Annotated in this window: 50 protein-coding genes (1 of these 50 only partly in view); 28 read left to right on the forward strand and 22 right to left on the reverse strand. The window is 74.4% G+C overall.

Annotated elements, in window-relative coordinates; translation table 11 throughout:
* From AB0E83_RS18445 to AB0E83_RS18455, 3 genes are all read left to right on the forward strand, one after another.
* Window positions 1–348, forward strand: a 348-nt coding sequence (locus AB0E83_RS18445; RefSeq protein WP_362112309.1) for an acyl-CoA dehydrogenase family protein, incomplete at its 5' end; no start/stop codon positions are given.
* Window positions 349–376: 28 nt separating this feature from the next.
* Window positions 377–1,165, forward strand: a complete 789-nt coding sequence (locus AB0E83_RS18450) for an electron transfer flavoprotein subunit beta/FixA family protein (RefSeq protein ID WP_362112312.1) — start codon at window positions 377–379, stop codon at window positions 1,163–1,165.
* 33 nt (window positions 1,166–1,198) lie between these two features.
* Window positions 1,199–2,155, forward strand: coding sequence for an electron transfer flavoprotein subunit alpha/FixB family protein (locus AB0E83_RS18455; protein WP_362112315.1), 957 nt, complete (start codon window positions 1,199–1,201; stop codon window positions 2,153–2,155).
* Window positions 2,156–2,217: 62 nt separating this feature from the next.
* Here AB0E83_RS18455 and AB0E83_RS18460 read toward each other — a convergent pair whose 3' ends face one another.
* The 3 genes from AB0E83_RS18460 to AB0E83_RS18470 all read right to left on the reverse strand — a co-directional run bounded on the left by AB0E83_RS18460 (window position 2,218) and on the right by AB0E83_RS18470 (window position 4,288).
* On the reverse strand, window positions 2,218–2,601 hold the full coding sequence (locus AB0E83_RS18460) for a hypothetical protein (RefSeq protein WP_282695617.1): 384 nt from the start codon (window positions 2,599–2,601) through the stop codon (window positions 2,218–2,220).
* Window positions 2,602–2,712: 111 nt separating this feature from the next.
* On the reverse strand, window positions 2,713–3,441 hold the full coding sequence (locus AB0E83_RS18465) for a TetR family transcriptional regulator (RefSeq protein ID WP_362112319.1): 729 nt from the start codon (window positions 3,439–3,441) through the stop codon (window positions 2,713–2,715).
* A gap of 85 nt (window positions 3,442–3,526) precedes the next feature.
* The gene (locus AB0E83_RS18470; protein ID WP_362112322.1) at window positions 3,527–4,288 is read right to left on the reverse strand and encodes an SDR family NAD(P)-dependent oxidoreductase; all 762 of its coding nucleotides are present in this window, start codon (window positions 4,286–4,288) and stop codon (window positions 3,527–3,529) included.
* A 282-nt stretch (window positions 4,289–4,570) separates the two neighbouring features.
* Here AB0E83_RS18470 and AB0E83_RS18475 point away from each other — a divergent pair, with 282 nt between their 5' ends.
* Window positions 4,571–5,128 (forward strand): heme-binding protein, encoded by a 558-nt coding sequence (locus tag AB0E83_RS18475; protein ID WP_362112325.1) that lies wholly within the window; start codon window positions 4,571–4,573, stop codon window positions 5,126–5,128.
* Between the two features lie 221 nt (window positions 5,129–5,349).
* Entirely contained in the window at window positions 5,350–6,828 is a 1,479-nt protein-coding gene (locus AB0E83_RS18480) for a serine/threonine-protein kinase (RefSeq protein ID WP_362112328.1), read from the forward strand.
* On the opposite strand, the gene AB0E83_RS18485 is transcribed toward AB0E83_RS18480, so the two are convergent.
* Window positions 6,797–7,951, reverse strand: coding sequence for an acyl-CoA dehydrogenase family protein (locus tag AB0E83_RS18485; protein ID WP_362112331.1), 1,155 nt, complete (start codon window positions 7,949–7,951; stop codon window positions 6,797–6,799). The genes AB0E83_RS18480 and AB0E83_RS18485 overlap by 32 nt on opposite strands.
* A gap of 116 nt (window positions 7,952–8,067) precedes the next feature.
* On the opposite strand from AB0E83_RS18485, the gene AB0E83_RS18490 reads away from it, so the two are divergent.
* Both AB0E83_RS18490 and AB0E83_RS18495 read left to right on the forward strand, forming a co-directional pair.
* Window positions 8,068–8,673, forward strand: coding sequence for a TetR/AcrR family transcriptional regulator (locus tag AB0E83_RS18490; RefSeq protein ID WP_362112334.1), 606 nt, complete (start codon window positions 8,068–8,070; stop codon window positions 8,671–8,673).
* A 74-nt stretch (window positions 8,674–8,747) separates the two neighbouring features.
* On the forward strand, window positions 8,748–10,052 hold the full coding sequence (locus AB0E83_RS18495) for an ROK family transcriptional regulator (RefSeq protein WP_362112337.1): 1,305 nt from the start codon (window positions 8,748–8,750) through the stop codon (window positions 10,050–10,052).
* A gap of 43 nt (window positions 10,053–10,095) precedes the next feature.
* Here the strand turns inward: AB0E83_RS18495 and AB0E83_RS18500 are convergent, their stop codons facing one another.
* From AB0E83_RS18500 to AB0E83_RS18525, 6 genes are all read right to left on the reverse strand, one after another.
* Window positions 10,096–10,401 (reverse strand): hypothetical protein, encoded by a 306-nt coding sequence (locus AB0E83_RS18500; protein WP_362112340.1) that lies wholly within the window; start codon window positions 10,399–10,401, stop codon window positions 10,096–10,098.
* Between the two features lie 143 nt (window positions 10,402–10,544).
* Window positions 10,545–11,684, reverse strand: coding sequence for an XdhC/CoxI family protein (locus AB0E83_RS18505; RefSeq protein WP_362112343.1), 1,140 nt, complete (start codon window positions 11,682–11,684; stop codon window positions 10,545–10,547).
* Window positions 11,685–11,725: 41 nt separating this feature from the next.
* Complete coding sequence (locus tag AB0E83_RS18510) at window positions 11,726–13,198, reverse strand: NCS2 family permease (protein ID WP_362112346.1); 1,473 nt, start codon at window positions 13,196–13,198, stop codon at window positions 11,726–11,728.
* Between the two features lie 232 nt (window positions 13,199–13,430).
* Complete coding sequence (locus AB0E83_RS18515) at window positions 13,431–15,830, reverse strand: molybdopterin cofactor-binding domain-containing protein (protein WP_362112349.1); 2,400 nt, start codon at window positions 15,828–15,830, stop codon at window positions 13,431–13,433.
* 2 nt (window positions 15,831–15,832) lie between these two features.
* Window positions 15,833–16,447: a (2Fe-2S)-binding protein gene (locus AB0E83_RS18520; RefSeq protein WP_362112352.1), complete on the reverse strand. Its 615-nt coding sequence runs from the start codon at window positions 16,445–16,447 to the stop codon at window positions 15,833–15,835.
* A gap of 2 nt (window positions 16,448–16,449) precedes the next feature.
* Window positions 16,450–17,343 carry a xanthine dehydrogenase family protein subunit M gene (locus tag AB0E83_RS18525; protein ID WP_362112354.1) on the reverse strand — a complete coding sequence of 298 codons (894 nt, stop codon included), beginning with the start codon at window positions 17,341–17,343 and terminating at the stop codon, window positions 16,450–16,452.
* A 305-nt stretch (window positions 17,344–17,648) separates the two neighbouring features.
* Here AB0E83_RS18525 and AB0E83_RS18530 point away from each other — a divergent pair, with 305 nt between their 5' ends.
* A complete protein-coding gene (locus tag AB0E83_RS18530; protein ID WP_362112357.1) occupies window positions 17,649–19,343 on the forward strand; it encodes a PucR family transcriptional regulator ligand-binding domain-containing protein in 1,695 nt (564 codons plus the stop codon).
* Window positions 19,344–19,674: 331 nt separating this feature from the next.
* Window positions 19,675–20,463, forward strand: coding sequence for a hypothetical protein (locus AB0E83_RS18535; protein WP_362112359.1), 789 nt, complete (start codon window positions 19,675–19,677; stop codon window positions 20,461–20,463).
* Between the two features lie 21 nt (window positions 20,464–20,484).
* On the opposite strand, the gene AB0E83_RS18540 is transcribed toward AB0E83_RS18535, so the two are convergent.
* Together AB0E83_RS18540 and AB0E83_RS18545 are read right to left on the reverse strand one after the other, a co-directional pair.
* Complete coding sequence (locus tag AB0E83_RS18540; protein ID WP_362112362.1) at window positions 20,485–22,068, reverse strand: hypothetical protein; 1,584 nt, start codon at window positions 22,066–22,068, stop codon at window positions 20,485–20,487.
* A 207-nt stretch (window positions 22,069–22,275) separates the two neighbouring features.
* Window positions 22,276–23,055, reverse strand: a complete 780-nt coding sequence (locus AB0E83_RS18545; protein ID WP_362112365.1) for a GntR family transcriptional regulator — start codon at window positions 23,053–23,055, stop codon at window positions 22,276–22,278.
* Between the two features lie 239 nt (window positions 23,056–23,294).
* Between AB0E83_RS18545 and AB0E83_RS18550 the strand changes: the two genes are divergently transcribed.
* On the forward strand, window positions 23,295–24,167 hold the full coding sequence (locus AB0E83_RS18550) for a (2Fe-2S)-binding protein (protein ID WP_362112368.1): 873 nt from the start codon (window positions 23,295–23,297) through the stop codon (window positions 24,165–24,167).
* A 194-nt stretch (window positions 24,168–24,361) separates the two neighbouring features.
* Window positions 24,362–25,447: a DUF2637 domain-containing protein gene (locus AB0E83_RS18555; protein ID WP_362112371.1), complete on the forward strand. Its 1,086-nt coding sequence runs from the start codon at window positions 24,362–24,364 to the stop codon at window positions 25,445–25,447.
* 35 nt (window positions 25,448–25,482) lie between these two features.
* Here the strand turns inward: AB0E83_RS18555 and AB0E83_RS18560 are convergent, their stop codons facing one another.
* From AB0E83_RS18560 to AB0E83_RS18575, 4 genes are all read right to left on the reverse strand, one after another.
* On the reverse strand, window positions 25,483–25,887 hold the full coding sequence (locus tag AB0E83_RS18560) for an ATP-binding protein (RefSeq protein ID WP_362112374.1): 405 nt from the start codon (window positions 25,885–25,887) through the stop codon (window positions 25,483–25,485).
* 135 nt (window positions 25,888–26,022) lie between these two features.
* The gene (locus AB0E83_RS18565; protein WP_362112377.1) at window positions 26,023–27,765 is read right to left on the reverse strand and encodes a pyruvate dehydrogenase; all 1,743 of its coding nucleotides are present in this window, start codon (window positions 27,763–27,765) and stop codon (window positions 26,023–26,025) included.
* A 27-nt stretch (window positions 27,766–27,792) separates the two neighbouring features.
* Window positions 27,793–29,397, reverse strand: a complete 1,605-nt coding sequence (locus AB0E83_RS18570; RefSeq protein WP_362112380.1) for a protein phosphatase 2C domain-containing protein — start codon at window positions 29,395–29,397, stop codon at window positions 27,793–27,795.
* A 123-nt stretch (window positions 29,398–29,520) separates the two neighbouring features.
* The gene (locus tag AB0E83_RS18575) at window positions 29,521–33,336 is read right to left on the reverse strand and encodes a S8 family serine peptidase (RefSeq protein WP_362112383.1); all 3,816 of its coding nucleotides are present in this window, start codon (window positions 33,334–33,336) and stop codon (window positions 29,521–29,523) included.
* A 232-nt stretch (window positions 33,337–33,568) separates the two neighbouring features.
* Here AB0E83_RS18575 and AB0E83_RS18580 point away from each other — a divergent pair, with 232 nt between their 5' ends.
* Window positions 33,569–34,552 (forward strand): helix-turn-helix domain-containing protein, encoded by a 984-nt coding sequence (locus AB0E83_RS18580; protein WP_362112386.1) that lies wholly within the window; start codon window positions 33,569–33,571, stop codon window positions 34,550–34,552.
* A 158-nt stretch (window positions 34,553–34,710) separates the two neighbouring features.
* Window positions 34,711–35,193 carry a DUF456 domain-containing protein gene (locus AB0E83_RS18585; RefSeq protein WP_362112389.1) on the forward strand — a complete coding sequence of 161 codons (483 nt, stop codon included), beginning with the start codon at window positions 34,711–34,713 and terminating at the stop codon, window positions 35,191–35,193.
* Here the strand turns inward: AB0E83_RS18585 and AB0E83_RS18590 are convergent.
* The 5 genes from AB0E83_RS18590 to AB0E83_RS18610 all read right to left on the reverse strand — a co-directional run bounded on the left by AB0E83_RS18590 (window position 35,102) and on the right by AB0E83_RS18610 (window position 40,650).
* On the reverse strand, window positions 35,102–36,532 hold the full coding sequence (locus tag AB0E83_RS18590; protein WP_362112392.1) for an AlkA N-terminal domain-containing protein: 1,431 nt from the start codon (window positions 36,530–36,532) through the stop codon (window positions 35,102–35,104). The two genes, AB0E83_RS18585 and AB0E83_RS18590, sit on opposite strands and share 92 nt — an antisense overlap.
* A gap of 60 nt (window positions 36,533–36,592) precedes the next feature.
* Complete coding sequence (gene rsgA / locus AB0E83_RS18595) at window positions 36,593–37,717, reverse strand: ribosome small subunit-dependent GTPase A (protein ID WP_362112395.1); 1,125 nt, start codon at window positions 37,715–37,717, stop codon at window positions 36,593–36,595.
* 278 nt (window positions 37,718–37,995) lie between these two features.
* Window positions 37,996–38,523, reverse strand: coding sequence for a dihydrofolate reductase (locus AB0E83_RS18600; RefSeq protein WP_362112398.1), 528 nt, complete (start codon window positions 38,521–38,523; stop codon window positions 37,996–37,998).
* Entirely contained in the window at window positions 38,520–39,317 is a 798-nt protein-coding gene (locus AB0E83_RS18605) for a thymidylate synthase (protein ID WP_362112401.1), read from the reverse strand. The genes AB0E83_RS18600 and AB0E83_RS18605 overlap by 4 nt, the downstream gene beginning before the upstream one ends.
* A 208-nt stretch (window positions 39,318–39,525) precedes the next feature.
* Entirely contained in the window at window positions 39,526–40,650 is a 1,125-nt protein-coding gene (locus AB0E83_RS18610; protein ID WP_362112404.1) for a YihY/virulence factor BrkB family protein, read from the reverse strand.
* Window positions 40,651–40,667: 17 nt separating this feature from the next.
* Here AB0E83_RS18610 and AB0E83_RS18615 point away from each other — a divergent pair, with 17 nt between their 5' ends.
* The 14 genes from AB0E83_RS18615 to AB0E83_RS18680 all read left to right on the forward strand — a co-directional run bounded on the left by AB0E83_RS18615 (window position 40,668) and on the right by AB0E83_RS18680 (window position 54,518).
* Entirely contained in the window at window positions 40,668–42,314 is a 1,647-nt protein-coding gene (locus AB0E83_RS18615; protein ID WP_362112407.1) for an acyl-CoA dehydrogenase family protein, read from the forward strand.
* 508 nt (window positions 42,315–42,822) lie between these two features.
* Window positions 42,823–44,115 carry a GAF domain-containing protein gene (locus AB0E83_RS18620; RefSeq protein ID WP_362112410.1) on the forward strand — a complete coding sequence of 431 codons (1,293 nt, stop codon included), beginning with the start codon at window positions 42,823–42,825 and terminating at the stop codon, window positions 44,113–44,115.
* A gap of 253 nt (window positions 44,116–44,368) precedes the next feature.
* Window positions 44,369–44,938, forward strand: a complete 570-nt coding sequence (locus AB0E83_RS18625; RefSeq protein WP_362112413.1) for a GNAT family N-acetyltransferase — start codon at window positions 44,369–44,371, stop codon at window positions 44,936–44,938.
* Window positions 44,939–45,091: 153 nt separating this feature from the next.
* Entirely contained in the window at window positions 45,092–45,175 is an 84-nt protein-coding gene (locus AB0E83_RS18630) for a putative leader peptide (RefSeq protein WP_311136957.1), read from the forward strand.
* A gap of 126 nt (window positions 45,176–45,301) precedes the next feature.
* Window positions 45,302–46,999 (forward strand): nitrite/sulfite reductase, encoded by a 1,698-nt coding sequence (locus tag AB0E83_RS18635; RefSeq protein WP_362112416.1) that lies wholly within the window; start codon window positions 45,302–45,304, stop codon window positions 46,997–46,999.
* Window positions 46,996–47,175: a hypothetical protein gene (locus AB0E83_RS18640; protein WP_362112419.1), complete on the forward strand. Its 180-nt coding sequence runs from the start codon at window positions 46,996–46,998 to the stop codon at window positions 47,173–47,175. Before AB0E83_RS18635 ends, AB0E83_RS18640 begins: the two co-directional genes overlap by 4 nt.
* Window positions 47,172–47,909, forward strand: a complete 738-nt coding sequence (locus AB0E83_RS18645; protein ID WP_362112422.1) for a phosphoadenylyl-sulfate reductase — start codon at window positions 47,172–47,174, stop codon at window positions 47,907–47,909. Before AB0E83_RS18640 ends, AB0E83_RS18645 begins: the two co-directional genes overlap by 4 nt.
* Complete coding sequence (gene cysC / locus AB0E83_RS18650) at window positions 47,909–48,475, forward strand: adenylyl-sulfate kinase (protein WP_362112425.1); 567 nt, start codon at window positions 47,909–47,911, stop codon at window positions 48,473–48,475. The genes AB0E83_RS18645 and cysC overlap by 1 nt, the downstream gene beginning before the upstream one ends.
* Complete coding sequence (gene cysD / locus AB0E83_RS18655) at window positions 48,472–49,407, forward strand: sulfate adenylyltransferase subunit CysD (protein WP_362112428.1); 936 nt, start codon at window positions 48,472–48,474, stop codon at window positions 49,405–49,407. Before cysC ends, cysD begins: the two co-directional genes overlap by 4 nt.
* Before the next feature lie 2 nt (window positions 49,408–49,409).
* A complete protein-coding gene (locus AB0E83_RS18660) occupies window positions 49,410–50,753 on the forward strand; it encodes a GTP-binding protein (protein WP_362112431.1) in 1,344 nt (447 codons plus the stop codon).
* A 201-nt stretch (window positions 50,754–50,954) separates the two neighbouring features.
* Window positions 50,955–52,064, forward strand: coding sequence for an aliphatic sulfonate ABC transporter substrate-binding protein (locus AB0E83_RS18665; protein ID WP_362112434.1), 1,110 nt, complete (start codon window positions 50,955–50,957; stop codon window positions 52,062–52,064).
* A 34-nt stretch (window positions 52,065–52,098) separates the two neighbouring features.
* The gene (locus AB0E83_RS18670) at window positions 52,099–52,896 is read left to right on the forward strand and encodes an ABC transporter ATP-binding protein (protein WP_362112436.1); all 798 of its coding nucleotides are present in this window, start codon (window positions 52,099–52,101) and stop codon (window positions 52,894–52,896) included.
* On the forward strand, window positions 52,883–53,770 hold the full coding sequence (locus tag AB0E83_RS18675) for an ABC transporter permease subunit (RefSeq protein WP_362112439.1): 888 nt from the start codon (window positions 52,883–52,885) through the stop codon (window positions 53,768–53,770). The genes AB0E83_RS18670 and AB0E83_RS18675 overlap by 14 nt, the downstream gene beginning before the upstream one ends.
* Window positions 53,771–53,774: 4 nt before the next feature.
* The gene (locus AB0E83_RS18680) at window positions 53,775–54,518 is read left to right on the forward strand and encodes a sirohydrochlorin chelatase (RefSeq protein WP_362112442.1); all 744 of its coding nucleotides are present in this window, start codon (window positions 53,775–53,777) and stop codon (window positions 54,516–54,518) included.
* On the opposite strand, the gene AB0E83_RS18685 is transcribed toward AB0E83_RS18680, so the two are convergent.
* Window positions 54,515–55,066: a DUF1697 domain-containing protein gene (locus AB0E83_RS18685; protein WP_362112445.1), complete on the reverse strand. Its 552-nt coding sequence runs from the start codon at window positions 55,064–55,066 to the stop codon at window positions 54,515–54,517. The genes AB0E83_RS18680 and AB0E83_RS18685 overlap by 4 nt on opposite strands.
* A gap of 431 nt (window positions 55,067–55,497) precedes the next feature.
* On the opposite strand from AB0E83_RS18685, the gene AB0E83_RS18690 reads away from it, so the two are divergent.
* On the forward strand, window positions 55,498–55,992 hold the 5' portion of the coding sequence (locus tag AB0E83_RS18690) for a phosphotransferase (protein WP_362112448.1). The gene runs 363 nt beyond the window's last position; the window shows 495 of its 858 coding nt (coding positions 1–495); its start codon is at window positions 55,498–55,500; the stop codon falls past the right edge of the window.

Consider the following 55,992-nt stretch of genomic DNA (forward strand, 5'->3'; position numbering starts at 1 on the left):
GTGACCGAGCGCAAGCAGTTCGGCCGGCCGATCGCCGACTTCCAGGGCGTGCAGTTCATGCTCGCCGACATGGCCATGAAGCTGGAGGCCGCCCGGCAGCTGACCTACGCCGCCGCGGCGAAGTCCGAGCGGGTCGACTCCGACCTGACCTTCTTCGGCGCCGCCGCCAAGTGCTTCGCCTCCGACGTCGCCATGGAGGTCACCACCGACGCCGTCCAGCTCCTGGGCGGCTACGGCTACACCCGTGACTACCCCGTCGAGCGCATGATGCGCGACGCCAAGATCACCCAGATCTACGAAGGCACCAACCAGGTCCAGCGCATCGTCATGGCCCGCAACCTCCCGTAACCATCCGCTCGTTGAAAGGAGCCAGGCCGTGACCCTGAGGATCGCTGTCTGTGTGAAGTACGTTCCCGACGCCACCGGCGACCGCGGTTTCGCGGACGACCTGACCGTCGACCGCGACGAGGTCGACGGCCTCCTCTCGGAGCTCGACGAGTACGCGGTCGAGCAGGCGCTGCGGATCTCCGAGGAGGCCGACGACGCCGAGGTGACCGTCGTGACGGTCGGCCCGGACGACGCCAAGGACGCCCTGCGCAAGGCCCTGTCGATGGGCGCCGACAAGGCCGTCCACGTCAACGACGAGGCCATCCACGGCTCCGACGTCATCGCCACCTCGGCGATCCTCGCCAAGGCCCTGGAGAAGACCGGCTTCGACCTGGTCGTCTGCGGCATGGCGTCGACCGACGGCACCATGGGCGTGCTCCCCGCGCTGCTCGCCGAGCGGCTGAACCTGCCCCAGGCGACGCTCCTCTCCGAGGTCTCGGTGGAGGGCGAGCTCGTGAAGGGCCGCCGGGACGGCGACGCCGCCACCGAGCTCGTCGAGGCCCCGCTGCCGGCCGTCGTCTCGGTCACCGACCAGTCCGGCGAGGCCCGTTACCCCTCCTTCAAGGGGATCATGGCCGCCAAGAAGAAGCCGGTCGAGGAGCTGGAGCTCGACGACCTGGACATCGACGCGGACGAGGTCGGCCTGGCCGGCTCCTGGACCCTGGTCGAGTCGGCCGCCGCCCGCCCGGCCCGCACCCAGGGCACGATCGTCACGAACGAGGACGGTGACGGCGGCAAGCAGCTGGCCGCCTTCCTCGCCGCCCAGAAGTTCATCTGACCGCCCGTCATCCCACCTCAGGAGCAAGGAATCATGGCTGAGATCCTGGTTCTCGTGGACCACGCCGACGGTGCGGTCCGCAAGCCGGCCCTCGAACTGCTCACCCTGGCCCGCCGGCTCGGCGAGCCGTCCGCGGTCGTGCTGGGCGCCGGCGAGGCCGCCGCCTCCGTCGCCGCCACCGCCGCCGAGTACGGCGCGGCCACCGTCTACGTGGCGGACGGCGCCGAGTTCGCCGACCAGCTCGTCGTCCCGAAGGTCGACGCGCTCACCCAGATCGCGAAGGAGAAGGAGCCGGCCGCCGTCCTGGTGACCTCCTCCGGCGAGGGCAAGGAGATCGCGGCCCGCGTCGCGCTCCGCCTCGGCTCCGGCCTCATCACCGACGCCGTCGAGCTGGAGGCCGGCGAGGAGGGCCCGGTCGCCACGCAGTCGGTCTTCGCCGCCTCGTACACGGTGAGGTCCCGCGTCTCGCACGGCGTCCCGGTCATCACCGTCAAGCCGAACTCCGCCGCCCCGGAGGCCGCCCCGGCCGCCGGCAAGGTCGAGGACGTCGCCGTCGCCTTCACCGGCAACGCGGCGAAGGTCGTCTCCCGCACCGCGCGCGTCTCCACCGGCCGCCCGGAGCTCACCGAGTCCGCGATCGTGGTCTCCGGCGGCCGCGGCGTCGGCGCCGCCGAGGGCTTCGAGGTCGTCGAGAAGCTGGCCGACTCGCTCGGCGCGGCCGTCGGCGCCTCCCGCGCCGCGGTGGACGCCGGCTGGTACCCGCACGCCAACCAGGTCGGCCAGACCGGCAAGCAGGTCTCCCCGCAGCTGTACGTCGCCGCCGGCATCTCCGGCGCGATCCAGCACCGGGCCGGCATGCAGACGTCGAAGACGATCGTCGCGGTCAACAAGGACCCGGAGGCCCCGATCTTCGACCTGGTCGACTACGGCGTGGTCGGCGACCTCTTCGAGGTGCTGCCGCAGCTGACCGAGGAGATCGGCTCGCGCTGACGCCGTCGGACACGACGAAGGGGGTGGCACTCTGTGCCACCCCCTTTCGCGTGCCCGCGGGCTCAGATCCAGCCGTCCAGCGGGACCTCCTCGCAGAGCCGGACGACCGGCCGGCGCCCGGTGTCCGCGGCGCTCGCGAGCTTGACCCGGACGCCCGGGCGCACGGCGTGCGGCGGCCCGTCGACCCGGCAGCGGACCACGAAGCCCTCGGCCATGTGGACCGGCCAGAGGTCCGCCTCGGCGGCGGTGTGGGCGCGGCGCACCGTGATGACGCCCTCGCCCTCGCTGAGTTGGGGCGCGAGTTCGGTCGACCCGCAGGTCGGACAGAGCAGGCGCTGGAAGGTGGTGGTGTGGCACCAGGCGCAGCGCTGGAAGTAGAGATCGGTGCCGGCGGCCGATTCCTCGGTCCGGACGGCGCCGGGGGTCCTCAGTCCCGTGTGGAACACGATGCCTTCTCCTCGCACTCGGCGGCTCGACCGTGCATGGAGCCCAAGATATGGCACTCAGTGCCAGCAAAGAAAGACCTGAGTTCCCTCGAATTGAGATACCGAGTCCCCTCAGCCCTCGCCGAGGCTCGATTCCACCTCGCGCACCACGCGCCACATCGGGGTGGAGCGCCGGGTGATGACGACGACCACGTCGTCGTCCTCCCCGGCGGGGCCGTCGCCGCCGGCCCCCGGGGCGGCGTCGGGGCTCCAGGTGGCCCGGACGAACTCCAGGGCGCGGTCGACCTCGTCCAGCGGATCGCCCTCGCCGCCCGAGCGGAGCCAGTGGCGCAGGGTGTGGTTGTGGGCGGCGACGACGGCCGCGGCGGCCACGTTGGCCCGCAGGGTGCCGTCCCTGCGGTCGGCCCAGCGGGCCCGCAGGTAGTCGCCGAGGGTCTTCTCGTACCGCCAGACGACGGAGAGCTCGTACGTGCGCAGCCCGGCGACCTCGCGGGTGAGCCGGTAGCGCTGGACGGAGAAGGTCGGGTTCTCGGCGTACATCCGCATGACCAGGCGGGTGGCGTCGCAGACCCGCGCCATGGGGTCGTCGGTGTCGGCGCTCGCGGCGAGGAAGCGGGTCATGTCGTCGAGGCGCTGCTCGTGGTCGGGGAAGACCACGTCCTCCTTCGACGGGAAGTAGCGGAAGAAGGAGCGGCGGCCGACGCCCGCGAGCGTGACGATGTCGTCGACGGTGGTCTGTTCGTAGCCCCGCTCCAGGAAGAGCTGGAAGGCCGCGGCGATGAGGGAGTCCCGCATCGCGGGCTTCGGGGGGTTCGTGTGGGGGGTCGCCGCTGCTGCCATGGACCGAACCTAACATCCGGAGCACATTCGTGCGGCACTCGGTGCCGGATTTTTCCGGCACCGAGTGCTCTACGCGGGGCCCGGGTCAGCGGGCGGCCATCCGCAGCGCGCCGTCCATCCGGATCGTCTCGCCGTTGAGGTAGTCGTGCTCGGCGATCATCGTGACGAGGCGGGCGTACTCCTCCGGCCGGGCCAGGCGCTGCGGGAAGGTGACGCTCGCGGCGAGCCCGGCCCGGATCTCCTCGCTGAAGCCGGCCATCATCGGGGTGTCGACGATGCCGGGGGCGACGGTGACGACCCGGATGCCGAACTGGGCGAGGTCGCGGGCGGCGGTGATGGTCATCCCGGCGACCCCGGCCTTCGAGGCGGCGTACGCGATCTGCCCGACCTGGCCCTCGAAGGCCGCGATGGAGGCGGTGTTGACGACGAGGCCGCGCTGTCCGTGGGCGTCCGGCTCGTGCCGCGCGATGGCCTCGGCGGCGAGCCGCATCACGTTGAAGGTGCCGATCAGGTTGACGTTCACCACCGTGCGGAACAGGTCGAGGTCGTGCGGTCCCTTGCGGCCCAGGACGCGGGCGGAGGGGGCGATCCCGGCGCAGTTCACGGCGAGCCGCAGCTCGGCGCCGTCGGCGTCGAGCCGCGCGAGCGCGGCGCGGACCTGGTCCTCGTCGGTGACGTCGGCGGCGATCAGGCGCACGCCTCCGGGCAGTTCGCCGGCGGCGGCGACGGCCTTGTCGAGGTCGAGCCCGTAGACCGTGGCGCCGCGGGCGGCGAGCGCGGCGGCGGTGGCGGCGCCGAGCCCGGAAGCGGCGCCGGTGACGAGAGCGGCGGAGCCGGCGATGTCCATGGAACTCCTCGTTCGTGTCGTGCGGGTGACCCTGCCGGCGGGTTGGCCGCCGGGCCGGGGGCGCGTCCCCGCGGGGGACCGCGCGGTCTGCGCGATCTGCGCCGCCACCATAGAACCCCGTGCGCCGGGGATCCGGGACGGGGGTCATCCGATCGGTGGACCCCGGGGTCCGCCGATCCGCCCGCGGCCCGCAGCCGGTGCGCCGACCGCCGGCGGCCGGGACCGGCCGGAGGATGGGGCGTCAGCCGATCTTCGACCCCCGACCTGTGGAGCGAACGCCCTATGAAGCACGTGAAGAAGGCCAACCGGACCCGTCTGATGACCGGGGGCGCGGTCGTCGCCCTCGGCCTGGCCGGTTTCGGCGCCTACTCCGCGAGCGCCGGCGGTGAGCGGGCCGCCGCCCCCGCGGCCGTCACCGAAGCCGCGCGGAAGAACACGGCCTCCGCCACCCACCTGACGGCCGCCGCGGCGACGGAGGCGGCCAGGGCGGCGCTGGAGGCCGCGAAGAAGGAGAACCAGCGGGTGACGGTCGCCGTGGTGGACCGCGACGGCAACACGATCGTCACCCTGCGCGGCGACGGCGCCGGCCCGCAGTCCTACGAGTCGGCGGAGCGCAAGGCGTACACGGCCGTCTCCTGGAACGCCCCGACCTCGGTCCTCGCCGGCCGCCTGGCCCAGGCCCCGAACCTGAAGGACATCCCCGGCACGCTCTTCCTCGGCGGCGGCGTCCCGGTGACCGCCGGCGGCGCCCCGATCGCGGGCATCGGCGTGGCCGGCGCGCCCTCCGGCGACCTGGACGAGAAGTTCGCGCGGGCGGGCGCGGCGGCGCTGGAGAAGTAGTCCGCACCGGCCCGGGAGACGCCGAACCCCGGTGCGCCTGAAACGGGGGAACACAGGCGAACCGGGGTGGCTGCTCCGAGCATACGCCTCAACTTGTTCAACACGAAATCACCACGGGACCGCCACGCGGAACACCGCCCTGCCGAGCCCGTCCGGACTGGCCCGGGGCCGCGCACCTCTGGAAGGATCGCCCCCCTCAGGAGAGCGAACTCGGGGGAACCGTGCACGACTTGCAACCGGACGATCCGGCCTCCGTCGGCCCGTACCGCCTCTCGGCGCGGCTCGGTGAGGGAGGCATGGGCCAGGTCTTCCTGGCGGTCTCCCGCAGCGGCCGGCGGCTCGCGGTGAAGGTGATCCGTCCCCAGATCGCCGCCGATCCGGGTTTCCGGGAGCGGTTCCGCCGCGAGGTGGCGGCGGCCAGGACGGTGGGCGGCTTCTGGACGGCGCCCATCGTGGACGCCGACCCGGACGGGCCCGTGCCGTGGGTCGCGAGCGACTACATCGACGCGCCGGACCTGGCGGGGCTCGTACGGGAGCGCGGCCCGCTCCCCGAGGCGGAGGTGCGGTCCCTGGCCGCCGGGCTCGCTGAGGCCCTGGAGGCGGTCCACCGGGCCGGTCTGGTCCACCGCGACCTGAAGCCGTCGAACATCCTGGTCACCCCGGACGGCCCCCGCGTCATCGACTTCGGCATCTCGAAGGCCGTGGAGGGCGCGACGGCCCTGACGGACACCGGCCTGGTCGTCGGCACACCGGGCTTCATGAGCCCGGAGCAGGCGACGGGCGCGCCGGTGGGCCCGTCGAGCGACGTCTTCTCGCTGGGCGCGGTCCTGGCGTACGCCGCCACCGGCCGGGCCCCCTTCGGCGAGGGTTCCGTCCCGGCGCTCCTCTACCGGGTCGTCCACGACGCGCCGGACCTGGACGGGGTGCCCCCGGCGCTGCTCCCGCTCGTCGCCGACTGCCTGGACAGGTCCCCGGACCTGCGGCCGACCCCCTCGGGGGTCCTGAACGTCCTGCTGGGCCCGGCCGCTCCGGCGCCCGCGACCCCGCCGCCGCTCCCCCGCACCCGCGTCGACGCGGCCCCGGCCCCGCCGGGCGCCGACGCGGCCGCGCGGATCGTGGAGGTCACCGCGGGGATCGTGGAGCGGCCGACCCGGCGCGCGCAGAACGGCGGCTGCCTCGCGGCCCTCGGGGTCCTCTGCCCGGTCGCCGGGGTCCCCGTCGGCTTCGCCCTCTCGCTCCCGGTCGTCACCCTCACCACCGTGGTGCTCGGCCTGGCCGCCCTCGTGACCGGCCTCGTCGTCGCCGGCGGCCAGCCGCTGGTCCGGCACACCGTCCAGCTGACCGCCGACCACCTCCACTGCCGGGTGCGCGGCCGGCGCTGGTCCTCGGCGTGGACGGACGTCTCCCGCGTCACCGTCCGGCCCACGGTTCCGGGCGCCCGGGGAGAGCGCCGGTGGCAGCTGGCCGCCCGCCTCCGGGAGGGCGCGCCGGTCCCGCAGGGCTTCTCCGGCAAGGGCGAGCGGGAGGCCGTCATGGCGCTCCACTTCGACGACTCGGAGGACCCGGTCCCGGCCCTGCGGCGCCTCGACGCCGGGCTGCGCCGGCACGCGGGCGACCGCTACTCCCCCGACGCCGTCCTCACCGCCTTCCTGGACCGGCCGCCGACCGCTACTTCTCCGGGCGGGCCAGTCCCCGGCTGATGACCAGCCGCTGGATCTGGTTCGTCCCCTCGAAGATCTGCATGATCTTCGCCTCGCGCATGTAGCGCTCGACGGGGAAGTCGCGGGTGTAGCCGTAGCCGCCGAGGACCTGGACCGCGTCGGTGGTGACCTTCATGGCCGTGTCCGTGGCGATCAGCTTCGCCGCGCTGGCCTGGCGGCTGAAGGGGCGGCCGAGGTCGCGGCGGCGGGCCGCGTCCAGGTAGGTGGCGCGGGCCGCGTCGACGGCGGCGGCCATGTCGGCGAGGAGGAAGCCGAGGCCCTGGTGGTCGACGATCCGGCGGCCGAAGGTGGTGCGCTCGTTGGCGTAGTCGACGGCCGCGTTCAGGGCGGCCTGGGCGAGGCCGGTGGCGCAGGCGGCGATGCCGAGGCGGCCGTTGTCGAGGGCGCTGAAGGCGATCTGGAGGCCCTGGCCCTCCGCGCCGACGAGCCGGTCCTCCTCGATGAGGGCGCCGTCCCAGTAGGCGGAGGTGGTGGGGACCGCCTGGAGGCCCATCTTGCGCTCGGGGGCGCCGAAGGAGAGGCCCTCGGTCTCGCCGGGGGCGAGGAAGCAGGAGACGCCGTGGCCGCCGGGGGCGGTGCGGGCGAAGAGGGCGTAGAAGCCGGCCTTGCCGCCGTGGGTGATCCACGCCTTGGTGCCGGTGATGCGGTAGCCGCTGCCGTCCTCCTGGCGCTCCGCCTTGCAGGCGAGGGCGGCGGCGTCCGAGCCGGCCTGCGGCTCGGAGAGGCTGTAGCCGCCGACGAGGCGGCCCTCCAGCATCGAGGGGAGCCAGCGCTCCTTCTGCGCGTCGGTGCCGAAGGCGTACAGCGGGTGGCAGGCGAGGGTGTGGACGCTGGTGGCGACCGCGACGGCCGCCCAGCGGGCGGCGAGCTCCTCCAGGACCTGGAGGTAGACCTCGTACGGCTGGCCGCCGCCGCCGTACTCCTCGGGGTAGGCGAGGCCGAGCAGGCCCGCCCGGCCGAGCGTGGCGAAGAGACCCTCGGGATAGGTCTCGGCGGCCTCGTGTGCGTCCACCCGGGGAGAGAGCTCGTTGTCGGCGATCTCGCGGGTGAGGGCGATGAGGTCCGCCGCCTCGGGGGTGGGAAGCAGGCGGTCGACATCCATGGCGACTCCATCGGCGCGCAAAGTGGTACTCGGGCGGGTACTCCAGTACCGCTAAAAATAGCGCACATATTGGCGACCGTAACCCCTCGGCCGGGGCGGCCCGGCATACTGTTCGGATGATCGAGACCTCCGCCACCGACGCCCCGAAGCTCACGGGCCGCGGAGCGGCGCGCCGTTCCGCCCTGTTCGAGGAGCTGGTCGCCCTGCTCGTCGGCGAGGGGTTCGCCCGGCTGACCCTCGACGACCTCGCCGCCCGCCTGCACTGCTCCAAGCGCACCCTGTACGGCCTGGCCGGCAGCAAGGAGCAGCTGGTCCGGGCGGCCGTCGTGCACTTCTTCCGGCGCGCCACCACCCGCGTCGAGTCGGTGCTCGCCGCCGCGAACGGCCCCGCCGAGCGGCTCTCCGCCTATCTGCGGGCCGTCTCCGCCGAGCTGGCGCCGGTCTCCCAGCAGTTCTTCGACGACGTGGCCGCCTTCGAGCCCGCCGCCGAGGTGTACGAGCGCAACACCCGCGCCGCCGCCGGCCGGGTCAAGGAGATCATCGAGGAGGGCGTCAGCGCCGGCGTCTTCCGGGAGGTCCACGTGGCCTTCGCCGCCGACGTCATCGCCTCCGTCATGGTCCGCATCCAGCGCCGGCAGGTGGCCGCCGCCACCGGCCTCGCGGACGCCGAGGCGTACGACCAGCTGGCCGAGCTGCTGCTCAGCGGGCTGCGCCGGGCCTGAGGCGGGACCGGCGTGAACCGACTCCACCGGCCCGGCCGTCACCGCGGCCCGGGCCCCCACCGCGAGGGGACCCCGTGACCAGACCCAGCGGCCGGACCGTGCGGGACCTGCGGCGCGAGAACCGCAGCACGGTCCTGAGGCGGCTCTACTTCGACGGCCCCATGAGCCGCTTCGCGCTCGGGCCCGCGACCGGCCTGAGCTCGGGATCGGTCAGCAACGTGGTCGCGGAGCTGGTCGCCGAGGGGCTCGTCGAGGAGGCCGGCAGCGTCGACTCGGCCGGCGGCCGGCCCCGCGTCCTGCTGCGGATCGCGCCCTCCGGCGGCCGGATGATCGGCGTGGACGTCGGCGAGACCCGGGTCCGGGTCGAGCTCTTCGACCTCGCCCTCACCGAACTCGCCCGCGCCGAACGCCCGCTGGCCCCCTCGGCGGGGAGCGGGCGGTACGCGGTCGAGGCCGTCGTCGGCCTCGTCCGGGAGTGCGTCGCCGAGGTGCTGCGCACGGCGGACGTCCCCGCCGGGTCCCTGCTCGGCGTCGGGATCGGCGTCCCCGGCATCGTCGAGCAGTCCCCGGAGGACGGGGCGGTGGTGCACGGCCAGACGATCGGCTGGGACGCGGTGCCGCTGGAGCGGCTGCTGCGCGAGGCCGTCGACCTGCCGGCGGAGGTGCCGTACCGGATCGACAACGGCGCCAGGACCCTCGGCCAGGCCGAGACGTGGTTCGGCGCCGGCCGCGGGGCGGCGAGCTCGGTCGTGGTCCTCTTCGGCTCCGGCGTCGGCGCCTGCGTGACGACGGACCCGTCGGCGCCCGGGCGGGCCCTGGAATGGGGCCACCTGAAGGTCCGGGTCCGGGGCCGGCGGTGCCGCTGCGGCGCCCGGGGCTGTCTGGAGGCGTACGCCGGAGCGGAGGCCCTCCTCGCACGGTGGCGGGAGGCGGGCGGCGAGCCCCCGGCCGGCGCGGACGACGAGACCGCGCTCGCGGCGATGACGGCCGCCGCGTACCCCGGGGACGGCGGCGACCCCGACCCGGCCGCGGTCGCCGTCCTGGCGGAGACCGCCGAGTACCTGGGCGCCGGCTTCGCCGACCTGATCAACCTCTTCCAGCCGGAGCGGATCCTCGTCGGCGGCTGGGCCGGCCTCCAGCTCGGCGCCCGCTTCCTGGCGGCCGCCGAGGAGCACGCGCGCGCGTACGCCCTGGCGTACCCGGCGGCCCGGGTGACCTTCGGCATGGGCAGGCTCGGCCCCGAGGCGGTGACCGTCGGCGCGGCGGTCCTCCCGCTGGCGGAGTTCTTCGCCCGCGGCGGCCGCCGCGAGGACCCCGGCCCCGCCGAGACGCCCCCGGCCTGGGCGGAGACCGTGCGGGAGCGTGCCGCCAGGCCGTGACGGGTACGGCCCGGGCGCCCTCGCCCGGGGCCGTGCGCGGGCGTCAGCCGGGGCCGGCCCCGGGGGCCGGGGGAAGCCCCGGAGCCGTTCCGGGCGCGTCGGCCGTCCCGGGCGAGCCGGCGGTGAGCGGGACGCCGAGGCCCTCGCACATGCGGCGGGCACGGGCGAGGGCGCTGAGGGTGGCCGGGGCGGGCCGGTCCGACGGCAGGACGAGCCGGACCCGGCGCGGCCGGTGCGCGGCGACGAGCGCCTCGATCCGGAGGGCGGCCGCCGCCCGGGTGGTGACGTCCAGCTCCTGGCGGAGATGGACCACCAGCAGACCGCCGTCCCGTCGGTGGGTCAGGAGCACCGTCGCCTCCGTACGCTCGCGCACTGTCGTCCCCGGCCTTTCTTCCGCGCCCCGTGACCGGGCTCCCCCCGAGTCTGCGCCCCGGGACCGCCTCCCGCCCCGGGACACTCCGGAGCGACGGCGGGGACGCGCCGGACCGGCCGCTAGGCGACCGAGCCGATGCGGCCCGCGACGGGCGCGTCGGGGCCGTCGTGGTGGATGGGGGTGTGGGCGCCGGTGAGGGAGGCGCCGCTGCCGCCGCGGCGGTCGGCGACGATCTCGGCGGCGATCGACAGGGCGGTCTCCTCGGGGGTGCGGGCGCCGAGGTCGAGGCCGATCGGGGAGCGCAGCCGGGCGAGTTCGAGTTCGGTGACGCCGACCTCGCGGAGGCGCTCGTTGCGGTCCTCGTGGGTGCGGCGGGAGCCCATCGCGCCGACGTAGGCGACGGGGAGCCGCAGGGCGGCCCGGAGGAGGGGGACGTCGAACTTGGCGTCGTGGGTGAGGACGCAGAGCACGGTCCGGGCGTCGACCTCCGTCGACTCCAGGTAGCGGTGGGGCCATTCCACGACGACCTCGTCGGCCTCCGGGAAGCGGGCCTCCGTCGCGAAGACGGGCCGCGCGTCGCAGACGGTGACGTGGTAGCCGAGGAACTTGCCGACCCGGACGAGGGCCGAGGCGAAGTCGATGGCGCCGAAGACGATCATGCGGGGGGCGGGGACGGAGGACTCCACGAGGAGGGCGAGCGGCTGTCCGCAGCGGCTGCCGTCCTCGCCGATCTCCACGGTGCCGGTGCGGCCGGCGTCGAGGAGGGCGCGGGCCTCGGCGGCGGCGGTGCGGTCCAGTTCGGGGTGGCCGCCGAGCTTCCCCTCGTACGAGCCGTCCGGGCGGACCAGGAGCGCCCGGCCCAGCAGGTCCTCGGGGCCGGAGACGATCCGGGCCAGGGCGGCCGCCTCCCCCGAGGCGGCGGCCGCGAGCGCGGCGGGGAAGACCCCGCCGCGGACCGGGGTGACGAGGATGTCGATGACGCCGCCGCAGGTCAGGCCGACCGCGAAGGCGTCCTCGTCGCTGTAGCCGAAGCGCTCCACGACGACCTCGCCGTCGTCGAGCGCCGTCTGGCACAGCTCGTACACCGCGCCTTCCACGCACCCGCCGGAGACCGAGCCGATCGCCGTGCCCTCGCTGTCGACGGCGAGGGCGGCGCCGGGCTGCCGGGGCGCGCTGCCGCCGACGGCCACCACGGTGGCCACGGCGAAGTCGCGTCCCTGCTCGACCCACCGGTGCAGCTCTTCGGCGATGTCCAGCATGTCGGTCTCCTTGGCGGTGTGGGGAGGGCGGCGGTCGGGCGTCAGCTGACGCCCAGCCAGCCCTCGATCGGGTGAAGGGCGAAGAACACGATGAATATCGCGGTCAGGCACCACATGAACGCGCCGACCTCGCGGGCCTTGCCCTGCGCCACCTTGATGACGGTGTAGGCGATGACGCCGGCCGCGACGCCCGGGGTGATGCTGTAGGTGAACGGCATCAGGACGACGGTCAGGAAGACCGGAATGGCGACGGAGCTGTCGCCCCAGTTCACGTGCTTGGCGTTCATCATCATCATCGCGCCGATGACGACCAGGGCGGCGGAGCCGACCTCGCGGGGCACGATCTGGGTGATCGGGGTGAAGAAGAGGCAGGCCGCGAAGAACAGGCCGGTGATCACCGAGGAGAAGCCGGTGCGGGCGCCCTCGCCGACGCCGGTGGCGGACTCGACGAAGACGGTCTGGCCGGAGGCGCCGGAGACGCCGCCGATCGCGCCGCCCGCGCCGTCGATGAACAGCGCCTTGGAGAGGCCCGGCATGCGGCCCTTGTCGTCGGCGAGGTTGGCCTCGGTGCCGACGCCGATGATGGTGGCCATGGCGTCGAAGAAGCCGGCGAGCACCAGGGTGAAGACGATGACGCCGACGGTGATGTAGCCGACGTCGCCCCAGCCGCCGAAGGAGACGTCGCCGAAGAGCGAGAAGTCCGGGGTGGAGACGGCGCTGCCCTTGAGCTCCGGGGAGCCGTTGGCCCAGGCGCCGGGGCCCTTGGCCGGGATGTCGGCGACCGCGTTGACGATCAGCGAGATGACGGTGCCGGCGACGATGCCGATGAGGATCGCGCCCGGGACCTTGCGGGCCTGGAGGGCGAAGATCGCGAGGAGGGTGACGGCGAAGATCAGGACGGGCCAGCCGACGAGCTCGCCGCCGGCGCCGAGGGTGACGGGCGGGCCGAACTGCGGGCCGGCGCCGACGAATCCGGCCTTGTTGAAGCCGATCAGGGCGATGAAGAGGCCGATGCCGATGGTGATGCCGTGCTTGAGCGGCAGCGGGATGGCGTTCATGATCATCTCGCGGAGGCCGGTGACCACCAGGAGACAGATCACGACACCGTAGACGACGCACATGCCCATCGCCTGCGGCCAGGTCATCTGCGGCACGACCTGGGTGGCGAGCACACCGGAGACGCTGAGTCCCGCCGCGAGGACGAGCGGCACCTTGCCGACGAAGCCCATCAGCAGGGTCGTCACCGCCGCCGCGAAGGCGGTCGCCGTGATGACGGCGGAGGAGGCGAGGACGTTCTTCTCGACGTCCGGGCCCCCGAGGAGGATCGGGTTGAGCAGGAGGATGTACGCCATCGCCATGAAGGTGGTGACGCCACCGCGGATCTCCGTGCCGACGGAGGATCCTCTCTCCGAGATGTGAAAGTACCGGTCGAGCCAAGACCGGCCGGCGGGGTTGCGCGAGCCGGAGCCCGCGTCCTCCGCGGCGGTCTTGGGCTCCACAGACGACTGGGTCATGGGGCCTACTCCCAAGGTTCAAAGGGGCACCCGCGCGAGGGGATTCGCTTCTGCGGGATTTGGGAAACGCTGTTGGCTGCACGACCCGGGGGACGGCCCGAGACGAACGGGGTACTGCGGGTACTTCGGGTACTGCCGGTACTGCGGGTACTGCGGGGTGCTGCTGCTCCGGGCGGTGCGGGCGGGGAGGGAAGTGTGACGTTCCTGGGGAGGCACGCACCGCCCGGAGGGTCTACAGGGTGCCGGTGAGCGCCTCGGGGCGGACCGGCGTCTTGTTGAGCTCCAGGCCCGTCGCCGCCCGGATCGCCGCGAGGACGGCCGGGGTGGACGACAGGGTCGGGGCCTCGCCGATGCCCCGGACGCCGTACGGCGCGTTGGGGTCGGCCAGTTCGAGGTAGTCGACCGGGATGGTCGGCGTGTCGAGGATGGTGGGGATCAGGTAGTCCGTGAAGGAGGGGTTCCGCACCTTCGCGGTCTTCGGGTCGACGATGATCTCCTCCATCACCGCGACGCCCAGGCCCTGGGTGGTGCCGCCCTGGATCTGGCCGACCACGGAGAGCGGGTTGACCGCCTTGCCGACGTCCTGGGCGCAGGCCAGCTCGATGACCTTGACCAGGCCGAGCTCGGTGTCCACCTCCACCACCGCGCGGTGCGCGGCGAAGGCGTACTGGACGTGGCCGTCGCCCTGGCCGGTGACGAGGTCGAAGGCCTGGGTCGGCCGGTGCCGCCACTGCTCCTCGATCTCGACGGCCTCGTCCTCCAGGACGTCCGCGATCGTGGCGAGGGCCTCGCCGCCGTCGGTGACGACCTTGCCGCCCTCCAGGAGGAGTTCGGCGGTGGCCCAGGCCGGGTGGTACGAGCCGAACTTGCGCCGGCCGATCTCCAGGACCTTCTCGCGGACGAGCTCGCAGGAGTTCTTGATGGCGCCGCCGGTCATGTACGTCTGGCGGCCCGCGGAGGTCGAACCGGCCGAGCCCACCTGGGTGTCGGCGGGGTGGATGGTGACCTGCTGGACGCCGAGCTCGGTGCGGGCGATCTGGGCGTGGATGGTGACGCCGCCCTGGCCGACCTCCGCCGCGGCGGTGTGCACGGTGGCGACGGCCTCGCCGTTGATGACCTCCAGACGGATCTTCGCCGTCGAGTAGTCGTCGAAGCCCTCGGAGAAACCGACGTTCTTGATGCCGACCGCGTAGCCGACGCCGCGCACGACGCCCTCGCCGTGGGTGGTGTTGGACAGGCCGCCCGGCAGCGCGCGGACGTCCGCGCCCTCGCCGGCGGACTCCCACTGGCGCTCCGGCGGCATCGGACGGGCCTTGACCATGCGCAGCAGCTCGGCGACCGGGGCCGGCGAGTCCACGACCTGGCCGGTCGGCATGATCGTGCCCTGCTCCATGGCGTTGATCTGGCGGAACTCCACCGGATCCATGCCCAGCTTCGCCGCGAGCTTGTCCATCTGGGCCTCGTAGGCGAAGCAGGCCTGGACCGCGCCGAAGCCGCGCATGGCGCCGCAGGGCGGGTTGTTGGTGAAGAGGCCGATCGCCTCGATCTCGACGTCGTCGATGACGTACGGGCCGACCGAGAGGGAGGAGGCGTTGCCGACGACCGAGACCGTGGAGGAGGCGTACGCGCCGCCGTCCAGGACGATCTTGCACTTCATGTGCGTGAGCTTGCCGTCCTTGGTGGCGCCGTGCTCGTAGTAGAGCTTCGCCGGGTGCCGGTGGACGTGCCCGAAGAAGGACTCGTACCGGTTGTAGACCATCTTGACCGGCTTGCCGGTGTGCAGGGCGAGGACGGAGGCGAGGATCTGCATCGAGATGTCCTCGCGGCCGCCGAAGGCGCCGCCGACGCCGGCCATCGTCATGCGGACCTTCTCCTCGGGCAGGCCGAGGCAGGGCGCGATCTGCTCGCGGTCCGCGTGCAGCCACTGGGTGGCCACGTAGAGGTCGACGCCGCCGTCCTCGGCGGGCACCGCGAGGCCGGACTCCGGGCCGAGGAAGGCCTGGTCCTGCATGCCGAAGGTGTACTCGCCCTTGACGATGACGTCGGCGCGCTTGGCGGCCTCGTCGGCGTTGCCGCGGATGATCGGCTGGCGGTGCACGATGTTGGGGTGCGGGACGTGCTTCGCGTGCTTGTCGGTGCGGTTCTCGTGGACGAGGATCGCGTCGGGGGCGGTCGCGGACGCCTCGTCGGTGACGAGGGGCAGCTCGCGGTACTCGACCTTGATCTTCGCGGCGGCGCGGCGGGCGGTCTCCGGGTGGTCGGCGCCCACGAGGGCGACCGGCTCGCCGTGGTGGCGGACCTTGCCGTAGGCGAGCACCGGGGTGTCGCGGAACTCCAGGCCGTAGTTCTTCGCGGCCGGCAGGTCGTCCGCGGTCAGGACGGCGTAGACGCCGTCCATGGCGAGGGCCTCGGAGACGTCGATGGAGACGATCTCGGCGTGGGCGACCGTGGAGCGCAGGATCTGGCCCCACAGCATGTCCTCGTGCCACATGTCCGAGGAGTAGGCGAACTCGCCGGTGACCTTGAGGGTGCCGTCGGGGCGGAGGGTGGACGCGCCGACGCCGCCCTGGGTGTGGTTCTGCGTGACGTCGGTGGGCGTGCCCACCGGTGCGGTACGGGTGTTCTGAGCCATCGTCAGACCGCCTCTCCCTGGCGCTCCTGGCGAGCGGCCGCGAGGCGGACCGCGTCGAGGATCTTCTCGTAACCGGTGCAGCGGCAGAGGTTGCCGGAGAGCGCCTCGCGGATGTCCGCGTCCGTCGGGGACGGGTTGCGCTCCAGCATCTCGTCGGCCGCGACGAGCAGGCCGGGGGTGCAGAAACCGCACTGGACGGCGCCGGCGTCGATGAACGCCTGCTGGATCGGCGAGAGGGCCAGCGGGTCGCTGCCGGCCTCACCGGTCTGCGAGTCCTGCGGCTTCGCCTCCCACTTCTTGGCCGCGTCGAGCGAGGTGCCGCAGGCGCCGGAGGCGCAACCGCCGTGCTCGGCCTCGTCGGAGCGGCGCTTGGCGTACTCCGCCAGGCCCTCGACGGTGACGACCTCGCGGCCCTCGACCTGGCCGGCGGCGACCAGACAGGAGCAGACCGGCACGCCGTCGAGACGGACCGTGCAGGAGCCGCACTCGCCCTGCTCGCAGGCGTTCTTGGAGCCGGGCAGGCCCAGGCGCTCGCGCAGGACGTAGAGGAGGGACTCGCCCTCCCAGACGTCGTCGGCTTCCTGCGGACGACCGTTGACCGTGAAATTGACGCGCATGGTTATGCAGCTCCCTCAAGCGTGCGGCCGGCGCCGCGGTACTGCTCCCACGTCCAGCCGAGCTGGCGGCGAGCCATGATGCCGACGGCGTGGCGCCGGTACTTGGCGGTGCCGCGGACGTCGTCGATCGGGTTGGCGGCGGCCGAGCAGAGGTCGGCGAACTGCTTCGCGATCGCGGGGGTGATGATCTTGCCGTTGTCCCAGAAGCCGCCCTCCTCCAGAGCCGCGTTCAGGAAGTTCTCGGCCTCCTTGGCGCGGATCGGGGTCGGCGCGGCCGAGCCGATGCCGGTGCGGACGGTCCGGGTCTCCGGGTGCAGCGCCAGGCCGAAGGCGCAGACGGCGATGACCATCGCGTTGCGGGTGCCGACCTTGGAGTACTGCTGGGGGCCGTCCGCCTTCTTGATGTGGACGGTCTTGATGAGCTCGTCGGGCTGGAGCGCGTTGCGCTTCACGCCGGTGTAGAACTCGTCGATCGGGATGAAGCGGCTGCCGCGGGCCTGCGACTCGACCTCGACCTCGGCGCCGGCGGCGAGGAGGGCGGGGTGGGCGTCGCCGGCCGGGGAGGCGGTGCCGAGGTTGCCGCCGACGCCGCCGCGGTTGCGGATCTGCGGGGAGGCGACCGTGTGCGAGGCGAGCGCCAGGCCCGGCAGCTCGGCCCGCAGGTTCTCCATGATCTGCGTGTACGGGACGGAGGCGCCGAGTCGGACGTTCTCCTCGCCGACCTCCCACTCGCGCAGCAGCTCGATGCGGTTCAGGTCCAGCAGGTACTCGGGACGCCGGTGGTCGAAGTTGATCTCGACCATGACGTCGGTACCGCCGGAGATGGGGACGGCCGTGGGGTGCTCGGCCTTGGCGGCGAGCGCCTCCTCCCAGCTGGCGGGGCGAAGGAAGTCCATGGTGGCTCTCTTCTAGTGATTCCGGGGATCGGGGGCGGACGACTGGGCCCTGGGGGACGTTCGGCCCTCGACTTCGTGTTCATGTCCTGTTCACGCGGTGTGTGGCCTAGTACACAAGCCCGCCGGGCCCGTGTGCAGTAACCGAAACCATGAAGGAGTTGGCCGGTGCCCCGGTACGTCTTGTAGATTCGAACGAAAGACGGGGAACGGCAACCTCGCTGTTTTCCCCTGGAAACGGTGGCACCACTCCACCGTCGACAACGCGACACCCACGATCACTGACACGAAGGAACGGCGGCGAGACCATGCGGCTGCGCGCACTGCTGGAGAACGACGCGCTCGGGCTGCGCCTGCTGGGCGGCGAGGAGGAGCTCGACCGCTCCGTCCGCGGCGTGATGACCACGGACCTCAAGGACCCCAGCCGGTACCTGTCCGGCGGCGAGCTGGTCCTCACCGGCCTGGCCTGGCTGCGGGACCCGGCCGACGCCGAGCCCTTCGTCCGGATCCTGGGCCAGGCCGGGGTCGCCGCGCTCGCGGCCGGCGAGGCCGAGCTGGGCGACATCCCCGACGATCTCGTACAGGCGTGTTCGCGCCACCGTCTGCCGCTCTTCGCGGTCAACGAATCCGTTGCGTTCGCGACGATCACCGAGCACGTTGTTCGACAGGTCTCCGGCGAGCGGGCGGGCGACCTGGCGGCCGTCGTGGATCGGCACAGGCGGCTGATGACCTCCGGCCCGGCGGGCGGCGGCCCCGAGGCCGTCCTCGACCTGCTCGGCTCCGACCTGGACCTGCGGGCCTGGGTCCTCTCCCCCACCGGGCGGCAGATCGCGGGGGCCGGCGAGCCGCTCGAACCGGCCCTCGCCGCCGGCCTCGCGGGCGAGCACCTGGCCGCCACCCGGACCGGCCGGCGCGGCCCGCACCGGCTGACCGTGAACGGCACCGCGTACTCGCTCTTCCCGATCCGGAACACCGGCCGCGCCGCCGGGCCCGCCGCCCGGGACGTGCGCGAGACGGTCCTGTCGGACTGGCTGCTCGCCGTCGAGGCCGACGCCGGGGAGTGGCCGGCCGCCCGGCTCGACCTGCTCCAGGGCGTCACCCAGCTGATCTCCGTCGAGCGCGACCGGCGCGACGCGGCCCGTACGGTGCGTCGCCGGCTCGCCCAGGAGGTCCTCGAACTGGTGCAGACCGGCGCCGCGCCGGCCGAGATCGCGGCCCGGCTGCGGGTCGCCGCCCCGGTGCTGCTGCCCGGTCTCGGCGCCGCCCCGCACTGGCAGGTGGTCGTGGCCCGCGTCGAGTGGGACCAGGAGGGCGGGCAGTCCCCGGTGGAGCCCGGCCCGGTCACCCAGGCGCTCCTGGAGGAGATCCTGGTCGACCCGGCGACGGTCGGCGCCGACTCCGCCGACCGGATCGCCGTCGCCCACACCGGCGACGAGGCCATCGCGCTGGTGCCGCTGGCCGCGGGGCCGCTGCCGGAGAGCGAGGACGACGGTCCGGCGCCCGCGCTGGGCCTGCACGCCGACGCCCTGCTCGCGGCGGTACGGGCCCCGCTCTCGGCGGGCCTCGCCGACGACGGGCGGCTCACGCTGGGCGTCAGCGCCGCCGTGCACTCGGCGGAGGGCCTGCGCGGCGCCCTGGAGGAGGCCCGGCACGCCCGCCGGGTGGCCGCCGCCCGCCCCGGCCGGGTCTGCGCGGCGGGCCACCACGAGCTGGCCTCGCACGTGCTGCTGCTGCCCTTCGTCCCGGACGACGTGCGGCGCGCCTTCACGGCCCGGCTGCTCGACCCGCTGCGCGACTACGACCGGCGCCACCGCGCGGAGCTGATCCCGACCCTGGAGGCGTTCCTGGACTGCGACGGCTCCTGGACGCGCTGCGCGACCCGGCTGCACCTGCACGTGAACACGCTGCGCTACCGGGTCGGCCGGATCGAGCAGCTGACCGGCCGCGACCTGTCCCGCCTGGAGGACAAGCTCGACTTCTTCCTGGCCCTGCGGATGAGCTGACCCCCTCCCCCGGCGGGGCCGGGCGTCCTCCGCCCGGTTCCGGAATTCACTCCTTCGGTTGAGTCCGGAGGAGTGGGGGAAGGGGGCCCGGGCCGCCCCTCCGGCGCGGCCCGGCTCCTCACCCCCCTCCCTGATCACCCCCGTGATCACGGGCCCCGACGCCCTCTGACGCCCCGTCGGCCCCGGTCCCGGCGGGGCGTCCCGGCCGTCCCGCGCCTTTGTGAAATTTTTCACCCGACCCCTTGGCCGGGTACGGCCGTTCGTGCTGAGATGCCGTCCTACTCAACAGCTCGATGGCGCGCTCGGGGAGGGCAATGTGGCGGACACCGCCATGTCTGGTTCCGAATCAGGGGGCGGCGCACGTCCGTCCCTCGCCTACGGCAAGGAGACTCCCGTGGAGACCGCCATATGGCGGCTCCGCTCCCGCGGCTGCTGGGCCGACGCGGCGGCGCTGCTCGCCCCCCGCGCCCACGAACCGGCCGCCGCGCTCGAACGGGCCGCGCTGCTGATCGAGCGCTGCCTCTACACCGAACAGGGCTGGGCCGAGGCTGAGGAGGCGCTGCGCGCCGCCGAGGCGGTCGCGGGCAGCGACGAGGAACGCGGGGCCGCGGCCTGCGAACGCGGCTACCTCGCCTACGCCTCCACCCTCCTCGGGGTGCGCGACCGGGCCGACGAGGCCCGGATGGCGCTGGGCCGGGCGGCGGCGCTGATCGCCCCCTCGGCGGCGGGCCGTCCGCTGCTCGACTACCGGCGCGGGCTGATCGCGCAGAACCTGGGCGACTCCCCGCAGGCGGCCCGGGCCGCGTACCGCCGCGCGCACGCCGGCGCCACCGCGCAGGGCGACTCGCTGCTGCTCTCCTCCACCTGGCGCCACCTCGCCGGACTGGCGCTGCGCGAGGGGGAGTTGGCGGAGGCCCGGCACGGCTTCGCCGAATCGCTGCGGATCCGGGAGGAGTTGGGCTACCTGGTCGGTACGGCTCCGGCGCTGACCGCCCTGGCGGACGCCGAGACGGAGCCGGAGGCGGGCCGGCTGCGCGCCGAGGCCCGCCGCCTCTTCCGCCTCCTCGGCGGCGTACCGACCTGGCTGGCGGGGCAGTTGACGCCCCGGGCGGCCATGTGAGCCCCCGGCGCCGAGGGGGCGTCACCTGCCATGCGGCTCCAGGCAGATGAGGCTCTCGTCGGTGCCGACCAGCAGGGCCCCGGTGGCCGTGACCGCGACGGCGCGGACCGCCGGGCCCGGCCGGAAGGCGCGCCGCCGGCCGCCCTCGGCGGGGATCAGCTCGACCCGGCCGTCGGCCCAGGCGGCCGCGACGAGCGGGCCGCCGGGGGCGGGCGCCGCGTGCAGGGCGACGACCGGCGCCCGGCGCTCCGCGAGCGGTTCGGGGACCGGCGGCCGCCCGGGCGTCCAGAGCCGTACGGTGCCGTCGGCGCCGCCCGAGCAGACGAACGGGGTCTCGGACTCGACGGCGGTCACGGCGGTGACCCGGCCGCTGTGCGAGGCGGCCTGGTGGAGGCCGTTGACGCCGAAGGCGTGGACCGAGCCCAGCCGGTCCCCCACCACCACCGACCCCGCGATGGCCGCGAGCGCCGTGCCCGGGTGCCGGGACAGGGTGGTGGAGACGGCCTCGGTGAGCCGTTCCAGATAGGGCGGGCGGGGCGCCGTGCCCCGTACGGTGTGCAGCCGGCCGCGCTCGTCGAGGAGCAGCACCGTGCCGTCGGCGGTGGGGGCGAGGGCGGTGATCCCGCCGCCGGCCCGGTGGGCGAGCCGCCCGGCGCCGGAGGCGTCCGCCTCCCGCAGCAGCCGGACGGTGCCGGTGCGGTCGCCGACGAGCACCAGCTCGGCCGAGGGCCCGCCGGCCGTCGCGCCGAGCACCGCGACCGGGCCGGGCCACGGCGGGGTGACGTCGCCCCGGTGCCGGGCCCACCGCACCCGCCACGGAGCGGGTGACGCCCGCTCCGCGAGGGCGGGCCGCAGCCGGGGGTCGGCGCCGTCGCCGAGCGCGGTGAGCAGCACCAGCGCGCGGCCGGCCGGCCCGTCCGCCGCGCAGAGCGCCTGCCCGGCCCGCAGCCAGGCGTCGCGCAGCCCGCCGTGGTCGTCGGCGGAGGCGGTCGCGTATCCGGTGGTGACGAGGAGCGGGTCGGCGGCGCAGACGGCGGCGGGGTCGGAGAGGTCGGGAAGCGGCGGGACGGGCGGGGCGGACCCGGGTCCGGCGTCGCCTTCGAGGTCGACCACGGTGGTGCGGGCGGCCCGGGGCGGCCGGGTGCCGGTGCGGGCCTCCACCACGAGCCGGAGCCGCCCGAGCCCGGCGAGGCCGGCGAGCAGGTCGGCGACGGCCTCCGGTTCGGCGGCGGCGTGCAGATCGGTGAGGAGGAGCACGGTCCGGCCGGTGCGGCGGGCCTCGCTGGTGGCGAGGGTGGGGACGAGGTCGGCCGGGGTCCTGGCGACCACGCCGAGCCGGTTCGCGAGCGTCCAGGCCACGCCGAGGGCGCTCTGTCCGGCGAGCGGCACCAGGATCCGGTCGGTCCTGGCCCGGCCGCGCCGGGCCCTGGTCTCGTGGGCCGCGAGCCATCCGAGGAGGGCGGTCTTGCCGCTGCCGGGGGCGCCGGTGACCAGGCAGAGGCGGGGCGCGTCGGGGTCGGTCAGCCAGCCGAGCAGGGCGGCGGCCTCGGGCCGCGTACCGGAAGGTCGGCGTCCGTCCGGCGGGGACGGGATCGCGGACGGCATGGGGCAACCTCACGGGCGGCGCGGTGCGGGCGGCTGTCGACCACGACCTTAGTGGGCGCGGGGCCCGGGGAGACCGCCCGTCGCGGGACCGGTCTTCCGGGGGCGCCGCTTCTCCGGGTCGCGGCCCGCCGCGGCGGCCGTGCCCCGCGGCCCCGCCCCGTCCCGTCCGGGCTCCCCCGCTCCCGCCGGTCCGGCGGGAGCGGGGGCTCAGCCGTTCGCGCCGGTGAAGTGCTCCCGGACCAGTTGCTCGACGACCGGGAGGTCCTGGGCGGCCAGGGCGTCGAGGAGGGCGGTGTGTTCGGCGGCGTCCGCGACGAGGTCCGCGTGGCGCGGGACGGGGGCGCTGAGGAGCGGCCACTGGGAGCGCCGGTGCAGGTCGTCGGCGATGGTCAGGAGCTGGTCGTTGCCGGCGAGGGCGAGGACCGCGCGGTGGAAGGCGCGGTCGGTCTCCGCGTAGTGCGCCCGGTCGCCGCGGGCCGCGGCGGCGCCGGTGGCCTCGGCGAACGGGCGGAGCGCGGCCCAGTCGCGGGCCGGGACGGTGCGGGCGAGGCGCAGCATGACCGGGACCTCGATCAGGGCCCGTACCTCGGCCAGCTCGGCCAGCTCGCGGGGGGTGCGGACGATCACCCGGAAGCCGCGGTTGGGGACGACCTCGACGGCGCCCTCGACGGCGAGGCGCTGCATGGCCTCCCGGACGGGGGTCGCGGAGACGCCGAAGCGCTCGCCGAGGACGGGGGCGGAGTACACCTCGCCGGGGCGCAGCTCGCCGGCGACGAGGGCGGTCCGCAGGGCGTCGAGGATCTGGCCCCGGACGGAGTGGCGCCGGACGGCGCGCGGGCCGTCGCCGGGGAAGGGGTACGGGGCCTCGCCGTGGGTGTGCTCGCCCCGGGCCTGCTCGCCGCGGGCCTGTCCGGGGACGCGCGGGGCCTCGGGGGCGGTCCCGTACGCGGGGTCCGGCCGCCCGTCCCCGGGGTCGCCGAATCGCACGGACGACCCGTCCGTCGCCCGCCCGCGCGCTGCGCCCTGCTCCACTCGGGTCCTCCTGCGGCCTCGTGCCGGGCCCGGCTCGCGATGCCGGGGTCCCCTGTGCACCATAGGCGAACGGACCGTTCCGCGGGACCGCGCTCACGAGGCGCAGGTGGGAAGGGGTCCGCGGGTGGTGAGACGCGATGCCGTTTCGGGTAAGGTAAGGCTAACCTGCTAACGATCGCGATTCGGTGGTCCGCATGACCGTCCCCGCTCTGCTGCCCTCCCCGCTCGCCTCGCCCGTCGCGGCCGCGTACGCCCGGCTCACCGAGGTGTTCCCCGGCCTGCGCGTGGAGGAGACCGCCGGGGACGAACGCCTGCCGAAGGGCGCCGGCTGGGTCCGCGCCGAGGACCTCGCCGCCGGCGGGGCCGCCCTGGACGCCTTCCTCGCCTGGGACGACGCCCAGACGCTCCGGGACTACGGACAGCAGGCCCGCCCCGACGTCGTCGCCGGCTTCGGGCTGCACCGGTACGCCTGGCCCGCCTGCCTCCTGGTGACCGTCCCCTGGTTCCTGCACCGCCGGGTCCCCCGCCTCCCCGCCGGCGCCGTCTCCTTCCAGCGCGCCCGGGGCCGGATGGCGGTCCGCGTCGAGGAGTTCGCCTGCCTGCCCGGCGACCCCGCCGCCGCCCTGCCCGGCGCCCGGGTGGTCGCCGGCGAGGAGGCCCTGCGGGCGGAGGTGCGCGCCTCGCTCGCCGAGCACTTCGAGGCCCTCCTGGAGGGCTTCGGCCCGCGGATGCGGCGGGGCCGGCGCGCCCTGTGGGGGATGGTGACGGACGAGGCCGTGGAGAGCCTCTGGTACATCGGCGCCCTGCTCGGCGAGGAGGCGCGGGCCATGGCCGAGCTGGAGGAGCTGCTGCCGGGCACCACCGGGAGGAAGCCGGAGAAGCCGTACGCCGGCGGGGCCGGCTTCCGGGCGCTGGCCGGGACCGAGGGGCCGGACGGCGCCCCCCGCGCCACCCGGGACCGGGCCGCCTGCTGCTTCTTCTACACGCTGCGCCCCGAGGACACCTGCCTCACCTGCCCCCGCACCTGCGACGAGGACCGGGTCCGGCGGCTCGCCGCCACCGCCTGAGACTCACACCACCCGGACGGGTGGCGCGAATCGAACTGAACTCCCCCTCTGTGGACGGCAGTTCGAGCAGAAGGTACCTATTCGTATGTCCTGAGCCCCCGTTGGCGTGCTCTTGCCCCGAAACCCCGTGGGCCCGCCGATCGGTCGGACAGTATGGGCGGCCCAACGCCCCACTGCGATGCGAGGGACACCGCATGAGACTGACCGACATATCGCTGGACTGGCTGCTTCCCGGCGGCGTGATGGTGGCCGGGGTCCTGACGGCGGTGGCGGTGCTCGCGCGCGGAAAGCGCGCCGGTGACCAGGCCGCGGCCGAGGACTCCTGGGAACGCAGCGAGGAGCGCCGCAGACGCAAGGAGGCCATCTACGGATTCGCCTCCTACGGGCTGCTGTTCTGCTGCGCCGCGGTCGCGGCGGCGCTCTCCTTCCACGGGCTCGTCGGCTTCGGCCGGCAGAACCTCAACCTGAACGGCGGCTGGGAGTACCTGGTGCCGTTCGGCCTCGACGGCGCCGCGATGTTCTGCTCGGTGCTCGCCGTCCGCGAGGCCAGCCACGGTGACGCGGCCCTCGGCTCCCGTCTCCTGGTCTGGCTCTTCGCGGGGGCCGCCGCCTGGTTCAACTGGGTGCACGCCCCGCGCGGCCTGGGCCACGACGGGGCCCCGCAGTTCTTCGCGGGGATGTCCCTGTCGGCGGCGGTCCTCTTCGACCGGGCGCTGAAGCAGACCCGCCGGGCGGCGCTGCGCGAGCAGGGCCTGGTGCCCCGCCCGCTGCCGCAGATCCGGATCGTGCGGTGGCTGCGGGCGCCCCGGGAGACCTTCGCGGCCTGGTCGCTGATGCTCCTGGAAGGCGTACGGACCCTGGACGAGGCCGTGGACGAGGTCCGGGAGGACCGGCGCGAGAAGGAGCAGAACCGGATCCGCCGGCGCGAGCAGGCCAAGCTCGACCGGGCGCGGATCAAGGCGCTCAACCGGCAGCACCGGGCCTTCGGGCGCGGCGGACGCCAGGTGGAGGTGGCGGCGCTGAACGCCGCCGGGGCCGGCGGGGGCCAGACCCCCGGGTCCGGGTCGGGTTCCGCGACGGCGGCCGTGCCGGCGGCCGTCGCGGAACCCGCCATAGCGGACCCGGGACAACTGCCGCTACGGCCCCGGCCCTCCCTGCAAGCCGTGAGGGGAAGTGAGGCGCGGACGGTGGACCTCACCGCGGAGGACGACACCCAGGCGCTCCCCCGGCTCGACTCCCTGGAGGCCAAGCTCTCCGAGATGGAGCGGATGCTCGGCTAGCACGGCCTTCCCACCCCCCGCGGCGGGGCCGCCCCTCAGGCGGCCCCGCCGTTCAGTTCGAACCAGACGACCTTGCCGCCGCCGTGCTCCTCGACGCCCCAGGAGTCGGCGAGCTCCCTGACCAGGAAGAGCCCCCGGCCGTGCGTACCGTCGTCGGCGGGCGGTACGAGCGGCGCGGCGAGTCCGGGCTCGAAGTCACGGACCTCGACCCGGAGTTGTCCGGGGTCGACGGTGGCGGACACGACGGCGCCGTGCCCCGTGTGGACGAGCGCGTTGGTGACCAGCTCGCTGGTGAGGAGTTCGGCGACGTCACCGGCGCCCGGTCCGCCCCAGCCGCCCAGGAGCTCGCGTAACGCGTGACGGACCTCGGGCACCGCCGTCAGGTCCGCTCCCCCCACCTTCCTGAGCAGTTGAGTCGGCTGTCGTGCCTTCCCGGCCATAACCCCCACCCAGACGTCGCGTCGAACAGGCTCACGGGGATGCATGCCCCGACGGATGGCCCGCATTCCTGCCGGACCGTCGGCGAACGGACGCGGCGGGGCGAATCGGGCCGGGAGGGCCGCCCTGCCGGGCGCCTACGGCCGGGGGACGTTGCGGAGGTTGGAGCGGGCCATCTGGAGCATCCGGCCGACCCCGCCGTCGAGGACGATCTTGCTGGCGGAGAGGGCGAAGCCGGTCACCATGTCCGCGCTGATCTTCGGCGGGATGGAGAGGGCGTTGGGGTCGGTGACGACGTCGACCAGGGCCGGGCCCTTGTGTCTGAAGGCGTCCTTGAGGGCGCCGGCGAGCTGCTTCGGCTTCTCGACGCGGACGCCGTAGGCGCCGGCGGCCCGGGCGACGGCGGCGAAGTCCGGGTTGCGGTGGCTCGTGCCGTACGAGGGCAGTCCGGCGACCATCATCTCCAGCTCGACCATGCCGAGCGAGGAGTTGTCGAACAGCACGATCTTCACGGGGAGTTCGTACTGGACGAGGGTGAGGAAGTCGCCCATGAGCATGGAGAAGCCGCCGTCGCCGGAGAGCGAGACGACCTGCCGGCCGCGGTCGGTGAACTGGGCGCCGATGGCCTGCGGCAGCGCGTTGGCCATCGAGCCGTGGCTGAAGGAACCGATGATCCGGCGGCGCCCGTTGGGGGTGAGGTAGCGGGCCGCCCACACGTTGCACATGCCGGTGTCGACGGTGAACACGGCGTCGTCGTCGGCGAGTTCGTCGAGGACGGAGGCGACGTACTCGGGGTGGATCGGGGTGCGCTTCTCCACCTTGCGGGTGTACGCCTTCACCACGCCCTCCAGGGCGTCGGCGTGCTTCTTCAGCATCTTGTCGAGGAAGCGGCGGTCGGTGCGCTCCCGGATCCGGGGGATGACGCAGCGCAGGGTCTCGCGGACGTCGCCCCAGACGGCGAGGTCGAGCCGGGAGCGGCGGCCGAGGCGCTCGGGGCGGACGTCGACCTGCACGATCCGGACGTCGTCGGGGAGGAAGGCGTTGTACGGGAAGTCGGTGCCGAGCAGGATCAGCAGGTCGCACTCGTGGGTGGCCTCGTAGGCGGCGCCGTAGCCGAGCAGCCCGCTCATGCCGACGTCGAAGGGGTTGTCGTACTGGATCCACTCCTTGCCCCGCAGGGCGTGCCCGACGGGGGCCTTGAGCCGCTCCGCGAACTGCATGACCTCGGCGTGGGCGCCGGCGGTGCCGCTGCCGCAGAAGAGCGTCACCCGTTCGGCCGCGTCGATCATCCGGACCAGGGCGTCGATCTCCGCGTCGCCGGGGCGGACGGTGGGGCGGGAGGTGACGAGGGCGCTGCCCGACGCCTTCTCGGGGGCGGGCTCGTCGGCGATGTCACCGGGCAGCGCGACCACCGAGACGCCGCCGCGGCCGACGGCGTGCTGGACGGCGGTGTGCAGCAGCCGGGGCATCTGCTTCGGACTGGAGATCAGCTCGCTGTAGTGGCTGCACTCGCGGAACAGCTGGTCGGGGTGGGTCTCCTGGAAGTAGCCGAGGCCGATCTCGCTGGAGGGGATGTGGGAGGCGAGGGCGAGAACGGGGGCCATCGAACGGTGGGCGTCGTACAGGCCGTTGATGAGGTGGAGGTTGCCGGGCCCGCAGGAGCCCGCGCAGGCGGCGAGGCGGCCGGTGACCTGCGCCTCGGCGCCCGCGGCGAAGGCGGCGGTCTCCTCGTGCCGCACCTGGATCCAGTCGATGGCGGGGTTGCGCCGGACGGCGTCGACGACCGGGTTCAGGCTGTCGCCGACCACGCCGTAGAGCCGCTGGACTCCGGCGCGGGCGAGGATGTCGACGAATTGTTCCGCTACGTTCTGTTTGGCCATGGGTCCATCAACACACGACCCGGCCCGTCACGCCTCCCAGACCGCCGCTCCCGTACGGTCATCGGCGTACCCCGTCACCCTCAGCTGGGTGTCGGCGAGGAAGGCGGCGAGGCCGGGGGGTTCGGCGCCGCTCCACCGGGCCGCCAGTTCCCGGGCGAGGGCGGGCTCGCCGCGCATCGGTTCGGCGAGGCCGGGCGAGGCGAGGAGGAGGGTGTCGCCGGGGCGGGCCACCGAGGCGCGGAAGCGGAAGGGTTCGGCCGGCGGCGGGACGGGGTCCTCGACGAGCGGTCCGGGCGCGGTGGTGATGCCGAGGTCCATGGTGAGCCGGTCGCCCTCCTCGGTCGCCTCGGGCGTGCCGTGCGGCGGGGTCGCGCCGAAGCCGACGACGGGCGCGCCGGTGACCGAGGCCGGGTCGGGCAGCAGCGGTTCGATGTCCTGCCAGGCGCCGTCGCGGAGCCGGAAGAGGCCGCCGCCGCCGATGCCGAAGAAGACCCGGGTCCGGCAGTCGGGGTCGGCGGGGATCAGCAGGCAGCGGAGGGTCGCGGTGTACGCGTGGGGTGCCGTGCCCCGCTCCGCCGCCCGGGCCCGGAGCCGGCCGTAGGTGCGGTCGGTGAGCCGGTGCAGGCCGGACTTGAGGTCGCCGCGGCGGCCGGAGCGGATGTCCTCGGCGAGCCGGGCGTGGCTGCGGCCGACGGCCTCGCCGATCCAGCGGCAGGCGTCGGCGGCGGCGAGGTGGGCGTCGTCGGCGGCGCGGGAGCCGGCGGCGACGGCGACCAGGACGAGGGCGGTCTCGTCGTGGCCGAAGCGGGCGGTGAGGAGGGCGTCCCGGCGGGGCTCGCCCCGGTAGCGGGCGGAGTCGCCGCGGACGGAGGCGGCGCGGAGGGTGGCGGTGCCGTAGCGGGCGCCGTCGAGGACGGTGTCGGCGACCAGGTCGCCGAGTTCGCCGGGCCGGGCGGCGGGCAGGGCGGTCGGCTCGGCCTCGTACGTGGGCGGCCGGCTGCCGACGAAATCGGTACGGGGCCGGGGCACCGGCACCTGCACGGTCGGCTCGTGCCCGGCGGGCACGCGCACCCGCACGGTGCGGTCGGTGCGGTCTTCGTTTCCCGGCTCCGGCCCGGCGGCCGCTCCGGCCCCGGCCTCCGGTCCCGGCTCGGGCACGTCGTCGTCGGAGGAGGACGGGGGCGGGGGCGGCGACGGGAAGGTGCGGGGTCCGCTGACGGGCGCCTCCCACGGCGCCGGCCCGAGCACCGCCTGCGCGGGCGGACCGGCCGGGCGGGCCGGCGGGGCGGGCGGTACGGCCTCGGGGGGCGCGGGGGCCTCGGCCGGCGGGGCGGCCGGGCGGTCCGGCGGGGGCAGGACGGTCCGGGCGGCGCGGGGCGGACCGGCCGGCGGGGCGGCCACGGCCGGGTGGGCCGGCGGGGGCGGGAGGAGCGGCGCGGCCGCGGGAGGCGCCGGAGGCGGGGGCGCGGGGGCGGTCGCGGGAGGCGGCGGGGGCGGGGCGGCGTCGGGCGCGGTGGCCCGGGTGGCGGAGGCGAAGCGGGCGTCGAGGCTGTCACCCGAGGCCGTCGGGGCGGTGTCCTCCGCCGCTTCGTCGTAGAGCGCGTCCCACCAGTTGTCCCCCTGCTGCGTCATGCCCTTATTGTCCACCGCGGGCGGCCCGGGAAAACGGGACACGAGAAAAACCGTTGCTGCGAATGGGTGGTCCGCCGGACGACCCCACCCCCCACGGGAAGGACGTCCGGCGGACCGGCGTGGTCAGCGCACGTCGTAAGCGCGGACCACGGTCTGGGTGACGGAGTTGCCGTGGGCGTCCGTCAGTTCGGTCCTCAGGGTGACCGGCTTGCCCGTCGCGCCCGCGTGGTTCACGGTCGCGGTCCAGGTGCCGTTCTGCCGGGTGACCGGTGCCTCGGTCCAGGTCGTACCGCCGTCATAGGAGTACGAGAGCTCGGCCGAGGTGAGAGCGCCCGCCTTGTAGCCGGCGTGTCCCGTCGCGGTCAGGCCGATCTTCTGGCCGTCGGTCGCCGCGAGGGTCTTGAGTCCGTCCGCCGGCAGATCGTACCGGGGGAAGAGGATCGGGATGCTCTGAGAATAGACGGTCTCGTCGAGCCGGGAGGTGAATTTCCAGATCGACCGCACGGAGGTGGAGCGGGCCCAGTTCCGGTTGCCGAGCTTCATGGTGTTCTGTTCCAGCTCGTACGCGCCGGGTTCGGCGGGCACCTCGAAGACCCCGAACGGCCAGGCGTTCTCGCCGATGGTCTCGCCGTCGCGGCGCAGCCGCAGGTTGCCGATGTCGCCGAAGGAGCCCGGCTCGGCGTGGTGGGAGCCGTCGCCCCACATCGCGGCGGCGAAGCCGATGAGGTTGCCCTGGCGCTCGGAGACGAGGACGGGCTCGCCGTCGGCGCCGCGCGGGGCGGTCGGGGCGAGGACGCCGTCGTACCAGCGCTCGGTGCGGTGCTCGCCGGCGGCGTACGCGTGCCGGTCGCCGGCCATCAGCTCGCCGTAGGGGAAGCTGCTGCCGAGGTACTGGTGCCAGACGGTGTCGCCGGGCGTGTAGTACTCGGTGCGGGTTCCGGGGGCGGGGACGGTCTCCAGGCCGGCGAAGCCGACGGAGACGCCGTTCGGGCGGGACGCGGACGGGAAGTTCATGAAGTCCGCGGCGACGCCGGCCGAGCCGACGGTGACGTCCGAGCGGCCGAGGCGGGCGTCCCGGACCCGGTACGCGCGGTCGTCGTCGACCTCGCCGGTCTCGGGGAAGGCGAGGGTGTAGACGTACGGGGTCCTCGCCGTGGCCTTCCAGTGCAGGGTGACCTCGCCGGCGGCGAGCCGCTCGCGCAGCGCGCCGGCCTCGGCGGCCGGGACCGCGAGGACGGGCAGGCCGGCCCCGGTGAAGCCGCCGGCCGGGTACCAGCGGGCCGTCGAGGCGTGGTGGACGACCACGCCGACCGCGCCGGCGGCCTTGGCGTCGCGGGCCAGGGCGGCGACGCCGGTGACGCCGTCGGGGACGGTGACCAGGGCGAGGCGGCCCCGGACGCCGGCGGCCCCCAGCTCGTCCGGGGTGCCGGTGCCGGCGTCGACGAGGGCGGCGGAGCCGGTGCCGTCGAGGTTGTCGGAGCCGGTGGAGGCGGTCACCGGGTGGAGGTCCAGGCCGTCGCCGGTGCGCAGGGAGGTGATCTGCGGGGCGGCGGCGCGCCAGTAGCTGCCGGACTCGAAGGAGCCGTCGCGGGCCTCGCCCTCGACGGAGGCGTAGTAGGCGCGGAGGGTGCGCGGTCCGACGGCGGTGCCGGCGTGCAGCCAGGTGTCGTCCCAGGAGCGGGCGAAGGCGAGGGTGGCGCCGCGGAGTTCGGACGGCCGGTCGGTGCGGACCGAGAGCCGGGCGGCCTCGCGGGCGTCGAGGACGACCGTGGTGTCCTTCCTCAGTTCCAGCTGCGGCCGGGCGAGGTGGGTGAGCGAGTCGGTCAGCGTGGCGCCCTCGCCGGCGTCGGGGGTGGTGACGAAGGAGGTGAGGAAGTAGCTGCCGGGGCGCAGGCGGTAGACCTGGTCGGCGGCGCCCTCGTTGAACCGGCGCTCGCCGGTGGCGGTGTCGGTGCCGATGACGTCGAGCGAGGAGGCGCCGTCGGCGGGGTTGCCCTGACGGTCGATCAGTTTGACGCGGAGGGTGACGGTCTCGGGCTCGACGTGGAGCGAGAAGGGGGTGGAGACGTGCACGCCGCCGGGGGCGGTGGCGACGACCCTGCCGGTGACGTCGCCGTACTGGGCGCGCTCCAGGCGGGCGGTGGGGTCGACGGTCAGCGGGACCTCGACGGTGGCGCCGGCCGGGACGGTGACGGTGCGCCGGCCGAGGCGGGCGACCGCGGACCGCACGGCGGAGCCGTCGTTGCCGGTGACCCTCTCGACGGCGAGGTCGAGGGTGACCGGGGTGTCGGAGGTGTTGGTGTAGGGGACGGCGACCGTGGTGCGGTCGCTCCTGTTCTGCGGCCAGGGGAAGGTGCCGCCCTGGACGGCCGGGGCGGAGAGGACCGTCTGGTCGATCGCGGCCTTGACGTCGAGCCGGCCGCCGCCGGTCTCCCGGACGTCGCCGGGGACGTCGCTCCGCGCGGAGGAGACCAGCGCGGCCTTCAACTGCTGGGCGGTCCAGTCGGGGTGACGCTGCTTCAGGACGGCGGCGGCGCCCGCGACGTGCGGGGTGGCCATCGACGTACCGGACATCGCCCGGTACGCGTAGAGGCCGCGGCCGCCGGCCGCGGCGGCGGAGATGCCGACGCCGGGGGCGGCGATCTCCGGCTTGAGGGTGTGGGCCTCGTCGGCCACGGGGCTGCGGCTGGAGAAGGACGCGGTGGAGTCGTCGCGGTCGGTGGCGCCGACGGTGAGGACGCCGGGCGCGCAGCCGGGCGAGGAGACCGAGTTGAGGGACGGGCCCGCGTTGCCGGCGGCGACGACGAAGAGCGTGCCCTCGTTCTTGGCGAGTTCTTCGGCGGCGGCGCTCAGGGGGTCGTCGCAGTCGGTCTCGGAGGGGTTGCCGAGGCTCATGGAGACGACGTCGGCGCCCTGGGCGACGGCCCACTCCATGCCGGCGATGATCCACGAGGTGGCGCCGGAGCCGCTGTCGTTCAGGACCTTGCCGTTGAGGAGCCGGGCGCCGGGGGCGACGCCCTTCTTCTTCCCGCCGCTCGCGGCGCCGGAGCCGCCGACGGTGGAGAGGGTGTGGGTGCCGTGGCCGCCGCGGTCGGCGTCGGTGTCGGAGTCGGTGAAGTTCTCCGAGGCGACGATCCGGCCCTTGAGGTCGGGGTGTTCGGCGTCGGCGCCGGTGTCGAGGACGGCGACCTCGGTGCCGGTGCCGTCGTAGCCGGCGGCCCAGGCCTCGGGGGCGCGCACCTGGGCGGTGGAGCGCTCCAGGAGCGCCTCGACCTTGCGGTCGAGCCAGAGCTTCTCGATGCCGGCGGAGGCGGAGCGGGCGGCGGGTGCGGAGACCTCGGCCCAGAAGGTGGCGGCCTGCTTCTTGTCGGCCGCGAGGGCGACGCCGCCGATGGTCTTCAGGACCTGGCCGCGGTGGGCGCCGCGCGGGGCGGGCGGGGCGGCGAACCCGGAGCGGGAGGGCGCGGAGCCGTAGACGGCGATCAGCGGCAGCGTGGGGGTGGAGGCGTCGTCGTAGCCCTGGCGGACCAGGCCGGTGACGTTGAAGAGCTCCTCGTCGACCAGGTCGGCGGCGAGCGCGTCGGTGGCGGCCTCGGGGTAGACGTAGAGGTCCCGGCCGGAGCGGCGGGTCTGGACCAGCGGCACGGTGCCGTCCGGACGGGGGAGCACGGTGGCGGCGGGGGCGCCCCGCTCGTCCCGGCTCACCAGGACCCGGTCGCCGGTGACCAGGGTCACCGTGGCGGGCCTCCCCCGGTCTTCGGCCGGGGGGACCCCCGTCTCGCCTCGCTCGCCGGCGCGGGCCTGGGCCTCGCCGCCCACCACGGGACGTTCGGCGGACCCGCCGGCCGGCGGCTGGGCCGCGACGGACGGCAGGGCCGCGGTGACGGCCAGGACGGCGGCGGTCGCCGTCCCCAGGGCCGTACGCGAAATCGGACGCATCGCTCTCCCCATCGAAATCCGGACAACGGGCGCAAGTCACCCGTAACCGGAGGTGGTTGGTGCTGCGGTGGCGCCACATTGGCAGAGGTGAGGGCGGTACAGGGATGATGGGCGCGGCGGGAATACGCCGTGGCCGATTCCCGCCAGGTCACCAACGGAACGAATGCCTCCGGAGAACGCGCGCGGAACGTCGCGTGCCGTCCGCCGGCGGCACGGCGAGGGGCGGGAACCGATGCTGGGAGCGATAGGACTGGACGAGCGGCAGGAGTCCGCCTACCGGGCGCTGATCGCGCTCGGGGCGGCCGAGGTCACCGATCTGGCACACCGGCTGTCGCTGCCCGAACAGGACACCGAGCGGGCGCTGCGCCGCCTGGAGGCGCAGGGGCTCGCCGCCCAGTCCTCGGCGCGCACCGGCCGCTGGGTGGCGGCGCCGCCCGGGGTGGCGCTCGGCGCCCTCCTCACCCAGCAGCGGCACGAGCTGGAGCAGGCGGAGCTGGCGGCGGCGCTGCTCGCGGAGGAGTACCGGGCGGAGGCGACCGAGCCGGCCGTCCACGACCTGGTCGAGGTGGTCACCGGCGCGAGCGCCGTCACCCACCGTTTCCTCCAGCTCCAGCTGGGCGCGGCGGAGGAGGTCTGCGCGCTGGTCACCGGCAAGCCGATCGCCGTCTCCGGGATGGAGAACGACGCGGAGGAGCTGGCCGCCGGGCGGGGCGTCCGCTACCGGGTGGTCATCGAGCGGGAGGTGCTCACCCTCCCCTCCGGGCTGCTCGAACTCTCCGCGGCGCTCGGCCGCCAGGAGCAGATCCGGGTCGTCGACCGGGTACCGACCAAGCTGGTGGTCGCCGACCGCAGCCTCGCGATGGTCCCGCTCACCGGCCGGGGCGCCGAGCCGGCCGCCCTGGTGGTGCACGCGAGCGGCCTCCTGGAGTCCCTGATGGGCCTCTTCGAGGCGGTGTGGCGGGACGCGCTGCCGCTGCGGCTCGGCGCGAGCGCGCAGATCACCGAGGACCAGGCCCCCGGCCCGGACGCCACCGACCTGGAGATCCTCTCCCTGCTGCTCGCCGGCATGACCGACGCGAGCGTGGCCAAGCAGCTGGACCTGGGCCTGCGGACGGTCCAGCGCCGGGTGAAGGGGCTCATGGAACTGGCCGCCGTGACGACCCGCCTCCAGCTCGGCTGGCACGCGTACGAGAAGGGCTGGGTCGCCCGCCGCTGAACCCGGCCGGGCCCGGGGCCCCGGCGGCGGGGGCGGGACGGGCGGAGGAGCGGGCCGGGCCGGGCGGAGGAGCGGGGCGGGCCGGGCGGAGGGGTGGTGGCCACCCCTTCGGCCCTCGCGACCTGCGGGAACGCCGGTTCTGGGGGAGGCTGGGGCGCGTGGGTGTGTGGCAGCTCCTGATGGTCGCCGCGGTCATGCTCCTCGGCCTGTTCGGGGTGCTCGCCCCCGGTGTGCCGGGCAGTTGGCTGGTGTGGGCCGCCGTGCTCTGGTGGTCGCTGCACGAGCGGACCGGCCTCGCCTGGATCCTGCTCGTCTCCTCGACCGCCCTGCTGCTCCTCACCCAGGTGGTGGTCTGGCAGCTGCCGCCCCGCCGCTTCCGGGGCGTGGGCCTGACCCGCCGGACCATCGGGTACGCGGGCGGCGGCGCCCTCCTCGGCTTCGTGCTGCTCCCGGTGGTCGGCGCGGTCCCCGGCTTCGTCGGCGGCGTCTACCTCTCGGAGCGCCTCCGCCTCGGCGGCCACGGCCAGGCCCGCGCCGCCACCCGCGCGATCATGCGGGCGGCCGGGACGAGCGTGCTGGTCGAGCTCTTCGCCTGTCTGCTGATCGTGGGGGCGTGGGCGGGCGCCGTCCTCCTGGGCTGAGCTCCAGGTAGCGCCGGGCGTACGACCTCCAGGGCCTCCACTCCGGCGCGTCCGGGCCGTCCGGGGCCGGGACGTCCGGGTCGCCGAGGGAGCGGGTGCGGATCAGGGCGGCGGCCCCGGCGCCGACGCCGGGGAGGGCGCCGAGGAGGCGGGCGGCCTCGTCGCGGTCGGCGCCCGGGTCGAGGCGGAGGCTCCCGTCGGCGAGGGCGCGGGCGAGGGGGCCGGCGACGGGGTGGCCGGTGAGGTCCGCGGGGGCGGGGAAGAGGGCGCGGAGCGTGCCGTCGGGGGCGGTCAGCGGGGTGCCGAGCTCCGCCAGGACGCGGGCCGACTCCCCGGGGCCGAGCACGGCCCGGAGGGCGTACTCCTCCGGGTCGGCGGCGCCCGGCGACCGGAGGCCCGGGCGGGCCGCGACCCGGTCGGCGAGGCGCGGGTCGGCGCCGAGCCGCTCGGTGACCGCGTACGGGTCGGCGTCGAGGTCGAACAGGCGGCGCAGCCGGTGCACGGCGGTGGTGAGGTCGCGCAGTTCGGCGAGGTGCAGCCGGGCCTCCAGCCAGGTGCCGGGCGCCCGCTCGTCGACGGCGACGACGCCGGGGCCGTACGGCAGCCGCAGGGTGCGCCGGTAGGTGCGGGCGCCGGGCGGCCCGGTGACCTCCTCGACGCCCGGCAGGGCCTCGGCGGCGAGCAGGTCGAAGACCCGGTCGGCGGCGTACGGCCCCCGGTGGGCGAGCCGCAGCGGCACGCCGGCGGCGGCCTCGGCGCCCGGCACGCGGGCCGTCTCGGCGCGCAGCTCGGTCGGGGTGCGGGCGTACACGGCCCGGATGGTGTCGTTGAACTGCCGGATCGAGGCGAAGCCGGCGGCGAAGGCGATCTCGGTCACCGGCAGCGCGGTGGTCTGGAGCAGCACCCGGGCGGTGTGGGCCCGCTGGGCGCGGGCCAGCGCCACCGGTCCGGCGCCCAGCTCGGCGGTGAGCTGGCGCTGGACCTGGCGGGTGCTGTAGCCGAGGCGGACGGCGAGGCCGGGGACGCCCTCGCGGTCCACGACGCCGTCGCCGATCATCCGGACCGCCCGGCCGACGACGTCGGCCCGGACGTTCCACTCGGCGGAGCCGGGCACCGCGTCGGGCCGGCAGCGGCGGCAGGCGCGGAAGCCGTGGCCCTGGGCGGCGGCGGCCGTCGGGAAGAAGGCGACGTTCCGCCGCTTGGGGGTGACGGCGGGGCAGCTGGGCCGGCAGTAGATGCCGGTGGTGCGGACGGCGAAGAAGAACTCCCCGTCGAACCGCGCGTCCCTGCTGCTCACCGCCTGGTAGCGGGTGTCGCTCTCGTGGTCCGGGTCCGTCATGCCTCCAGTGTGCGGCGGCGGACCGCCGCGCACTGGCGGGATTCGGACATGGCGTCCGGGCTACCGGAGCCGGCCCTCCCGCTTGAAGGCCATGGCGGCGCGCCCCTCGGCGCCCTTGCGCTTCCAGTCCTTGCGGATCTCGCCCCGCAGCCGGGCGTCGGTCTTGGCGACGATCCGCTGGTTCTCCCGGAGCAGCTTGCGGTAGCTCTCCAGGCGGCGCGCGGACAGGGTGCCGTCGTCGAGGGCGGCGACCACCGCGCAGCCCGGCTCGGACGCGTGGGAGCAGTCGTGGAAGCGGCACTCCGCGGCCAGTTCCTCGATCTCCGCGAAGGTCTGTCCGACGCCGGCCTCGGCGTCCCACAGGCCGACCCCGCGCAGCCCCGGCGTGTCGATGAGGACCCCGCCGCCGGGCAGCACGAAGAGGTTGCGGGTGGTGGTGGTGTGCCGGCCCTTGCCGTCCACGTCACGGGCGGCCTGCACGGTCATGACGTCCTCGCCGACGAGGGCGTTGGCGAGGGTGGACTTCCCGGCGCCGGAGACGCCGAGGAGGACGGTGGTGCCGCCGGCGACGACGGCCGCGAGGACGTCGACCCCCTCCCCGTCGACCGAGCTGAGCGGCAGCACCTCGACGCCGGGCGCGACCCCCTGGACGTCCTCCACCAGGTGGGAGAGGACGACCGGGTCGGGCACCAGGTCGGCCTTGGACAGGACGACGGTCGGCTGGGCGCCGGACTCCCAGGCGAGGGCGAGGAACCGTTCGATCCGTCCGAGGTCCAGCTCGACGGCGAGCGAGACGGTGATGACCGCGTGGTCGACGTTGGCCGCGAGGATCTGCCCCTCGGACCGCTTGGACGAGGTCGACCGCGCGAACGCCGTCCGCCGCGGCAGGCAGGCCCGTACGTACCGGGGGTCACCGGCCCCCTCGGGGTCCACGGCGGCCCAGTCGCCGGTGCAGACGACCCGCAGCGGATCGTGCGGCGTCACGAACGCCGTGTCCGCGCGGACGACCCCGTCGGCGGTGGCGACGTCGCACTGCCCCCGGTCGACCCGGATCACCCGCCCCGGGACGAGCCCCTGGGCGGCGTACGGCGCGAAGCTCTCGGCCCAGCCGGCGTCCCAGCCGTGGGCGTCGAGGACGGAGGAGGAGAAGGAGGAGGAAGAAAGGGAGGAAAGCGGGAAAGACAAGGGGAACCCTTCGAAGGGCGGCCCCGGCCGCGCGCTCCGCGCGCGAGTCGATGGGATGTCAGCCGGAGACCACAGGGGTGGGAACGATGAACTCCTGCATGCGGGCACAGCCCGTCACCGTGACAGTCATCACTGTCCTCACCTCCTGCTTCGTCTCGACGCACCGACTCCGTCCCCTTGTCCGGGAACGGATGAGCAGAACCATAGCCCCGCCCCGGGGGACGGCACCACCGATTAAAGGAGGCCGCCGTCGACCGCTCGGGAGGGGCGGGGCGGGGTCAGCCCGTCGTGGGGGTGCCGGGCCGGGTGTAGCGGCGGACGCGGTAGCGCAGACCGGTCGTCGAGATCCGCCAGCCCCCGTCCTCGGCGACCGTCCACTCCGGGCCCAGGGCCGGGGCGTGGGCGTCGCCGTCCACGTGCGTGTCGACTTCCGTCACGGAGAGCTCCGTGGCGTGTCCCAGGGCGGCGCGGTAGATCTCCCCGCCGCCGATCACCCAGGTCCGCGCGGGGGCGGCCGCCGGCTCCGGGGGCTCGGCGGCGCGTGCCAGCGCCTCCTCGACGGACCCGGCGCGCTCCGCTCCTTCGGCCGCCCACCGGGGGTCGCGGGTGACGACGATGTTCCGCCGTCCGGAGAGCGGGCGGAACCGCGCGGGCAGCGAGTCCCAGGTCTTGCGCCCCATCACCACCGGGTGTCCGAGGGTGGTCGCCTTGAAGTGCGCCATGTCCTCCGGCAGGCGCCAGGGGATCGCGTTGTCCGCACCGATGACGCCGTCGGGCGTCTGGGCCCAGATCAGTCCGACGTTCACACCGCCACCGGAGCCTTGATCGCCGGGTGGTGCCGGTAGTCGACCACCTCCACGTCCGCGTAGGCGTAGTCGAACAGCGAGTCGGCCTCGGCCAGACGCAGCCGGGGGAACGCGTACGGGGTGCGCGAGAGCTGCTCGCGCACCTGGTCGACGTGGTTGTCGTAGATGTGGCAGTCGCCGCCGGTCCAGATGAAGTCGCCCGGTTCGAGGCCGACCTGCTGCGCCACCATGTGGGTGAGCAGCGCGTAGCTGGCGATGTTGAAGGGCACGCCGAGGAACAGGTCCGCGCTGCGCTGGTACAGCTGGCAGGAGAGCCTGCCGTCGGCGACGTAGAACTGGAAGAAGGCGTGGCAGGGCGCCAGCGCCATCCTGTCCAGTTCGGCGACGTTCCAGGCGGAGACGATCATCCGGCGGGAGTCCGGGTCCCGGCGCAGCGTGTCGAGCACCTCGGTGATCTGGTCGACGTGCCCGCCGTCGGGGGTGGGCCAGGAGCGCCACTGGGCTCCGTAGACCGGACCGAGGTCGCCGTCGGCGTCGGCCCACTCGTCCCAGATGGTGACGCCGTGCTCCTGGAGCCAGCGGACGTTCGAGTCGCCGCGCAGGAACCACAGCAGCTCGTAGACGATGGACTTGAGGTGCACCTTCTTCGTGGTGACCAGCGGGAACCCCTGGGAGAGGTCGTAGCGCAGCTGGTGCCCGAAGACGCTCCGGGTGCCGACGCCCGTCCGGTCGGCTTTCGGTGTTCCGGTGCTGAGCACCAGCCGCAACAGGTCTTCGTACTGGGTGTCGGCCATGGACGTCGATTCTACCGGCGCCCGGGGCCCGGCTTCCCGGAGGGAGCGGAGGGGCGCCGCACGGGGAGGTGGTGCCGGCCGCCGGTCCGGATCGGGTCCCCGCACCCGCCGGGGCGGCGGGGCCGGTGCCGTCCGGGTCCACCGGGCGGCGCCGGCGGGCCGGGCGGGGCGTCCCCCGTGCACCGCTCCCCCGGCCTCCCCGGCCTCCTCAGTCCTTCTCCCAGCCCGTGTGGAGGCGGGCCTTGACGTCGTCCGGGGGGAGGAACCGGGACCAGCGTTCGGGGAACTCGGAGGGCATGTCGGGGTCGTCCTCGTCGACGTCCTCCGCCTCCGCGCGGATCCGGGCGACGAGCTCGGCGGCCTGGACGGCGCGGGCGCGTTCGTTGGCCTCGCGGGCGGCGGCGGTGGCGACGGACGGCCAGACGCGGTCGATCGCCGCGTTGACGGCGGCGCCGACGAGGACCGCGAAGGCGGAGACGCCGATCCACAGGAGGATGGCGATGGGGGCGGCCAGGGAGCCGTAGATCGTCGGTCCCTCGACCTGGCTCGTCAGGTAGATCCGCAGCAGGAAGCTGCCGAGCGCCCACATCGCGAGGGCGACGAGCGCGCCCGGGATGTCCTCGATCCACGGCGACCGGACGGGCACGGACACGTGGTAGAGGGTGGTGAGGAAGGCGATGGAGAGCAGGATGACGGCCGGCCAGTAGAGGACGGCGACGACGTCGGTGCCCCAGGGGACGAGTTCGACGACCCGGTCGGGGCCGACGACCGCGAGCGGCAGCACCACCGCCCCGATGACCAGCGCCACGAGGTAGAGCAGGAAGGCGAGCAGCCGGGTCTTCACGATGCCCCGGTGCCCGTCGAGGCCGTACATGACGGTGATGGTGTCGATGAAGACGTTGACCGCGCGAGAGCCGGACCACAGGGCGATGGCGAAGCCGATCGAGATCAGCTCGGGCCGTTTCGCCCGGGTGACGTCGTCGAGGATCGGCTGCGCGATCTCGCGGACGCCCCGGTCGGAGAGGATCGTTCCGGCCGCGCGGAGGATGTTCTCCTCGATGCTGGCGACGGTGTCGGTGTTGGTCCAGTCGTCGGCGTAGCCGAGGAGGGCGATGAGGCCGAGCAGCAGGGGTGGCAGGGACAGCAGGGTGAAGAAGGCGGCCTCGGCGGCGAGGCCGAGGATCCGGTACTCGATGCACGAGTTGACGGTGTCCTTGAGGAGCAGCCAGACCATCTTCCGCTTGGAGACGTTGCGGTAGAGGACGCGGGCCCGGTGCAGTCTGCTCCAGGGTCGCCGCTCCGGCCGATCGGGTGTTTCGCTTGCTGCCTGCACCTGCTTACCGTATCGGCATGGCAGAGGGCTCCCACACCGTGACCAACCAGGCTCCGCCCCTGGTGGGGTACGACGTCTACGCGTGCGACCGGGCGCTCTCGGAGGCGGTCGCCCGTCACCTGCCCCCGGAGCTTCTCGACGGGGCCCGCGAGGAGCTGTCGGCGCTCGGCCGGGCGACGGGTTCGGAGCAGGTCCGGGAGTGGGGCGAGCAGGCGAACGCCTTCCCGCCGCGACTGCGGACCCACGACCGGTACGGGCACCGGATCGACGAGGTGGAGTTCCATCCGGCGTGGCACCGGCTGCTCGGCAAGGCGGTGGCGGCGGGGCTGACCGACGCGTGGGGGCGGCCGGGCGGCCATGTCCGGCGCGCGGCCGGTTTCCTGGTGGCGACGCAGGCGGAGGCCGGGCACGGCTGCCCGGTGTCGATGACGCACGCGGCGGTGCCGGCGCTGCGGGCCGAGCCGGAGGTGGCGGCGGTCTGGGAGCCCCTGGCCGCCTCCCGGGTGTACGAGCGGGAGCTGCTGCCGCACGCCGCGAAGGCGGGGGTGCTGCTCGGGATGGGGCTGACGGAGAAACAGGGCGGCAGCGACGTACGGGCGAACACGACGTCCGCACGGCCGCTGGCGGCGGACGGCGAGTACCTCCTGACCGGGCACAAGTGGTTCTGCTCGGCGCCGATGTCGGACGCCTTCCTGGTGCTCGCGCGGGCGCCCGGCGGGCTGACGTGCTTCCTGGTGCCGCGGGTGCTCGACGACGGCTCCCGCAACGCCTTCGCGCTCCAGCGGCTCAAGGACAAGCTGGGCAACCGGTCGAACGCGTCGGCGGAGGTGGAGTTCGACGGGACGACGTGGGCGCGCCGGGTCGGCGAGGAGGGACGCGGGCTGCGGACGGTGATGGGGATGGTGGCGGCGACCCGGCTGGACTGCGTACTGGGGTCGGCGGCGCTGATGCGGCAGGCGGTGGCGCAGGCCGTGCACCACGCCTCGTACCGCTCGGCCTTCGGCGGCCTCCTCGCCGACAAGCCGCTGATGCGGAACGTGCTCGCCGACCTGGCGGTGGAGTCGGAGGCGGCGACGGTCCTCGGGATGCGGCTGGCGGCGGCGTACGACGCCGCCGACGCCGGCTCGGAGCGGGAGCGGGCGCTGCTGCGGATCGCGGTGCCGGCGGCGAAGTACTGGGTGACGAAGCGGTGCGTGCCGGTGGTGGCCGAGGCCCTGGAGTGCCTGGGCGGCAACGGGTACGTGGAGGAGTCCGGGCTGCCGCGGCTGCTGCGGGAGTCGCCGCTGAACTCGGTCTGGGAGGGAGCCGGGAACGTCCAGGCGCTGGACGTGCTGCGGGCGCTGCGGACGGAGCCGGCGGCGCTCGACGCGTACCTGCGGGAGGTCGGCGGGGCGCGGGGCGCGGACCCTCGGCTCGACCGGGCGATCCGCGGGGTGCTCAGCGAACTGGCCGACCTGGAGGGCGTCGAGGCGCGGGCCCGGCGGCTCGCGGAGCGGATGGCGCTGGTCCTCCAGGGGGCGCTGCTCGTGCGCTGGGCGCCGCCGGAGGTCGCGGACGCGTTCTGCGCGGGGCGGCTGGGCGGTGACGCGGGCGCGGCCTTCGGCACGCTGCCGCACACCCTGGACCTGCGCGCGGTGGTGGAGCGGGCCCGGCCCGTGGCGTGAGGACGGGGCACGTGAGGACGCGGACGGACGCCGCGCGGCGGCGGGCCGGGCTCGGGGCAGCGGCGGCGGGCCGGGGGGAACGAGGCAGCGGCGGCGGGCCGGGAACGCGGCAGCGGCGGCGGGGCCGGAGGAGGTGGGCCCCGTGTGCCGGGGGCGGGCCGGGGAAGGGGGCCGCGCGTACCAGGGGTGGGCCGGGCGGTCCGCGGAGCGGGGCGCGGGGCCGGCACGCGCGGAAGGCGGGGGTGGTGCTGCGCCGACACGGCACCACCACCCGCCTCCCTCACCCTCACGCACCGGGGTGGGACGGGGCCAGAGTTGCAAAGGGTTGCAGGATTACCCGAACCGGGCTCCAAGGAGGGCTTCCGGACGGCACGATGGTGCCGCGACACTGCGAGCCACGGCCGGGGACGACCCCGTGGACGGGGCCGCACGGCGCTCACGACACTCCGGTCAACCGCCCGGACATCTGCAGAACCGATACAGCACACCGGGTGGCGGGGAGGGACCGATGAACAACACGCGGCTCGACATGAAGCGGCTGGCCGCCATGGACGCCGTTCAGGCGGCCCGTCTCCTGCACCGCGTCCGCGAGGAGACCCTGGCCGGCCGGACGCCCCCGATCGCGCCCCGCCCCGAGATCGACGCCTCCTGGCGGCGGATGGCCCGGCTCGGCCTCGACCCCGACCAGAGCCCCAGCAGCGTGCTGCTGCGCCGCGACGAGCTGGAGCAGCGGCGGCGCTCCACGCTGCTCGCCGAGGTGATGCAGACCCTCACCTCGGGCCTCGCCGGCATCGCCGACGCCTCGCTCCAGATCATGGTGGTCACCGACGAGCAGGGCCGGGTGCTGTGGCGGGAGGGCCACCCCGCGGTGATGCGGCAGGCGAACGGGATCTGCCTGGAGGAGGGCGCGGCCTGGACGGAGCGCGCCACCGGCACCAACGCGATCGGCACCGCGCTCGCCACCCGGCGGGCGGTGCAGATCCACTCCGCCGAGCACTACGTGCACGCGCTGCACAACTGGACCTGCGCGGCGGCGCCCGTCCACGACCCCCGGGACGGGCGGCTGCTCGGCGTCCTGGACGTGAGCGGCCCGGCCTCCACCTTCCACCCCTCGCTGCTGGCGCTCGTCGGCTCGGTCGCCCGGCTCGCCGAGGCCGAGATGCGCGAGCGGCACCGGGGGGCGATCGAGCGGCTGCGGGCGGTGGCCGCGCCGATCCTGTGCCGGGTGGCCGGGCGGGCCGTCGCCGTGGACCCCCACGGCTGGACGGCGGCGGTGACGGGACTCGCCCCGGTGGACCGGATCGTGCTGCCGAAGGCGCTGGGCGCGGGCCGGGTGTGGCTGCCGTCGCTGGGCCTGTGCGCGGTGGAGCCGCTGCCCGGCGGCTGGCTGCTGCGGGTCGAGGAGGACACCGCGCCGGCCGGTGCGGAGTCGGGGGCGGCCAGCCGGGTGGTGCTGGACCTGAGCCGGCCGCGCCGCTGGACGGTGACGGTCTCCGGGGCGGCGGGGAGCTGGCAGCAGGAGCTGAGCCCGCGCCACGCGGAGCTGCTCTACCTGCTCGCGCTGCACCCCGACGGGCGGACGGCGGCCGACCTGGCGGAGGACGTGTTCGGGGACCGGACCAGGACGGTGACGGTCCGGGCCGAGATGTCCCGGGTGCGCCGCACCCTCGCGGGGGTCCTCGCCCACCGCCCGTACCGCTTCCGCGAGGAGATCGCGGTGGAGGTGCGGCGCCCGGAGGACCCGGCCGACCTCCTGCCCCACTCGGCCGCCCCGGCGATCCGGGCGGGCAGCCGGGTGTAGGCGGGCGGACTCTCACCGGCCTGGCGGCCTCCCGCGGGCCGGGCGGAGCCCCACCGGCCGGGCGGAGCCCCACGGGCCTGGCGGACTCCCACGGGCCGGGTCGTGGTGGCGGGTCGCCCCGGAGGGCGCCTCCGGGAGGCGCCCCGGACCGGGGTGTCCACATGCCGGACAACGTGTCCGGGACGGCCGGCGGGGCGGTCCCGGCCCCGGACCGCTCTGGGAATCCGGCGCTCCGCATGATGCGATAGAGGGCATGAGCATCACTCTCACCACCTGGTCCCTGGAACAGACCTCGCCCGACGACCTGCGTCCGGCCCGGGCCCCCGAGGGCGACGACGTCGTCGTCCGCCGGGCCGAGGTCCCCTCCCCCGAGTTCAGCCGCTTCCTCTACACCGCCGTCGGCGGCGACATCCACTGGAACGACCGCCTGCCGCTCGACTACGCGCAGTGGAAGGAGATAGCGGAGAAGCCGGGGGCCGAGGTCTGGGTGGCGTACGACCGGGGGACGCCGGCCGGGTACGTGGAGTTCGACCCGCAGGACGACGGGGTCGTCGAGATCGTCTACTTCGGCCTGATCCCCGCCTTCCGGGGCCGCGGCATCGGCGGCCACCTGCTCTCCGAGGGCGTTCGGCGGGCCTGGGACCTGGCCGAGCGCTGGCCGGACCGGGAGCCGACCAAGCGGGTGTGGCTGCACACCTGCTCGCTGGACGGGCCGCACGCGATGGCCAACTACGAGCGCCGCGGGTTCCGCCTCTTCGACACCAAGGTGGAGACGGTCGAGGAGAGCGGGACGCCGGGGCCGTGGCCCGGCGCGCACGCCTGACCTCCCGTCGGTTCGGCACGACGCCGCGAAAAGGGCCCTGATCAGGGCCCTTTTCGCGTGACCCAGGCCACACTGTCTCACTCACCGAGACTTTCATGTCCACATAACGGACGATGCTGGACTGGGTCCAAAGTCCCGTGACACGCTTCCGCCATGCCTGGAACTGGAACTGCCTTGGTGAGTCGGCGGCACGTCGACCTCGGCCGCATGTCCAGCGCCATCTGTCCGGCGCGCTGAACAAGCCAGCACCGCCGTCACCCCCCTCTGCCCGACCCCTGCTGCGCACCGCCGCGCCACTCTCTGTTCTGCGCGCGAGTGTGCAGGTCAGAGCCGCCCTCCCGCAGTCCCGAAGGACAAGACGCCATGGCCGCCACCCCGGAAAACCCCACTCCCGCCGCCGCCCGCCGCAAGACCGGGCGCCACCGTGGCGAGGGTCAGTGGGCCGCGGGGCACTTCACCCCGCTGAACGGCAATGAGCAGTTCAAGAAGGACGACGACGGTCTCAATGTGCGGACACGTATTGAGACGATCTACTCCAAGCGCGGATTCGACTCGATCGACCCCAACGACCTGCGCGGACGCATGCGGTGGTGGGGCCTCTACACCCAGCGCCGGCAGGGGCTGGACGGCACCAAGACCGGCGTCCTGGAGCCGGAGGAGCTGGACGACGAGTTCTTCATGCTCCGCGTCCGCATCGACGGCGGCCGGCTGACCACGCGGCAGCTCCGGGTGATCGGCGAGATCTCCGAGGAGTTCGCCCGCGGCACCGCCGACATCACGGACCGGCAGAACGTCCAGTACCACTGGATCCGCATCGAGGACGTCCCCGAGATCTGGAACCGCCTGGAGGCGGTCGGCCTCTCCACCACCGAGGCGTGCGGCGACACCCCGCGCGTCATCCTCGGCTCGCCGGTGGCCGGCATCGCCGCCGACGAGATCATCGACGGCACCCCCGCCATCGACGAGATCCAGCGGCGGATCATCGGCAACAAGGACTTCTCCAACCTGCCCCGCAAGTTCAAGTCCGCCGTCTCCGGCTCGCCGCTGCTCGACGTGGCGCACGAGATCAACGACGTCTCCTTCGTCGGCGTCGTCCACCCGGAGCACGGCCCCGGCTTCGACGTCTGGGTCGGCGGCGGCCTCTCCACCAACCCCAAGCTCGGCGTCCGGCTGGGCACCTGGGTCTCCCTGGAGGACGTCCCGGACGTCTACGAGGGCGTCATCTCGATCTTCCGCGACTACGGCTACCGCCGGCTGCGCAACCGCGCCCGCCTGAAGTTCCTCGTCGCCGACTGGGGCGCGGAGAAGTTCCGCCGGGTCCTGGAGGACGAGTACCTGAAGCGGAAGCTGGCCGACGGGCCCGCCCCGGCGGAGCCGGCCGGCCGCTGGCGCGACCACGTCGGCGTGCACCGGCAGAAGGACGGCAACTTCTACGTCGGCTTCGCCCCGCGCGTCGGCCGCGTGGACGGCCCCACCCTCACCAAGATCGCCGAGATCGCCGAGGCGCACGGCTCCGGCCGGGTCCGCACCACGGCCGAGCAGAAGATGCTCGTCCTCGACGTGGTGGAGGAGCAGGTCGACTCGCTGGTCGCCGCCCTGGAGGCGCTGGACCTGCGGGTCACCCCGTCCCCCTTCCGGCGCGGCACGATGGCCTGCACCGGCATCGAGTTCTGCAAGCTCGCCATCGTCGAGACGAAGGGCCGCGGCTCCTCGCTCATCGACGAACTGGAGCGGCGCCTGCCGGAGTTCGACGAGCCGCTGACCATCAACATCAACGGCTGCCCGAACGCCTGCGCCCGCATCCAGGTCGCGGACATCGGCCTCAAGGGCCAGCTGGTCCTGGACGACGAGGGCAACCGCGTCGAGGGCTACCAGGTCCACCTCGGCGGCGCCCTCGGCCTGGAGGCCGGCTTCGGCCGCAAGGTCCGCGGCCTCAAGGTCACCGCCGCCGAACTGCCCGACTACGTCGAGCGGGTCCTCACCCGCTACCGGGCGGAGCGCGAGGACGGCGAGCGCTTCGCGACCTGGGCGGCCCGCGCCTCCGAGGAGGCCCTGTCATGAGTGAGCGCGCCGCGCCGTTCTTCTGCCCTTACTGCGGGGACGAGGACCTTCGTCCGAACGAGCAGGGGCACGGCGCCTGGGAATGCGCCGCGTGCAGCCGGGCCTTCCAGTTGAAGTTCCTGGGGCTCCTCGCCCCCGGCACTTCCGGCAACACCACTGGAGGGGAATCCATATGACGGACACTCAGGCAGCACAGGCGGTCACCCGGGTCACCGAGGCGACCACCGACGCCGAGCTGAAGGCGCTCGCCGAGCAGGCCGGCCGCGACCTGGAGGACGCCTCCGCGCTGGAGATCCTCCAGTGGGCCGCCGCCGCCTTCGGTCCGAGGTTCTGCGTCACCTCCTCGATGGAGGACGCGGTCGTCGCCCACCTCGCCTCCCGCGCCATGCCCGGCGTGGACGTGGTCTTCCTCGACACCGGCTACCACTTCGAGGAGACCATCGGCACCCGTGACGCCGTCGAGGCCGTCATGGACGTCAACGTCATCACCCTGACCCCGCGTCAGACGGTGGCCGAGCAGGACGCCGAGTACGGCCCGAAGCTGCACGACCGCGACCCCGACCTGTGCTGCGCGCTGCGCAAGGTCAAGCCGCTCCAGGAGGGGCTGACCGGCTACACCGCGTGGGCGACCGGCCTGCGCCGCGACGAGTCCCCGACCCGGGCGAACACCCCGGTCGTCGGCTGGGACGAGAAGCGGCGGAAGGTCAAGATCTCCCCGATCGCCCGCTGGACGCAGGACGACGTCGACGCGTACGTGACGGAGTACGGCGTCCTCACCAACCCGCTCCTCATGGACGGCTACGCCTCCGTCGGCTGCGCCCCCTGCACCCGCCGGGTCGAGGCGGGCGAGGACGCCCGGGCCGGCCGCTGGGCCGGACGCGCCAAGACCGAATGCGGGCTGCACGGCTGATGACCACCCCCGACACCCCCCTGGAGAATCACGTGACCGGTGCCACCGTCTGGCTCACCGGCCTGCCGAGCGCCGGCAAGACCACGATCGCCCACGAGCTGGCCGGCCGGCTGCGCGCGGAGGGCCGCCGCGTCGAGATCCTCGACGGCGACGAGATCCGCGAGTTCCTCTCCGCGGGCCTCGGCTTCTCCCGCGAGGACCGGTTCACCAACGTGCAGCGGATCGGCTTCGTCGCCGAGCTGCTCGCCTCGCACGGCGTGACCGTGCTGGTCCCGGTGATCGCCCCGTACGCCGACAGCCGCGAGGCGGTCCGCAAGCGGCACCTCGCCGAGGGCACCGCCTTCGTCGAGGTCCACGTGGCCACCCCGGTCGAGGTCTGCTCGGTCCGTGACGTCAAGGGCCTGTACGCCAAGCAGGCCGCGGGCGAGCTCTCCGGCCTGACCGGCGTCGACGACCCGTACGAGGCCCCCGAGGCCCCCGATCTCCGGATCGAGTCCCAGAACCAGACCGTGCAGGAGTCCGCGGCGCAGCTCCACGCGCTGCTCACCGAGAGGGGTCTCGCATGACGACCGTCGCTCATGTCCACGAGGAGACGGACAGCCCGTTCGCGCTGTCGCACCTCGACTCGCTGGAGTCGGAGGCCGTCCACATCTTCCGTGAGGTGGCGGGCGAGTTCGAGCGGCCGGTGATCCTCTTCTCCGGCGGCAAGGACTCCATCGTCATGCTGCACCTGGCGCTGAAGGCCTTCGCCCCGGCGCCGGTCCCCTTCACGCTGCTGCACGTCGACACCGGGCACAACTTCCCCGAGGTCATCGAGTACCGCGACCGCGTCGTCGCCCGGCACGGACTGCGCCTGCACGTCGCCTCCGTGCAGGAGTACATCGACGCCGGCAAGCTCCGCGAGCGCCCGGACGGCACCCGCAACCCCCTCCAGACCGTGCCCCTGACCGAGGCGATCCAGCAGCACCGCTTCGACGCCGTCTTCGGCGGCGGCCGGCGCGACGAGGAGAAGGCCCGCGCCAAGGAACGGGTCTTCTCCCTGCGCGACGAGTTCTCCCAGTGGGACCCGCGCCGCCAGCGCCCGGAGCTGTGGCAGCTGTACAACGGCCGGCACGCCCCCGGCGAGCACGTCCGGGTCTTCCCGCTGTCCAACTGGACCGAGCTGGACGTGTGGCAGTACATCCAGCGCGAGGGGATCGAACTCCCCGAGATCTACTTCGCCCACGAGCGCGAGGTGTTCGCCCGCAACGGCATGTGGCTCACCGCCGGCGAGTGGGGCGGGCCGAAGGAGACCGAGACGGTCGAGAAGCGGCTGATCCGCTACCGCACGGTCGGCGACATGTCCTGCACCGGCGCCGTCGACTCCGACGCCACCACGCTGGACGCCGTCATCGCCGAGATCGCCGCCTCCCGCCTCACCGAGCGGGGCGCCACCCGGGCCGACGACAAGCTGTCCGAAGCCGCGATGGAAGACCGCAAGCGCGAAGGGTACTTCTAACCATGAGCACGTCCACCGAGCGGCCGGCCCCCGAGCTGTCGGCCACCACCCTGCTGCGCTTCGCCACCGCCGGCTCCGTCGACGACGGCAAGTCCACCCTGGTCGGCCGGCTCCTGCACGACTCCAAGTCGGTCCTCGCCGACCAGCTGGAGGCCGTCGAGCACGCCTCCCGCTCCCGCGGCCAGGAGGCCCCCGACCTCGCGCTGCTCACCGACGGCCTGCGGGCCGAGCGGGAACAGGGCATCACCATCGACGTGGCCTACCGCTACTTCGCGACCCCGCGCCGGCGGTTCATCCTCGCCGACACCCCGGGGCACGTGCAGTACACCCGGAACATGGTCACCGGCGCCTCCACGGCCGAGCTGGCCGTGGTCCTGGTCGACGCCCGCAACGGCGTCGTCGAGCAGACCCGCCGGCACGCCGCCGTCGCCGCCCTGCTGCGCGTCCCGCACGTCGTCCTCGCCGTGAACAAGATGGACCTGGTCGACTACCGGGAGTCCGTCTTCGCCGCGATCGCCGAGGAGTTCACCACGTACGCCTCCGAGCTCGGCGTCCCGGAGATCACCGCGATCCCGATCTCGGCGCTCGCCGGCGACAACGTGGTGGAGCCGTCCGCGAACATGGACTGGTACGGCGGCCCGACCGTCCTGGAGCACCTGGAGACCGTCCCGGTCAGCCACGACCTGACGGCCTGTCACGCGCGGTTCCCCGTCCAGTACGTGATCCGCCCGCAGACCGCCGAGCACCCCGACTACCGCGGCTACGCGGGCCAGATCGCGGCCGGTGCCTTCCGGGTCGGCGAGCAGGTCACCGTGCTGCCCTCCGGGAAGACCTCCACGATCACCGCGATCGACGCGCTCGGCGAGTCCGTGGACATCGCCTGGGCCCCGCAGTCGGTCACCATCCGGCTCGCCGACGACATCGACATCTCGCGCGGCGACCTGCTCGCCCCGAGCGGGGACGCCCCGGCCACCAGCCAGGACGTCGAGGCGACCGTCTGCCACGTGGCGGACCAGCCGCTCACCGTCGGCCAGCGGGTGCTGCTCAAGCACACCACCCGCACGGTCAAGGCGATCGTCAAGGAGATCCCGTCCCGGCTCACCCTGGACGACCTCTCCCAGCACCCGGAGCCCGGGCGGCTGGTCGCCAACGACATCGGCCGGGTGAAGGTCCGCACCGCGGAGCCGCTGGCGCTCGACGCGTACGCCGACTCCCGCCGCACCGGTTCGTTCCTGCTGATCGACCCGGCCGACGGCACCACGCTCGCGGCGGGCATGGCGGGCGAGTCCTTCGCCACCGCCAAGGCCGTCACCACCGCCGAGGACGAAGAGGGATGGGACTTCTGATCATGGATCAGGACTTCTTCGCCACCTTCGCGAAGGAAGGGGGCCGGGTCGGCTCCGGCGCCCTCGGCGCGGGCCGGGGAGGTGTCGCGCGATGTGCGCGCTGACCTCCTCCGGGCGCGGCCGTCGCCGTGCGACGCCGCCCCCGCCCGCACCGCCGTAGACGCAGACTTCGCATCCACTGAACCGAGGGGAAGACCTCCCGTGCCTGCCACCATCCGCACCGTCCCGCTCCGCGGCCTCGCCGTCGCAGCCGCGCTTCCGCTGCTGCTCGGCGTGCTCGCCTCGTGCGGCTACGGCTCCCAGGCCAAGAACGACGAGGAGCGGGTGGCGGCGACGGGCCGGAAGCTCTCCGCCGACTCCGTGCGGCTCGGGTACTTCCCCAACCTGACCCACGCCACCGCGCTGGTGGGGGACCAGGAGGGCTTCTTCCAGAAGGAGCTGGGCGGCACCGAGCTGGACGTCTCCACGTTCAACGCCGGCCCCTCCGAGATCGAGGCGCTCAACGCCGGCTCGATCGACATCGGCTTCATCGGCCCCTCCCCGGCGATCAACGGCTACGCCAAGTCCAAGGGGACCAACCTCCGCATCGTCGGCGGCTCCGCCTCCGGCGGCGTCAAGCTGGTGGTCGACCCGGAGAAGATCAAGACCCTGGCCGACGTCAAGGGCAAGCGGATCGCGACCCCTCAGCTCGGCAACACCCAGGACGTCGCCTTCCTCAACTGGATCTCCGAGCAGGGCTGGAAGGTCGACGCCCAGAGCGGCAAGGGCGACGTCTCCGTCTTCCGCACCGACAACAAGGTGACCCCGGACGCCTACCGGTCCGGCTCCATCGACGGCGCGTGGGTCCCGGAGCCGACCGCGTCCAAGCTCGTCGGCGAGGGCGCGAAGGTCCTCCTCGACGAGGCGACGCTGTGGCCCGGCGACAAGTTCGTGATCACCAACATCATCGTGTCCCAGAAGTTCCTGAAGGAGCACCCGGACGTGGTGGAGGCCGTGCTGCGCGGCTCGGTGAGGACCAACGCCTGGATCAACGCCAACCCGGAGAAGGCGAAGGAGTCGGCCAACTCCAAGCTGAAGGAGCTGACCGGCAAGCCGCTGGGCGCCGAGGTCATCGACGGCGCCTGGCCCTCGCTCCGGTTCACGGACGACCCGCTGGCCGCCACCCTCCAGGCCCAGGCCGACCACGCGGTGGAGGCCGGTCTCCTGGAGCGGCCCGACCTCAAGGGCATCTACGACCTGAAGGCGCTCAACAAGGTCCTCAAAACCGAGGGCCGGTCCGAGGTCGCCGACGCCGGTCTCGGCGTCAAGTAACCAGCCAACCGCTGCTATCCAGGAGGTGACGACCATGGCCACGCCCACGACGCTCGCCAAGGCCGAGGACCGCGCGCCCGCCACGGGACACGCCGCGCGGCTCGCGCACGTCTCCAAGTCCTTCGGCGGCCCCGCCGGCGGCCAGCTCGTCCTGGACGACATCTCCCTCGATGTCGCCCCCGGCGAGTTCGTCACCCTTCTGGGCGCCTCGGGCTGCGGAAAGTCCACCCTGCTCAACCTGGTCGCCGGGCTCGACCGGCCGTCCGCGGGGTCCATCGAGACCCCCGGCGGCCGACCGGCCCTGATGTTCCAGGAGCACGCCCTCTTCCCGTGGCTGACCGCCGGCAAGAACATCGAGCTGGCGCTGAAGCTGCGCGGCCTCCCCAAGGCGGAGCGCCGCCCGGAGGCGGAGCGGCTGCTCGAACTGGTCCGGCTCGGCGGCTCGTACGGCAAGCGGGTGCACGAACTGTCCGGCGGCATGCGGCAGCGCGTGGCGATGGCCCGCGCCCTGGCGCAGGCCGGCGACCTGCTGCTGATGGACGAGCCGTTCGCCGCGCTCGACGCCATCACCCGGGACGTCCTGCACGACGAACTGACCCGGATCTGGCGGGAGACGAACCTCTCCGTCCTCTTCGTCACCCACAACGTGCGCGAGGCCGTGCGGCTGGCCCAGCGCGTCGTCCTCCTCTCCTCCCGGCCCGGCCGGATCGCCCGGGAGTGGACCATCGACATCCCTCAGCCGCGCCGCATCGAGGACGCCGCCGTGGCGGAACTGTCCCTGGAGATCACCGAAGAACTGCGCGAGGAGATCCGCCGCCATGGCCAGCACTGAGACCACCGCCCGCAAGGGCGACGACCTGGCGGGCCTGGAGGCCGGACTCGACGCGCTGGACAGCGTGCAGATCCGCCGCACCCCGGTGCGCGAGGTCCTCCTGAAGAAGGTCCTGCCGCCGGTCCTGGCGATCGTCCTCGTCGTCGCGGTCTGGCAGCTCCTCGTCACCCTGGAGGTCGCCGAGGAGGGCAAGCTGCCCTCGCCCGGCGCCGTCTGGGACAGCCTGCGGACGATGTGGCTGGAGGGCACCCTCCTCGAGGTGCTGTGGACCAGCGTCTCCCGGGCGCTCCTCGGCTTCCTGCTCGCCCTGGCGATCGGCACCCCGCTGGGGCTGCTCGTCGCCCGGGTGGGCGTGGTCCGCACGGCGATCGGCCCGATCCTCTCCGGCCTCCAGTCGCTGCCGTCGGTGGCCTGGGTGGCGCCCGCGGTGCTCTGGCTCGGCCTCAACGACTCGATGATGTACGCGGTGATCCTGCTCGGCGCCGTCCCGTCCATCGCCAACGGCCTGGTGGCCGGCGTGGACCAGGTGCCGCCGCTCTTCCTGCGGGCCGGCCGGACGCTCGGCGCGACCGGCCTGAAGGGTGCCTGGCACATCGTGATGCCGGCCGCGCTGCCCGGCTACCTCGCGGGCCTGAAGCAGGGGTGGGCGTTCTCCTGGCGGTCGCTGATGGCCGCCGAGATCATCGCCTCCTCCCCCGATCTGGGCCTGGGCCTGGGCCAGTTGCTGGAGAACGGCCGCAACAACTTCGACATGCCGGGGATCTTCCTCGCGATCCTCCTCATCCTGCTCGTCGGCGTCGCGATCGACCTGCTCTTCTTCAGCCCGCTGGAGCGTGCGGTGCTCCGCCGCCGCGGCCTGCTCGTGAAGGCCTGATCCGATGCGTCCCGTCCTCCTCGTCGTCGCCCACGGCAGCCGCGACCCGCGGCACGCGGCGACCGTCCAGGCGCTGGTGCGCCGGGCCGGCGCGCTGCGGCCGGGGCTCCGGGTGGAGACCGCCTTCCTGGACTTCAACCTGCCCTCCGTGGCGGGCGTCCTGGACCGGCTCGCCGCCGAGGGGGTGCGGGACGTGGTGGCGCTGCCGCTGCTGCTGACCCGGGCCTTCCACGCGAAGGCCGACATCCCCGCCGTCCTGCGCCAGGCCCCCGCCGCCCTGCGGATCCGGCAGGCGGAGGTCCTGGGCCCGTCCCCGCTGCTGCTCGCGGCGGTGGAGCGGCGCCTGTACGAGGCCGGGCTGACGCCCGGCGACCAGAGCACCACCGGGGTCGTCCTGGCCTCGGCGGGCTCCACCGACCCGGAGGCGATCGCGGCGATCGCAGAAACGGCGCGGGAGCTGCGGCGCACCGGTTGGTGCTCCGTGCGGCCCGCGTTCGCCTCCGCATCCCTTCCCCGTACGGAGGAAGCCGTACGGGCCCTGCGCGCCGACCCAGGCGTCCGCCGCGTGGCGGTGGCCCCGTACGTCGTCGCCCCCGGCCGCCTCCCGGACCGCATCGCCGCCGGCGCGGCGGAGGCCGACGTCCTGGCCGGCGTCCTCGGCCCCGCCCCCGAACTGGCCCGTCTCCTGGTCGAGCGGTACGCGGAGGCGGCCCGCGCCCCGGAGCGGGTGGCGGTCGCGGCGGGCTAGCCGGCGGCGGTCATCCCGATCAGTTTGCGGACGGTGTTCCAGTTGCGGGCGGTGACCACCAGGCCCTTGGTGAGGGACGGGCGCAGCAGGGCCTCGGCGAGCTGGGAGCGGCCGAGGCCGTCGGGGGTGTAGAGGTACACCACGCGGTCGCCGAGGGCGAACGCCTCGGGGGCGTGGGCCCCGGCGTCGACGGCGGCGAAGCGGTCCGGGGTGACCGGCGCGGAGCAGTAGACGGCGTGCAGCTGCTTGCCCTCCAGCTCGTCGGCGGGGAAGGGGCACGCCTCGGCGACGGCGGCGAGGTAGGCGCCGTCGCGGACCAGACAGTCGCAGCGGAAGCCGAACCGCTGCTCGATCGCCTCCTCGATCGCGGCGGCGAGCGCGTCCTCCGGGGTGTCGTCGCCGGTGGTGAAGACGGCGTTCCCGCTCTGGAGGTAGGTCTTCACGTCGCCGTGGCCGAGGTCTTCGAGGAGTGCGCGCAGTCCGGCCATGGGGAGCTTGCGGTGGCCGCTCACGTTGATGCCGCGGAGGAGGAGCGCGTACGTCGTCATGCGGCCACCTTAGGCCGTCTCTTCCGGATCAGGCCGGGTCAGGGAGCGGCGTCCGGTGCGTGCGCTCGCAAGGCGGAGGAGGGAGTCCATGCGGTGGGGGCACCTCCCGGCGGTAGCCGGGGGACATCGGCGACCGACGACAACGCGGCTGGGGGTCCCCCCTCTGGGGGAGTGCGTGCGCATGGGGGCACCTCCCAGCGGTAGCTGGGGGAGTCGCGAGCCCGGCATGATCCGGAAGAGACGGCCTGAGGGCCACCGCGCCTCGTGGGGGGTGGCGCGGTGGCTGGAGCGAACCCTTCCCGATGGAGGGCGGGGAGCGGAAGGCCCTTCACCCATCTGTGACTTATTGAACAAGGTTTCGTAATGACGGGGGGTACTGCCAGGGATGGGAGACTGCTCGCGCACACGTACCACCGGGTAGGGAGAGAGCGATGGACGAGGCGAGGGCGCGGGAGATCCTGGCCGCGGCGGGGCTGCCGGCCGGCGGGGCACGGCTCCTCGCGCTGGGCGAGAACGCGGTCTTCGCCGTGGACGGCCTGGTCGTCAAGGTGGGCCGGTCCGCCGAGCTGTTCGAGCGGGCGCGGCGGGAGGTCGCGCTGGCCGGCTGGCTCGCGGCGGCCGGGGTGCCGGCGGTGCGGGCGGCGGAGGAGGAGCCGCGGCTCGTCGAGGGGCATCCGCTCACCTTCTGGCACCCGCTGCCGGAGCCGGTCCGGCCGGCCGAGCCGCGCGACCTGGCGCCGCTGCTGACGGCCGTGCACGCGCTGCCCGAGCCGGCGGGGTTCGTCCTGCCCCGGCGCGAGCTGCTCGGCGGGGTGGAGCGCTGGCTGCGGCTGGCCGGGGACGCGATCGCCCCGGAGGACGCGGCCTTCCTGCGGGAGCGGCGGGACTCCTTCGCCCCTGCGGCGGCCGCGCTCGCCCCGCGCCTG

Source organism: Streptomyces sp. NPDC035033 (assembly GCF_040636735.1).
Taxonomy (GTDB): domain Bacteria; phylum Actinomycetota; class Actinomycetes; order Streptomycetales; family Streptomycetaceae; genus Streptomyces.

What these genes read in the sequence shown, in the direction of transcription:
- AB0E83_RS18570 (WP_362112380.1), bottom strand. Translation starts at nt 29,397, where the DNA reads ATGACGCAGCAGGGGGACAACTGGTGGGACGCGCTCTACGACGAAGCG.
- AB0E83_RS18530 (WP_362112357.1), top strand. Translation starts at nt 17,649, where the DNA reads ATGCGGCTGCGCGCACTGCTGGAGAACGACGCGCTCGGGCTGCGCCTG.
- cysC (WP_362112425.1), top strand. Translation starts at nt 47,909, where the DNA reads ATGACCACCCCCGACACCCCCCTGGAGAATCACGTGACCGGTGCCACC.
- AB0E83_RS18635 (WP_362112416.1), top strand. Translation starts at nt 45,302, where the DNA reads ATGGCCGCCACCCCGGAAAACCCCACTCCCGCCGCCGCCCGCCGCAAG.
- AB0E83_RS18660 (WP_362112431.1), top strand. Translation starts at nt 49,410, where the DNA reads ATGAGCACGTCCACCGAGCGGCCGGCCCCCGAGCTGTCGGCCACCACC.
- AB0E83_RS18465 (WP_362112319.1), bottom strand. Translation starts at nt 3,441, where the DNA reads ATGGCAGCAGCGGCGACCCCCCACACGAACCCCCCGAAGCCCGCGATG.
- AB0E83_RS18625 (WP_362112413.1), top strand. Translation starts at nt 44,369, where the DNA reads ATGAGCATCACTCTCACCACCTGGTCCCTGGAACAGACCTCGCCCGAC.
- AB0E83_RS18675 (WP_362112439.1), top strand. Translation starts at nt 52,883, where the DNA reads ATGGCCAGCACTGAGACCACCGCCCGCAAGGGCGACGACCTGGCGGGC.
- AB0E83_RS18485 (WP_362112331.1), bottom strand. Translation starts at nt 7,951, where the DNA reads ATGGATGTCGACCGCCTGCTTCCCACCCCCGAGGCGGCGGACCTCATC.
- AB0E83_RS18590 (WP_362112392.1), bottom strand. Translation starts at nt 36,532, where the DNA reads ATGACGGACCCGGACCACGAGAGCGACACCCGCTACCAGGCGGTGAGC.
- AB0E83_RS18630 (WP_311136957.1), top strand. Translation starts at nt 45,092, where the DNA reads ATGCCTGGAACTGGAACTGCCTTGGTGAGTCGGCGGCACGTCGACCTC.
- AB0E83_RS18565 (WP_362112377.1), bottom strand. Translation starts at nt 27,765, where the DNA reads ATGGCCAAACAGAACGTAGCGGAACAATTCGTCGACATCCTCGCCCGC.
- AB0E83_RS18510 (WP_362112346.1), bottom strand. Translation starts at nt 13,198, where the DNA reads ATGACCCAGTCGTCTGTGGAGCCCAAGACCGCCGCGGAGGACGCGGGC.
- cysD (WP_362112428.1), top strand. Translation starts at nt 48,472, where the DNA reads ATGACGACCGTCGCTCATGTCCACGAGGAGACGGACAGCCCGTTCGCG.
- AB0E83_RS18580 (WP_362112386.1), top strand. Translation starts at nt 33,569, where the DNA reads ATGCTGGGAGCGATAGGACTGGACGAGCGGCAGGAGTCCGCCTACCGG.
- AB0E83_RS18685 (WP_362112445.1), bottom strand. Translation starts at nt 55,066, where the DNA reads ATGACGACGTACGCGCTCCTCCTCCGCGGCATCAACGTGAGCGGCCAC.
- AB0E83_RS18505 (WP_362112343.1), bottom strand. Translation starts at nt 11,684, where the DNA reads ATGCTGGACATCGCCGAAGAGCTGCACCGGTGGGTCGAGCAGGGACGC.
- AB0E83_RS18550 (WP_362112368.1), top strand. Translation starts at nt 23,295, where the DNA reads ATGACCGTCCCCGCTCTGCTGCCCTCCCCGCTCGCCTCGCCCGTCGCG.
- AB0E83_RS18615 (WP_362112407.1), top strand. Translation starts at nt 40,668, where the DNA reads ATGGCAGAGGGCTCCCACACCGTGACCAACCAGGCTCCGCCCCTGGTG.
- AB0E83_RS18605 (WP_362112401.1), bottom strand. Translation starts at nt 39,317, where the DNA reads ATGGCCGACACCCAGTACGAAGACCTGTTGCGGCTGGTGCTCAGCACC.
- AB0E83_RS18670 (WP_362112436.1), top strand. Translation starts at nt 52,099, where the DNA reads ATGGCCACGCCCACGACGCTCGCCAAGGCCGAGGACCGCGCGCCCGCC.
- AB0E83_RS18490 (WP_362112334.1), top strand. Translation starts at nt 8,068, where the DNA reads ATGATCGAGACCTCCGCCACCGACGCCCCGAAGCTCACGGGCCGCGGA.
- AB0E83_RS18515 (WP_362112349.1), bottom strand. Translation starts at nt 15,830, where the DNA reads ATGGCTCAGAACACCCGTACCGCACCGGTGGGCACGCCCACCGACGTC.
- AB0E83_RS18540 (WP_362112362.1), bottom strand. Translation starts at nt 22,068, where the DNA reads ATGCCGTCCGCGATCCCGTCCCCGCCGGACGGACGCCGACCTTCCGGT.
- AB0E83_RS18470 (WP_362112322.1), bottom strand. Translation starts at nt 4,288, where the DNA reads ATGGACATCGCCGGCTCCGCCGCTCTCGTCACCGGCGCCGCTTCCGGG.
- AB0E83_RS18575 (WP_362112383.1), bottom strand. Translation starts at nt 33,336, where the DNA reads ATGCGTCCGATTTCGCGTACGGCCCTGGGGACGGCGACCGCCGCCGTC.
- AB0E83_RS18620 (WP_362112410.1), top strand. Translation starts at nt 42,823, where the DNA reads ATGAACAACACGCGGCTCGACATGAAGCGGCTGGCCGCCATGGACGCC.
- AB0E83_RS18560 (WP_362112374.1), bottom strand. Translation starts at nt 25,887, where the DNA reads ATGGCCGGGAAGGCACGACAGCCGACTCAACTGCTCAGGAAGGTGGGG.
- AB0E83_RS18640 (WP_362112419.1), top strand. Translation starts at nt 46,996, where the DNA reads ATGAGTGAGCGCGCCGCGCCGTTCTTCTGCCCTTACTGCGGGGACGAG.
- AB0E83_RS18535 (WP_362112359.1), top strand. Translation starts at nt 19,675, where the DNA reads ATGTCTGGTTCCGAATCAGGGGGCGGCGCACGTCCGTCCCTCGCCTAC.
- AB0E83_RS18455 (WP_362112315.1), top strand. Translation starts at nt 1,199, where the DNA reads ATGGCTGAGATCCTGGTTCTCGTGGACCACGCCGACGGTGCGGTCCGC.
- AB0E83_RS18645 (WP_362112422.1), top strand. Translation starts at nt 47,172, where the DNA reads ATGACGGACACTCAGGCAGCACAGGCGGTCACCCGGGTCACCGAGGCG.
- AB0E83_RS18520 (WP_362112352.1), bottom strand. Translation starts at nt 16,447, where the DNA reads ATGCGCGTCAATTTCACGGTCAACGGTCGTCCGCAGGAAGCCGACGAC.
- AB0E83_RS18475 (WP_362112325.1), top strand. Translation starts at nt 4,571, where the DNA reads ATGAAGCACGTGAAGAAGGCCAACCGGACCCGTCTGATGACCGGGGGC.
- AB0E83_RS18525 (WP_362112354.1), bottom strand. Translation starts at nt 17,343, where the DNA reads ATGGACTTCCTTCGCCCCGCCAGCTGGGAGGAGGCGCTCGCCGCCAAG.
- AB0E83_RS18680 (WP_362112442.1), top strand. Translation starts at nt 53,775, where the DNA reads ATGCGTCCCGTCCTCCTCGTCGTCGCCCACGGCAGCCGCGACCCGCGG.
- AB0E83_RS18555 (WP_362112371.1), top strand. Translation starts at nt 24,362, where the DNA reads ATGAGACTGACCGACATATCGCTGGACTGGCTGCTTCCCGGCGGCGTG.